We start from the raw sequence: 46147 nt of genomic DNA on the forward strand, positions 1-46147 counted from the left end.
GGGCGGGCTTCTGGACCGGTTCTTCGCGCAGAATCTCGCATCGCTGATCGACATGAGTGGCCAGGACTGGAGCTGGAAACAGGATGTGCGCTTCGGGCGCGACCTGTCGAAATCGACGCTGAAAATCTTCCAGCAGGCGGCCGAAATCCGCAGCGCCTTCTTTCCCCAAGGCGGTTCGACGCCCTCGATCAGCATCACCTTCACGCCGTTCTCACTGCATGGCGATGCTGATGCCGCGGTGCTCGATGTCGATGGCCAGACCGTCCAGAGCAACCAGGTGGGCAACGCGCCGAGCATCGTGACCTGGCCCAGCGGCGCGGCTTCCGGTTCCGCCAGCCTGAGGCTGACGCCGGAGATGCCAGGCCGCGAATCCACCATCAAGTTCGAAGGGCCGTGGGCGCTGAAGCGGCTCATGGACAAGGCGTCCATCACCGGCACCGACAATAATGTCCAAGCGCGCTTCGTGATCGGCGGGCGCGACGTCAGCTATACGATCCAGACCGGCTCCGGCCCCAACCCGTTCCTGCTTCCGGCACTTTCCGGATTCAGCTGTCCGAAGGCGTTTTGAGATGGGCTTCGAACTTTTCAATGCGGTAGCACCCTTCGGGAGGCTCAGGCGCCCGGACCTTAATTTCGATACTTTAATGGTCGAGCCTGTGGCAGACTGCCGTGAGCGAGCGCCCGGGATTGGGCCGCAGAGGACGCGTGAGAAGCGTTTGGTGGCAAGGTGAGCGATGTCGCCCTTCCCTTTGACAGTTTCGGCGTGAGCCACAAAGGCTGTGTCCGCGAGCACAATGAGGACAACTACCTGCTCGAGCCACGAACCGGGCTTTGGGTGGTGGCCGACGGAATGGGCGGGCATGAGGCCGGAGAAGTCGCCTCGGCCAGCATTGTCGACCACCTGGCCACGATCGGCATCGCAAGCTCCGCTCCGGACCTGCGGGCGCGCTTCGAGGACAGACTGAGCCGGGCCAATGCCGAGATCCGCGGCATATCGGAATCGCGCGGCATCACCATCGGCTCCACGGTCGCCGCCCTGTTGGCGATGGACGGACGGTTTGCCTGCCTGTGGGCTGGCGACAGCCGGGTCTATCTGATCCGCAACGCCGCGATCTCGCAGATTTCGAAAGACCACACCGAAGTGCAGGAACTATTGGATCGAGGCATGATCAGCGCGGCCGAGGCGCTGACCTGGCCGCGCCGCAATGTCATCACGCATGCGGTCGGCGTCAGCGACGACTTCGTCATCGATTTCCAGCAGGGCGAACTGATGCCGGGGGACATTTTCGTGCTGGCCACCGATGGGCTGACGGCACATGTCACAGATGCGGAGATCGAGGCCGCGGTGGTGTCGGCAACGCCTCAGGCGGCCTGCGAAAATCTCTTGCAAACGGTGCTGACGCGGGGCGGAACGGACAATGTGACCATTGTACTGGTGAAGATCGGAACCGGGCGCAATGGACAATCGCTCCACCCTGATCTGTCCAGAGCGGAGGGCTGAGGCCGATGAGCGCCGATGACAAGACGCGAATATCGCCGCAGGTGGCCAACACCGCGGTCGGCACGCAGCTCAGCGGCATCTACGAACTTGACGAGCGGATCGCATTTGGCGGCATGGGCGAGGTCTATCGCGGCCACAACATCCAGACCGGCGACCACGTCGCGATCAAGATAGTGCTGCCCGAGTTTGCCCGTGACCAGACGATCCTGTCCTTGTTCCGCAAGGAGGCCTCGATCCTCAACCATTTGTCGCATGACGCGGTCGTGCGATACCACGTCTTCACCATCGATCCCGGAATCGGCCGGCCCTACCTCGCCATGGAATTCGTCGACGGCGAGTCGCTGTTCGACATAATGCGAAGGGGGCCGATGCCGACGGAAGAGGTGCGCAAGCTCTGCCATCGCCTCGCATCCGGCCTAGCCGCCGTGCATCAAGCCGGAGCAATCCATCGCGACCTGTCGCCCGACAACATCATCCTGCCGGGGGGCCGGGTCGACCGCGCAAAGATCATCGATTTCGGCATCGCGCGATCAGCGACGGTGGGCGGGGAAACGCTGATCGGCGGAAAGTTCGCGGGAAAATACAACTACGTTTCACCCGAACAGCTCGGGCTGTACAGCGGCGACGTCAGCGAGCAGTCCGACATCTACAGCCTTGGGCTGGTGCTGGCCGCCGCCCTGCGCGGCAAGCCGATCGACATGAGCGGATCGCAGTACGAGATCATCGAAAAGCGCCGAACCGTGCCTGATCTCTCTGACATCGACGACGATTTTCGTGACATTGTCGAAGCCATGGTGCAACCGGATCCGCAAGACCGGCCGGTCAGCATGGCTGACATCGCCAGGATGACGCGCGGCGAAGACGAAGCGACAACACCGCCCCCATCCAGGACACCCCGCGACCGGCCGGCTTTGCCACCAGCCGAGCAAACCCTTGCTCCTGATCCCAAGCCCCAGCCATCCAATGTCGCGGGGCACAACGTGCCGGCGGCGACGGGCCCGGGCGAGCAGGGCTTCGTTCCGCATGTCCGGCCAGCGCATCTGTCCAAACCGTTGCCTTCGCCGGCCGCCAGCCCGCCGCGCACGGCCGCGAGCAATGTCCCCGGGAAACCCGCGAAGACCCGAACCATCGCGATCGCTGCTCTTGCGACGCTGGCTGTCGTCTCGGTCGCCGGCCTTTACCTGAGCGGCTTCATGACACCTGTGACGCCGACTGCCGGCAAGACATCGCTTTCGCCCGAACCATCGAAGCCGGCGCCGACGGACAAGGTCGCGAGCGCCCCCGAGCCGGCAATGACAGGTCCGGCCGCGGAGCCGGGAGCCAGCGTCCAGCCTACTGAAAAACAGCCAGATGCCGTGGCAACCCAACAGCCGCTGCCGGCCAAGCCCGCCGAAATCCCCTCGCAGGCTAAAGCCCCGAAGCCGCCGGCAATGGCAGTCCAACCGCAAACAGAGGCGAGCGCACCGCCGGCTGGAAACCAGGCAGATGCCAAGGCCGTGCAGACGGCAGAGCCGGCGAAGCCTATTGCTCTCCCGCAAGCCATGGAACCCCCAACGCCATTGGCAACGGATGCGCAGCAACCGTCCGCAAAGGCATCGCCGACACCCCAGCAGAATACGATGGTCAGCAACAGTCAGACGGCAGTTCCAGCGCCTGAGACGACAGCTCCAGCCGCACCGGCAGTTCCAGCCCCGCCAGCCGAGAAGGTGGCAACGCCGCCATCGGCCAAGCCAAAGGTTGTGGAGACCCCAAAGCCCGAACCACAGATCAGCCAGCCGGAAGCACCCAAGGTGACCGTGCCAGCACCCAAACCAAGCGTAAGCCAGACGGATACCGCGAACGCCGAGGGCCAAAACGCCTCGCCACCGCCGGCCAAACAGCCGGACCTACCAGTCGTCGCGTTGAACGTACCCAAACCGGCGATCCCCCCGGTCGTCGACGATAGCGCGCAACGTGTCTCCTGGGTTCGCGACTTCGGCGGCGGCGACTGTTTCTATGCCACCATGACGTCGTCGACCGACAAGGCCGCCGCGATCGAAGGCTTTGGCACGGCGGTCCAGCCATTCGAACGGATGCTTGGCGATTTCCAGGCAAAATTCCACGTAGAGCCGGACATCAGCGTCCGCCTCATCGAGCCGAGCCAATGCGAAGTCACCAACTTTCTGCGCTTTCTCGGGCAGACCACGGCCGACAAGCCGCAGCTTGTTCTCGACCGGACATCGGTGCCTGATGGTACGCCGATCAGCGGCACGCTGGTGACGCACGGCGGGCTCATCTCCAGTGTCCTGCTGATCGATCACAAGGGCATGATGTTCAATCTCGACGACCGCATCGTCGCACAATCCGACAAGGCCACCTTCAGCATCCCGATTGGCCTCGGCGCCGCCGACAAGGCCGCCGGGAAGGCCGTGCCGCAGATCATAATGGTGATCACGGGTCCGCAGGATATTCAGGCGGCAGCCTTCGCGACGCCGACGCCGGCCTCGGTGCTGCTGCCCAAGATTCTCGAAGAGATCGAGACCGACGGATCGCAATTTTCAGCCACTGCCAAGTATTTCCGGCTCGGCGGATAGCATGGGCGCCCGATGGAACGCTGCCGCTCGCGTTTCCCCAACTCGTCCGCCGACCTGCCCTTGGGGCAGCGTGAGCCGGCTCGAGCCCTGGTTGCCCTGACGGGCCGCATGAAGCTTGCGGTCATGGCAGGGGCGGCATTGCTGGCCGTGCTGGCGCCCGGCGAAGCGCGGGCCGAATTCACGGTCTGCAATCAGACACTCGACGTCGTCAATCTCGCGGTCGGCCAGAAGGTCGACAATGCGGACCAGACTGACGGCTGGTGGACCATCGGCGCAAATCAATGCGTGAACGTCATCCGCGAGGAACTGACGAACCGCTACATCTACATCTACGCGACTGATGTCTTTGGCCATGCGATCCTGACCGGGTCGACCGAGATGTGCATCGAGCGGCGGCGTTTTTCGATCCGCGGCATCGACGAGTGCTGGCAGCGCGGCCATATCGCAGCGCAGTTTCTCGAAGTCGATACGCTTGAACAGGTGCGGTGGACCTTCTTCCTGACCGGAAGCAATCCGTGACGCACAGTATCGACACCAGCTTCAGGGAGAAAAAACTGGCGCGCGCCGCGCTGCGCAGGCGCACGCTCTGGCGCCGGCTCATTGCCGGTTTCGCCGTGGTTGTCCTGCTATCGATCGCCACCGGTTTCTACCTCACAGCGGACTATTGGTCGTTCGGCGACGAAGACGAGGAGCTGCACGCGGTCGAAGGCACGGACGATGTGCCGGCAGATGCATCCGTCTATGTGCCTGCCATTATCGAACTGGCCGGAGATCCGATGTGGATCACGCTTGCGCCCGACGCCGACACGGCAAGCAAGGGCCATGCGGTAGCGCGCCCGTCCGAACTCGACAGTTCCGGCGCCTCACCGCAGATCGAGATCCTCTCCGACGTCATGCTGAGTGCCAGCGAAAAGTTCATGACGACGATCCCGTCGACGCAGGAGGACTTCGCCTTCTTCCAGGCACAGCGGCGGACCGCTCCGACATCGCCGGCCGCCGCACCCACCGAGCAGGCCGCTCCGCCTGCCCCGCCGGTGGCACCGAACGACCAGCAGGGGGACCTGGATAATGAGCTGGCTGCACCCGATGCGAGCGAGGCCCCGGCCGGTTCGGCGCCCAAGGCGGATGCCGGCGACGCGGAGGCCGGCTGGGGAGAGACCATCGATCAGGGCGAGGCAGCGCTGCCCGCCTTCAAGAAGACCCAGATCGAGAACAATACGACCGTCGCAACCGCGACCAACGAGTACCAGCGCTTCGAGGCGACCGAAGACACCTTCGTGAAGATCCTCAACGACCGCAGCCTGGACAGCGTTGCGCTCGATGCGCATTTCTCCGCCGACGATGCCAAGCTGGCGGGCGAAGCCTTGAAGGCGCTCTTCAACCGGGACGGCCTGGAAGCGGGTTATGTCGTCGCCATGCGCGGATTCCGGCCGAACCGCGAAACGACGACGATGTCGCTCATGCAGGTCTCGATCTACGCCAAGAATGTCTTTGTCGGCACGTTGACGCGCAATGCCCCTGGCGCCTTCGTGTCGGGTGTCGATCCCTGGGTGCAAGAGGATCTGTTCAACTACTCCGGTGCAGATCAAGGCGGGCCCAAGCGTCAATACCGCCTGCTCGATGCGATCTATTCGACGGCTGCGCGCAACAAGGTCCCGACCGGCGTCATCGGCGAGGCGATCATGTACCTGTCGCGAGGACAGGATCTCGACGCCTTCACCAGCGAGGACCAGCGCCTAGTGCTGATCTACTCGCAGACGCCGCGTGGCAAGGATGAGACGTCCGGGCGGGTGCTTTATGTCGGCGTCCAGGGCGGTGAGAAGACCATCGACTGTTTCGTCTTCCAGCAGAGCGACGGCCAGTACTCCTGCGTCACCGGCAATGACGAGGTGCGTTCGCTAACTGTCGCCAACGGCATGGTCACGCCGGTGAACGGGGTCATGACATCCACCTTCGGCCCGCGCAAGCACCCGATCCTCGGCGTCGTTCGTATCCACAAGGGCGTGGATTGGGCAGCCCCTGTCGGCACGCCGATCATGGCGGCCTTCGACGGCGAGATCAGCTTCCAGGGCGATGGCGGCAGCTATGGCAATCTGGTGAAGATCTCGCATGCGAACGGGCGCGAGACGCGCTATGCGCATATGCAAAAATTCGCCATTGCGAGCGGAGTCGGTACCAAGGTGAAGGCCGGCGACGTCATTGGCTATATCGGCACTACCGGGCTCTCGACCGGCCCGCATCTGCATTTCGAGCTCTACCAGAACGGCGAGGCGATCGATCCGCTAGGGACTGCCACCACGGTCGCCACCTATGAGACTGGCAATTCCGGCAATTCTGGCAATTCCGGCGATGTCGCCGTCGAAACGCTGACCGAGCGGATCGTTCATGTCGAGAGTGGCGGCAGCGCCCGCGCCAAGAACCCGAATTCCTCGGCGACCGGCGCCGGCCAGTTCATAACGAAGACCTGGATTCGGATGATGAATACCTACCGTCCGGACCTCGCGCGCTCGCTGTCGACCGCCGACCTGCTCGCCCTGCGCTACGACGCCACGATCTCGCGCGAGATGGTTCGCAATCTGGCGCGCGAGGGCGAAGCGTATCTTCGGGCGCGCGGTCACCAGATCACGGCCGGCCGGCTCTACCTCTGTCATTTCCTGGGAATGGAAGGCGCGCATCAGGTGCTGTCGGCGCCAGCTTCGGCACAATTGAGCGCCGTGCTGGGGTCCGCCGTCATCCAGGCCAACCCGTTTCTCACGGGCAAGACAGCCAGCTATGTGGTGGACTGGGCCGAAAGGAAGATGGGCCAGAAGCTGAGCCGTGTGGCCACCGACGCCAACCCGCCGTCGACGACTACGGAGATCCGCCAGACATCGCCGGAGTTCGAAAAATACAAGCAGGCCGTCACCGCCCTCATCAGCTCGATCCAGAATACGCTTTGACCCGGCCCGTGCGGCATCAGCCCCTCAGGCCATTGGTGTCACTATCTCTCGGGCCTCTGTGAACCAAAGTTGGGCTCAGCATCACATATGTCCAAGGATCCATTTTTGGCACAAGCGACCCAGTCGCCGACGAAATCTGGCATCCGCAGACATCAACAGTGCCCCCAGTGGGTAGAGGGCTGGTCCATGAAAACGATCACAGTCTTTCTGAGCGGGATTATCCTGGCTTTCGTTGCCGCCTTCGGCGCCGAGGCAGCCGTGCCTGACGCCAAGCGCGTCGCGCTGGTGATCGGCAACACCAACTATGTCCATGCGGTTACCTTGCCCAACCCCGCCAACGATGCCCGCCTCATCGCATCGACACTGCGCGATGCCGGCTTCGAGGTGATCGAAGGGGTCGATCAGGACAATGCAGGCATGCACAGCCTCATCAGCCGGTTCACCGAGCAAGCCTACGACGCCGACCTGGCGGTCATTTTCTATGCCGGTCACGGCATGCAGGTCGACGGCAAGAACTACCTGATACCGGTCGACGCCGATTTGACATCGCCAGCCTATCTCAAGACGCGCACCATTCAGATCGACGACTTCATGGCCGCGCTTCCGCCCGACCCGGCGATCGGCGTCATCATCCTCGACGCTTGCCGCGACAATCCGCTGGCAAGGACGCTGGCGGCCTCGCTGCCGAAAAGCCGATCCACCTCGTTGGGCACCGGCCTGGCGCCGGTCGAAGCAAGATCGGACGTCGTCGATACTGGTGGCCTGCTTATTGCCTATGCAACGGATCCGGGCGCCATCGCCTTCGACGGCGACGGGGTCGACAGTCCTTACTCCACCGCGCTCGCCAGGCATCTGACCGAGCCCGGCGTCGAAATCCAGAGCGCGCTGACGCGCGTGCGCGGCGAGGTGACCGAAACCACGCAAGGTCGCCAGCGGCCGTGGCATAACGCATCGCTGGGACGCGAGGTTTTCCTGGGTAAACCCGTCGCCGCTGCGGCGCCGCCGGCCGTAAATCCGGTAGCCGACGCATCCGCGACATCCGCCCCTGCCCCTGTCGCCAATGGTTCTCTTTCCTGGGAAGTCGAGCAACGTCTTTGGGATGAGGCCTCGAAGCACAATTCTGGTCCGTTCTACCAGGCCTATCTCGACCAGTTTCCGAACGGTCGTTTCGCCACCGTAGCGCGGCTGAACATCGACGAATTGGACGGCCCGAACGCTCAAAACCGGCAGGTCGCGGCACTCGATACGAACCAGGCGAACGCCGGTCCCGGCTCCGCCGTGCGCACCTCTGTCAGCGTTCCGGACGAGATGAAGCAGAAGCCGGGCACCGAGTTGACGGAAAGTGCGATGGGCCTCGACCGCCAGAGCCGCATCGACCTGCAGTTGCGGCTTGAAGCGTTAGGCAACGAGCTTGGGCTGATCGACGGAACCCTGGGCTCTCAGACCCGTGAGGCGATCGGCATCTGGCAAGCCGATAACGGACTGCCACAAACTACCTATCTGACGCGCGAGCAACTGGCGTTCCTGGTGATCCAGTCAGATCCCGTGATGGCAGCCGTGCGCGCCGGATATGACGCCGATCAAGCCCGTACGGCACAGCCGAGGAAGCCCGTCGTGCAGAAAGCCCGCGCGATGAAGCCGGTGGCACAAGGACCCCGCAAACAACGGCAGGTCGCTCAGAAGTGGCGCGACCGCGAGATCATGGTGCGGCGGGATGAACCTGCTCGGCCGCGGGACAATTTTCTCGCCAGGGCACTGATTTTCGGCGCTGGTGTGGCCGTGGGCAGCGTGCTCAAACACTGACCGCCGCGCGTCACTGCGCCTTAATCCGCATTTCCACGCGACGGTTGACCGGATCATACGGGTTGGGGCTGCGTGGATTCTTTTCGCCCATGCCGATGGCGTCGATGCGGGCGGGATCGACACCACTGGCCGTCAGGAAGGCTGCCACCGATTTCGCTCGTCGTTGCGACAGGCCCTCATTGTAATGCACAGTGCCAGTGGCGTCGGTGTAGCCTTCGACGACGAAGCTGAACGTGCTCAGCCGGCTGTCCTTCAGCGCCTTGGCGAACTCGTCGAGTTCAGAGCGCGCAGTGGTGTCGAGTGCGGCCGAATCTAGGCCGAAATTGATCAGCATATCGAGACTCGATTTCTCTCCCGGCGCTTCTTTTGCCTTGGTCTTGGTCTTGCTCTTGCACTCCTCCTCGGTGCCGACGCAAATTCCCCGCGACTTGCCGAGATCGGCCGCGCCGGCAAAGAACTTGACAATGTCTTCTGATTTCTGAACAGGATCGGCGAAAGCGTGGGTCGAGAAAAACACCACGACCGCCAAGACAAAAGTTGAACTGCCCCACTGCATAACGGTTACTCCTATCTGAGCATCCGATTTCGATGATGGCGATCATACCAAATTCCAGTGCAATTGTCTGTCGATAAACGCCGGCGGCACGATAGTGCCGTTGGCTGTTACCGGATCATTGGTCGAGACTTGACCCGCGCCGCGCCTGAGGCTTGAGTGACCAAGGCTTCTCGATGAAAGCGTGGCGGTCATGGCCAATGGGCTCCGATTCAAGACGGCACGAGATCTTTTCACGGCTTGTCCGGCTATTGCCGAGGACATGAGAACCCTTCCAACCGACCAAAACTCGATCGCGTTTTGCCGCCACCTGCTCGCCGGGCGCGTTCCCGAGGAAGCGATCACATTCTGTGCCTACCTGCTTGCCGAGCGGGCCGCGGTCTGGTGGGCGCATGAATGCCTGAGCCATCTGACCGAGCTGTTCGATGGAACCGATCAGGAATTGCTTGCGCATGTTCGCGACTGGGTGGCTGAACCGGACAATCCCCGCCATCAGGCAGCCGTCCGCACGGCCGCGACGACACCAGCAACAACGCCAGTCGGCTGGATTGCGCTGGCTGCTGGATGGCGGAACAATGGTTCGGCCATGGACGCGACGACAACACCGGCCTTGCCGCCATTACCTGCTGCCCACGCCGTCAATGCCGGGATTCTGGCCGGCCTGGCGCGTGTCGCTCTCGCGGACCGGTTTGCGGTTCTTTCCGCATTTGTCGAAATGGGCATCCAGATGGCGGAGATCGAGGCGCGCCAATCGGCTGATGCCTATTAGAGCCGCTTACTTGCAGCCGCCTTGCGCCCATTTGGCCAGCGCCACCTTGAAGCGTGTTCCCAGCGGATGTTGCAGGCGCAAGACAGAGACATCATTGGCGGCGAAATTCTTCGCCTGATCGCACAGCCGGGCCTCGTTCCATTCATGGCAGCCGTCGCAGTGCTTGCCTTCCCAGACCGACTTGTCCAACCCCTCCACCGGGCTGAACAGGGGCTTGCCCTTGATCAGTTCGGCGATGCTCTTGCCGTCGATCGCCGCATCGCCGAAGTCGACCGGATGATTGAAAAGGATCGGGGCATCCGACGCCAGTTTGGGGATTTTCTGGCGCAGCACATCGAGCGCAAGCTGGTCGTTGCTCGGGCCTGACGGACTAGCCGGGCTGGTGTTGCGCGCGTCGGAGCCGCCTTCGGCTTGAGGTGTGCTCGCCTCGCCCACGATCAATGGCGCATTGAGATCGACCTTGTGCAGGACGACCTCCGTTGTCAGCGAAACGTTGAGCCAGGGGCGCTGCTTGCCGGCGGTTGCCTTGAAGACATCACCGGTCACCCGGTTCATCGCCTCGGTGATGGAGACGTTGGCTTCGCCGATGTGCTGAAGCAGCGCCGCAGTGAACGGCGAATGTTCGCCCGACCCGTCATAGGCGACCTGATTGGGACTGGCGGCGAAAGCGACAAGCGTGCCGGCGCCACCGTTCTCGATCGGGATCTCGGCCAGGCCGCTCATCGCACCGTGGACGCCCGCAGTCTTGGCCAGCACTTCGGCGAGGGGATTGTCGCGGCAAGCGTCGAGGAACACCAGCCTGATGCTGGTCTCGCGTGACATCTGGCGCAAAACAAAATCAAACGACACGGCCTCGAAGTCGAGGGAAGTCTCGTCCTCCAGCGCGGCGTCGACCGGAAGCAGGTAGTTCTTGCCCGAAACCTGCAAGCCGTGGCCGGCGTAGAAGAACAGCGCGATATCGGCACCGCGCACCTGTTTTGCGAACTGGGCGATCGTCGCCTGCGTCTGCGGCTTGGTCAGGTCGAAGCCCGAAACCACCTCGAAGTCGAGCTTCTTCAAGCGTTCGGCCATGGCCTGGGCGTCGCGCACCGGATTGGCGAGGGGTGCCGCGTGCTGATACTGGGCGTTGCCGAGGACAAGGGCGACGCGGCGCTCGGCGCTGGCGGCCGTCATAGTCAACAGCAAGGCGAGTACCACGAGACCGGCGGCGCGAAAGAAGCGGCCGCAACGGGCGATCAGACCGGACCTCACCGCACCCTCAGAGCTTGGTCGCGGAAAACTCGATCCGCCGGTTGAGCGCCTTGTTCTTTGGCGTATCGTTGGCGGCAACCGGCCGCTCCTCGCCATACCCGGTCGCCGTGATCTGCGTGCGCGCAATCCCCGCGGCAACAATGGCATCGGCGACCGCCTGGGCCCGCCGTTCGGACAATTGCTTGTTCGCCTCCGGCGAGCCGTCGGAATCGGTGTAACCGGAGACCTCGACCTTGAGGCTCGGGCATTTGCCGACGACACCTTCGACCTCTTCAAGCAACGGCCGGCTCTTCGCATCGAGCCGCGCGCTGGCCGGCCGGAAGTAGATGGCGCCGGTGCGCGACAGCACGGCGAACCGGTTCAGGCATTCCTCGTCGCTGAAGTTCGCCTTGGCGGCATCGGTGGCAACGGGGCCAACCTCGGCTGAATTCGCCGCGGCGGTCGGAGCGGCGGCCGGCTTGCTGCCGTCAGCGGTGAAGACGAAATCGAACGATACCGACGCGGTCGGCACGATGTTGGTGACATTGGCTGCCTGTTGCAGCTTGTCAACGTTCGGCAACAGGCCGAAATCCTCGACATGGACAGCGACCGGAGCCTCCGAAGCAACCGACACCATGGTGTCGCTGATCATAGTGACGACGACGCTGGCCTCGAGGTCCTTGTCGACGCCGTGCAGATTGAGACGGAAAGGCAAGGTTGCCTTCACCCTGCGCTTTGTCGCGAGATCGGCGAATGCGGCGGGATCCACCTTCGCCGTCAGCTCGGCCGTCGGGTACTTGAATGTCTCGAAGAACAGGAAGCGCATGCGAACATTGCGCAGGTCGACGCCGGTATCGACCGAGTTGAGGTCGAATGTGACCTTGGCATCACCCGCCGCGCTCAGCGTGCCGGTGATGTTCCTGATCTTGTTGGTCTCGACGATCGTGTTCTTCTTGACCGACTGGTAGGTGATCACCGAAGCTGCGGGATCGAGCGTCCAGTTCGGCGCGGCGCTGGCGGCTTGCGACCCGAGCAACAGCAACAACGTGAGGCCAAGAGCCCTTGCTGCAGCAAGGCCTTTCGACGTTGTCTTCCACCAGAATGCGACGACTTCGAACATGGAACGCCCCTGCCCAGGACCACCGTATCGACCCGACATCAAGCGGGGAGCATAGAGCACTCGCGGTTGGTTGGCGAGTACGGCTGCAAATCCTAAGAATGCAGGATAATCGGCGAAGAACTGATGCTGCCCCATTCCTGAACTAAGCCTAAGCCGGTGTGAAACGATCCGGGAGTCAGTGCCGCCACGACCAGGACATGGTCGTAGCTACGTCCGGCATTCTTGAGGTTTGATCAACCTCCCCAACCGCCGCCTCCACTACCTCCGTTCCCGCCTCCACCCATGGACGGAGTGACTGGCGGGGGGACAGGTGCCGTTTCCTCAACCGGCTTGATCACCTTTTTGGCGGTGACCTTCTTCTGCTGGTCGATCTTTGGCGTGGACGTCGTGCGAACGAGCTTCTGTCTGTGCTTCGTCGTCGTCACCGTTGGTTCGGCCGTGGGCGAAACGGACATGCAGCCCGCTAGCGCCGCCAGGGCACCGGATAGAACCGTTGCAATCAATGCCTGCTTCACTGCCGTGCCCACCATTGCCTCCTTGTGATCAAAACAAGTCCCGACGCGGATTGGCTTGCTCCCAGACCGCTCTGGCCGTCTTGACCAGTTGGTCGTCCAGCGAGCCGTTCGCCGCGATCTTCGACTTGAGTTCGCCGTGCAATTGCTTCAGCGCCGCCGTTTTCGCCTTCACGCCGAATTTTGTCAGCGTCGCCTGGGCGCCCGGCAATTCCTTGCGAAGATCGAGTGCCACCGCGAAGGCCAGGTAGCGCACCGCTATCGCCTGGTCGGCCTTGTCGCCCTTCTGCATTTCGAGAGCCGCCCGGTCATAGGCGCCGGACTGATCGCCGCGGGCCGTGGCCAGTTCGAACAGTCTCTGCGCTTCATCGAGGTTCTGCCCGACGCCGACACCGTCCCGGTACATGCGCGCGAGGCTAGCCGGAGCGTAAGGCTGGCCGAGATCCATGGCCTTCTGGAAGAGCCCGTGCGCCTGGCTGGGATCCTTCCCGACACCTACGCCGGCGAGGTAATTTCGGCCGAGCAGGTTCATCGAATACATGTCCTGCCGCTCAACGCCCGCCTTCAAGAAGGCCACGGCGCGGGCCGGATCGGCGGGCACGCCATTGCGGCCCTCCGTGAAGATCGCGGCAAGATCATTCATCGCGTAGGTATGGCCCATGGCTGCCGCCTTGAGCAGAAGGTCCAGCCCCTTGCCAGTGTCGCGCTCGACGCCATAGCCGTTGAACAGGGCACGTCCCCATGACGTCATCCCGTAAGGATCGCCCTTGTCGGACGCCGCCGCATAAAAGGCATTGGCTTGCTTGCGGTCGGCAGGCATTCCCGTGCCCGTCGCGTTGAAGTAGCCAAGCTCGAACACGGCACGGACGTGACCATTGTCGGCTGCCGCCTGGACGGCTTTCTTGGCGTACTCGACCTTGCCGGCTGCCAGCAGCGCTCGGCCCAGTTCGTAGCGGAAGCGGGCGACGTCGGGATAGGCTTTCACCGCCGCCTCGCAGGCCTTCACGGCCTCGGTGCCGATTTCATTCGGAAGCAGGCCGGGGACGACGCCTTGCAGGTCGAGAGGCTCGCCGGCGGCCTGGTCGCAAAGATCGACGCGTGGCGACAGCTTCATGGTGGCGGGCTTGGATGAACTGCTGTCGGCGCGGATTTCGAAGCCGACCTCTACCGGCTGGGCAGCACCGATCTGGGGTTCGTAGCGCAGCTGGTCGACCTCGTCCGCCATCAGGCTCGACTCCGGCGACAGGGCACGATCCGGCAGGGACAGCGTTCCCGTTGCCGGATAGCTCGCGAGTTTCAGGCTGACGGAGGGATCCTTTGTGGGGAAATCCAGATTCAGCGGAACCGGGCCTACTCCGACCGGGACGCTGATCTCGCGGTTTTCGATCGCCTCGGCGGCGCCGGTGATATGAATGCCCCGCTCCAGCACCTGCTGCTTCTGCTCGGTCTCGAGCGAAGCCGCAATCTGTTCGCCTTGGGCGCCGTGGCCATCCTTGACACGGAACACCATGATGCCCCGGGCTTCGCCACCCCAATTGTCATGCGTGGCGTAGGCCAGCATGTCCACCTCTTCGGGCGCACCGGCGCCCTTGGGCACATCCATCTTCAGGCGTGGCAGGTCCACGCCCTGAATCTCTTCGCCGACCTCGACGGCCCTGCCGTCCAGCAGCAGGCGTCCGAGCACGGGCGGCCTTTCGATGCTGACGGTGATCGATCCGCCATCGACATCGACCGGTTCCGGCAGGTCAAGGGCAACAGGCCCGACACCCGACGGCACGACTTTCTCAAGAACCGGCGGCAGCGAAGGCCGGCTGGCACGGCGCATCAGGACAACTTCGTCGATGAGCGAGGAGTTTTCCCAGGGAACCTGCTTGCCGTCGGTGGCCTCGACCACCTCCCGGCGCACCGCGGCCATGACCGTGCGTATCTCTTGGTTCGGCGCCAGCGCCCGACGCGAAAATGCGGACGAAAACGGGCTGAGGTCTCCGCCTCCATCATAGGCGACCGCCCCTGGCTCGGTGGCAAAGGCGATCAGCGTATTCAGCGAGCTTTTGACCTGTGCAAGACCGGTGTTGCCGGCCGTGATCAGCTGGTCCCTCAGCCAATAATCCTTGCGCGGAAACGGATTGTTGCGACAGGCGTCGAGGATGATCACCTGGATCTTCGATTTCGCGCGCAATTGCTGCAGGACATCATCCAGCTTGACCGCCTGGACCTCTATGTCGGCTGCATTCTTCAGCGAGGCATCGACGGGGATCAGGAAATTCTCGCCACCAATCTGAAAGCCATGACCGGAATAGTAGACGACGGACAGATCGGCGCCGTCCGCCGCAGCAAGGTAGTTGCGGAACTGCTCCTCGAATTGCAGCTTTGTGAGGTCCTTGGCAACGAACACTTCGAAGCCGGCCAGCCGAAACGTCTTGGATACGTCCTCGGCATCCTTGTCGGGATTCTTGAGGGCGGGGATTTCCCGGTACTCGGAATTGCCGATCACCAGCGCGACCCTTCGATCGGCCGACGCATCGAACGTCGTGAAGGCGGCCACGAGGAAAACCGCGATTAATCCGCACAGCCGGAGCATGGCAACCGCCTCAACCGCCGCGACCTGACGACCACAAGCTCCCCAGATTGCGGTATCAAGGTCTGATGAAGAACTCACAATCCGCCGAAACAGCAACAGGAAAAAGACTGAAAAACCATCGCGGCAGCAGGCACCTTCGGAATGTGCAAGGTACCTCAGAGCAGACCCATCCGCAATGAGTGTCTAACCGCACCGGCATGGCCGTCCGGATCCGACGCATTCACCAAGCTTGAACCCAGAGACGGGGTGCAGTGAAGTCGGAAGGCCTCGTCATGGGATGGCCAAAGACAAGACGAGCGGCAATTCCATTCCGAAGTGCCGGATGCGCCAGATTGTCGAGGAAAACTTTCAAGCCATGCCGGCAGGCAGCGAGTGATGCAGGATTCCAATATCAAACCATCGCTGCTGGTTCAGCCGCCTATGTGCACGTCATTGTACGCCAAAGCGCGACACGGTTCTAAGGACGCTTTACATCAATGCTTGACATGTTCAGCATTCAGCTTTGCCACCATCTTTTGGGAGGCGACTGATACTGGATGCAATGGGTAGAAGCGAAGGCTACAGTGCCGAACCCGCCCTATCGCCGCCGTTTCCCCTGCTCCCACTCGATCGTTTCCAACCCAGCTAGGACCTTGATCTAGCTTGGTTTTTTCTTTCCTGCGGCACTGAAAGCCGACACACGGCCCCTCAAAAAGTTACACTATTGACTTTAAACGGAAAATCGCCGCAAAAAAAGTTTTGAGGTTTCATAGACTATCGGAGCCAATCGGTCGGTTTTCGCTCTCTCGGTGCTCAGTCGCACACTCGACCCGATCTCAAAAAGTACCGTCAGCACAGTCTATCACGCCCCGCTGGAGCGATCCATCCATCGCAACCAAAAGAGCCAGCCTGCTCCATTGGCACTTGGTAGCGCCATCATTCATGCAAGCCCCAGTTTCGATCAGGGTCGTTGCGTCGATTGTCGGCCTACGGCGGGACCGTCTCGGAATGCCGGGGCTGACCATCCGATCCTGTCCAGTCAACCGAAGGCGCCAACCTGTGCTCTTCCCGCTATCGCTCTTGTAGCCGATGACCTGCTTATGCACAGTGATGCCCGCTAACACCATCGGACCTGATCCGGTGCCAATGTTAGCAATAAACACGCTGTCGATCAGGCGATGCATGAGATCTCGCTCTAGAATGAGCGATGGGTCTTTAACCGCTTGCTCTGCTCCTTCTCTCCGCGAGTTGCTTCCTAAGTTTGTCTCCTTCGGCAAGATAAGCTTCTGCTTGAGGCGAATTCGTTGGCGTACAGCCTCTCTTCATCGGAAGGCGCCCGTTTTTGTAGGCTAACAGGATCGCTGCGGCTGCATCAGGACCAACCTCAAGAACGAGATCGAGCCAATTCCTTTCGGGTATGTAGATGTCGGCGCGCTCAGCTTTCGACAGAACATCTCCTTCAAGAACGAGCCTTCTCGTCTTAATGGGCATGATACCAGGCAGGCTAGCAAGGAAGTCCGTAAGAGAGCGCATCGCCGATTACTATAGAGTCACTCGTAGGCGGCTAGAGCAGCCGATGTCTTACTGCTGTCGATCGATCAATATTGCGCCAGCCTTCCCCCATGATCCAAATCCGACTACAGAGGGATGCTGACCCGGTGACCTTGCAGGAGGGTGATTTCGTGAGACCGCACTCGACCACTCGTCGTCCGGTCACTACCGAGCGCATCGAACGAGTTCTCGACCGCATCGCAGAAATCATCGTCGCACGCGGCGAGCAAGGCGAGGCATGGCTTCCGCTATATGACCACCTGGAGGCCGCGCTGCAGAATCTTCAGGCGAAGGAAAGGCGCCTTTCCGCAGTGCGTGAGCGAGTCAAACGTTCTAAGGGTTGAACGAGGACTCGACCTATGGCCCGAAGCTTAGTCCAGGCATTTTTCACCCCAGGGCTTGCCAATACATAGCGAAGAGACGCGTTTGTCATAAGGCCCCGTTGGCTGGGGTCGATATGCGACATAAGAATGTTGTTTTTATTTAGTTTTATCACAATATGTAGCACATTCAGGGCAACTGCCGTAAACTGTGTCGATGAACACCTTCCGGCGCGACCCAGCACGACTGGCTGCAGCTTATGGTCGGTGCAATCGGTGCGAAATTCCGCTCGCAATGGGAGCGGCCATTGGCGCGCGTGGCCGCGAGGGCTTGAGCCCGCAAGCGGACGGGTCCGCACTTTATTCCGCGCGTGACGATCCCAGATGACAATACTCGCTGGCTTGGGCTGATCACGCGATGCGCAACAGCTTGCGCAGGCGGACAGGCAGTCGGGGCGAGGCTTGAAGCTCAGCACAGCTCGCCTCCCATCGCTTCAGATACACGGCGATCGGGATACCGGTTCGGCCGGGCCAGCGGTTGAGTGCACCCAGCGCCTCGACACAGTCCGGCGCCGCCTCGTACTTGAGGTAAGTGTGACGGGTGCGATCAATGAGACTGAGACGAATAGGTCCAAACCAGTGGATAAGCATCGCAATATCACAATAGGTAGCACAATTTGTAGCACAAACTTTGGGCTCCCCCAACATTTATGCTTTGAAGCTTTATGTGGCGTTTGGGTGGATCTGAATTGGTCAGACTCGATTGTTTCAACCCAGCTAGATCATTGATCTAGCTGGGTTTTTTGCTTACGGCACCGAAAGCCGACGCATGGGTCCGTCAAAAAGTTACGCTGTTGAAAGGCTTCAGAGCGCCCTCGCCCGCAGACGGAGGTGAATTGACGCGTTGTGCCATACAGATCTGTGCTTACAGCGACTGCAGTCGCGCGATGTCCTCGGGTGTTGCAGCACGCTCAACTATAGTGCGCCCTGAAGGGTCCTTCACCTCCAGGCGGCCATTCTCAATCTCTTCCTTTGTGCCGTCGGGATGGGTGACTTCGGTCTTGTCACCTGAAATCTCGACCTTATCGTCTGCCGCGTTCACGTGCTCCTGCCCATCATGCCCAATGTCGTCACCGGCATCGTGGTCTGCACCATCGTCGCTGCCACTGCGGCCAGAGTTGCCGCCGTGCCCAGAGTCGTGATCTCCATCGCTGCCAGACCCGGAGTTGCCGCCATGACCCTCACCACCACTACTACTGCCGCCGCCACCCTCGCTCTTGGCATACGCGGCGGCTATTTGGATCTTGCCCGAGCTCACAAAGCTGAGCTGATAGGGCGCCACCACCAAAGCCAGGACAGTTGACGCCCGAAGGGCGAGCAGCAAGGTTCGGGTTAATTTTGGATTCTGCATGATAGGTTTCCTCCTCAATACATTGAGACAACGCAGAAGAGACGGAGATATTCCCACTATGCCCAGAAAAAGGCGAATGCAGGACCTTCGCTGGCGCTACCTCAGGACTTAGGTCGGATATGCACTGAAAGCACGCTACGCGTCCAACCTCGGCTCGGCGCAGAGGTCCAACCATAACCCGCCGCAATCACAATATCCGCAACCGGTTGGGTCACGCATGCTGACATCGTGGCTAATTAAACGGCGGGCGATGATCGAGGGTGGAAAGCGCCGATAGGTGGCCAAGACCGATCATACGCTGCCGTTTCCGATAACCGATTTGAGGCCGAGTTCTGACTGTCGGCTTACGGGCGTCGAGCTTGAATAGCTGCCGTTAGGCGCGCTAATTTCAACGACGACTTTCGCCAGGATCGCACCCATCGAATGGGGAGGCGCTCAACGGTTCGTTGTGCTAACCTCGATAGCCGCGGAGGGCGCTATGGGTGAGAATCGCAAGCTAGCCGCAATTCTAGCCGCAGACGTGGTCGGATATAGTCGGCTCGCCAGCGAAGACGAAGATCGCACCTTGGCGAGGTTGCGGGCACTACGCAGCGACCTGATCGATCCGACCATCGCCGTGCACAACGGGCGCGTGATCAAGCGCACCGGAGATGGAGCGCTTGTCGAGTTCCGCAGCGTGGTGGATGCCGTGCGCTGCGCTATCGAGGTGCAGAACGGAATGGTGGAGCGCAACGCCGGTGTACCGCAGGACCGTCGCATCGAGTTCCGGATCGGCATTCATCTGGGAGACGTTGTCGAGGAAAGCGACGGCGACCTGATGGGCGATGGTGTCAACATCGCGTCGCGTCTGGAGGGCGTTGCGGCGCCCGGGGCCATCTGCCTGTCCGAAGATGCCTATCGCCAGGTCAAAGCGAGGCTCAACCTCTCGGTCGCCGATCTCGGCAGCACGCAGCTCAAGAACATCGCCGAGCCGATCCGAGTTTATTCGCTGGCGGTCGGTGCCGCCGGCGCGAAGGCGATCGCGACGTCGGAACCCTCGACGAGCCGGCCCGGAGGATCAAAGTCGGCAAAGCTGTCGATCGCCGTCCTGCCGTTCGCCAATATGAGCGGCGACACCGAGCAGGACTACTTCGCCGACGGCATCAGCGAAGACATCATAACCGACCTGTCGAAGGTCGCCGGCCTCTCGGTCATCGCCCGCAACTCCAGCTTCACCTACAAAGGCAAGAACATCGATGTCCGGACGGTCGGGCGCGAGCTCGGCGTGACTGCGGTGCTCGAGGGCTCGATCCGCCGCGCCGGCAACCGCGTCAGGATCAATGCCCAGTTGATCGATGCGCGGACCGGGACCCATGTCTGGGCGGACCGCTACGACCGCGACATGACCGATATCTTCGCGCTGCAGGACGACGTGACGCGCCGCATCGTCGAAGCCCTCAGGGTTGCCCTGACCCCGGCCGAGTCGGCGCGCATCGCCCATACACCAACGAGAAACATCCAGGCGCATGATCTTTTCCTGCGCGGGCGCGAGGTCTTGTCCGGTCCTGATAAGACAAACGAGACATTCGAGCGCGCGGTCGCCTTGTTCATCCAGGCGATTGAGCTCGACCCCGACTATGCCGAACCGTATGCCGGCCTGGCTCACGCTTACAACCACGACTTTCAGAACCACTGGAGCGGGCGCACCGACAGCAAGGAACTCTCTGCCCATTATAGTCGGCTGGCGCTCGAGAAGGGCCCCAACCTGCCCTATGGGCATTACATGGCCGCGCTGGTGAAGTTTTGGGAGAAGGATCCGGCCGGACATCGCGAGGAGGTGGAGAAGGCGCTTGCTCTCAACCCCAACTTCGCACTGGCCTTCGGCCTGCGCGGGGTGGGCAACATCTACAACGGCGCGCCGCTGGAGGCGATTCCGGATCTGGAGCACGCGCTGCGCCTCGATCCGCTGCAGGGCCATTTGACCTGGCACTTCATCGGCTCGGCTTACCTCCTGGCCGGGGAGTACCAGAAAGCGGTCGAGGCATTTCGCGAGCGTATCCGCGTGTCGCCCAAGACCGACCTGTCGCGGGGGCTCCTTATTGCCGCGCTGGGCCACCTCGGCGACGTCGATGAAGCACGGCGCGTGAGCGCCGAGCTAAAAGAGATAAACCCGAGCTATCGCTTTTCAGAGCACGTGGGGCGGCTACCCTTCAGCAATCCGGCCGACGCCGAACGCATCCGGCAGGGGTACGCCAAGGCGGCGATACCCGAATACGCGGACGAAAGCCCTGCGCCTGCACTAGAGGTTTCGAGGGGCCGCTAGGTCGGCGGCGCGATGAAGGCCGGCACCATTATTAAGTGGGTTTCCCCCGTCTCGGTGTTGGTATTTTTGATGGTATCCAACCACCTGATGTATTTTGGCGATTGGCAGGATGAAGGACCAAAAATCCTGGCTTAGTGCCGTTTTTCACCAGTTTGGTTGCACCCATAGAATCCGGCAACCGGAATTGAACCGCCGCCAACCGGCCGTCTCATGCGACATCCGCTCATTGGCCCGGACCGATCATACTCACGAGAGCGCCGCGCTATTCTGGTAGCCCGGCAGCATGAAGCGCATCACCAAGGCATTCCGCGAGCGCCTGAGCGCAGTTCACGCCCGCAAACTGGCGACCGTAGCGAAAAGTTGGGTGCAGTTCGAGCACCCGTGCGGCAGCTGCCCTCGCTTCTTCCAACCGGCCGAGTTTGGCAAGCGCAGCGGCCAATTGCACATAAGTGATGCTGTGTGCGGGATTGGCCTGAACGGACTTGTAAGCGGCGCGACAGGCTTCGTCGTAGCGGCCGCACAGCAAATGACTCATCGCCTGCGCGTCGAAAGCGGCGAAGGCCCAAGGATCAAATGGGCTTAGCCGCATGCCTCGTTCGCTCCACTCGATGGCTCGCTCTGCTTCTCCGCTCCATCCGAGGACGACGCTGCCGAGAATGTAGGTCAGCGCCGATGACGGGCTGATCGCAAGCGCGGCTTCCATTGCAGTCAAAGCAGCGCTGCGGTCATGACCATCCATGCCGAGGGAAAATCCCGCGAGAGTCAATGCGGACGCATCGTCCTGTCCATGAAGGATGGCGGAGCGCGCATGGCGTATCGATGCGGCGCGGTTGGCTTCCTCCAAGCCCCTTCGGAGGAAGAGGCAGTGGTGACACATCGCAGCGTTGCCGTGCGCCAGCGCATAGGCCGGATCGAGTTCGATGGCGCGTTCGAGCAGCACGAGCGCTCGCATCGCCCGCTCAGGCATTCCGGAATCAACGTCAAGCTGGGCCCGAAGCACAAGGTCATAAGCATCCAGGTTATCCGGACGCCTGCGCCTCACCCTGTCGATTTCGGCACGCCGCAGGCTCGGTGCGATTGCGCCGACGGCCGAAATGGCGATCTCATCCTGAAGCGAGAAGATATCGTCGGAGCTGCGGTCATATCGCTCGGCCCATACATGAGCGCCGGTCGATGCATCGATCATCTGGCCGGTCACGTGCACGTGGCCCCCGACCCTCCGCACGCTGCCTTCGAGTACATACCGGACGCCAAGCTCGCGGCCGACCTGCTTCACGTCCAAGGCGCGGCCCTTGTAGGCAAAGGTCGAATTTCGCGCGATGACGAGCAGCCAGTTGATGCGCGCCAGGCCGGTGATGATATCGTCAACCATACCGTCGGCGAAATAATCCTGCTCCGGATCGCCGCTTAGGTTCGAGAACGGCAAAACCGCGACCGAGGGTTTGTCCGGCAATGTCAGCGTTGCCGGTTCTGCTCCATCGACTCTCGGTTCGCGGCTATCGGCTGTGACCGCCGGCCCGATATAGCGGTAGCCGCGTCGCGGCAGCGTTTCGATCCAGCATGCGCCGCCCGCCAAGTCCTCAAGGAGCCGCCGTGCCGCCGCAATCTGGACCGTAAGGTTGCTGTCCTCAATGGCCTGTCTGGACCACGCCGCCTCGATCAAAGCTTCTTTCTGAACCGGCGCACCCGCCTTTTCCACAAGCCGCGCAAGCAACGCGACCGCCCGCTTGCCGAGCGGCGTCGGCTCGACGCCGTGGAATAGAATTCCCGCATCGGCGTCGAGGCGAAACGGGCCAAATGCAAAGCGTGTTGGCATTTGCGAAGAAGATACCGTTTGTGAATTTTTCGCAACGATTTCGGAACGGCCTAAGGACTTGCCGAAACGCCAAGCACATCTTGCCCACATGTTACCAATGGAGGATCAGATGAGCGTCGCTCCCGTCATTCGCATGCCCGAAGAGAACAAGGGGGGCATGCTACGTGGCTATCCAATGGTGTTCCTCGTCACTGGCGAGGATACGAAACATACGAGTATGTTCGACTGGACAATCCCGGCCGGGTTCGCCACCGGCCTTCATGTTCACCGCGTGCAGGAGGAAACCTTCTTTGTGCTTGAGGGCGAATGCGTGTGGCATGTAGGGAACAAGACGATCCACGCGACCCCAGGTACTTTCCTGTTTATTCCACCGGGGGCGCCGCACAATATCACCAATATCGGCGAAAAGCCTGCGCGGGTGCTGATGACCGTCTCTCCGCCTGGGCATGAACACTATTTCGAAGAACTTGCCAAACTGGCTACACACAGCTCTCCGGATCCGAAAGCGCTTGCCCACTTGCGGGACCGTTACGACACTGACCAGCTCTCGACCCTGACAATAAAAGTGTAGGCTTTGATTTGCGGTATCGCGTAATGGCGCAAGCCGCGCATCGTCGGCACCTGCGATGTCCGCTTCTGAGGGTGTACAGGCGGCCCTGAACGACAGGGATGAGGCGCATTACCGCCGGGCAGCTGGAGCCGGAACCGGGCTGTCAGCTTCCAGCTTCATCACAGTGACGTCGGCCCCTAGCCCGCTCCCTCCGGCCGCGCGCTTGATCCGTGGTGGACGGCCTTGCCATGGTGCAGCCCCAGGGCCGAATCTATTGCAGATCAGAGTATTTGCCTCAACCTTGGTTAAACCGGGAAACAAACCGGTCGAACCTCTCGTTTGCGCCGCCACCAAACAGACGATTGGGTTTGCCTTCAGCCTCGATCCGCCCCTGATCCAGAAACAAGACTCGGCTCGACACGTCGCGTGCGAATGCCATTTCATGGGTGACGATGAGCATGGTTCGGCCCTCCGCCGCTAGGTCGCGCATTACCTTCAAGACCTCCCCAACCAGTTCGGGATCAAGTGCGGATGTCGGTTCGTCGAAGAGCAAGACCCGCGGTTTCATGACCAGGGCCCGAGCAATGGCTGCTCGCTGTTGTTGGCCGCCTGACAACTGGGCTGGGTACGCCTTGGCCCGCTCCAGCAGGCCCACCCGCTTGAGAACGGCCTCGGCCTCGTCCCGGACCTCTGCGCGGTTTCGGCGCTGGACGTGGAGCGGCGCCTCCATAAGGTTATCGAGGACGTTCATATGGCTCCAGAGGCAAAAATTCTGGAAGACCATCGCCACTTGCGTGCGGAGCCGATCGACCTGTTTGCGATCCGCGATTGATAGGTTGCCGTTCGTTGCCCGCAGCCTGACCTCCTCGCTAAAGATGCGCAGGTGTCCCGCCGATGGCATCTCTAGAAGGTTGAGACAACGCAGAAAAGTCGACTTGCCGGAGCCGGACGCCCCCAGAATGGAGACCACTTCTCCGTCCTTGGCCTCGAAATCTATACCCTTCAGGACCTCCACACTACCAAAGTGCTTGTGAAGGCCTTCAACTGAGATAGCGGCAGTTTCAGCAGTTCTATTTGAGGCGGCGGAGGCGGCGACATGAGCCATGTGGGTCTCCTATGGGGTGCTAGGCTTTGCGATGTGCGTGATGGGCGTGCAGTCTCCGTTCGACCAGCGAAAGAGCTGAACTGAGGAGGAAGGTGAGCGCCAGATAGATCGCGCCGCTGACCACGAAGATTTCCAGGACGCGATAGGTCGAGGAAATCAGTTTGTAGGCGACGCCGGTCACCTCGGTCAGGGTGATGATACTGGCCAAGGATGTTGCCTTGATCATCAGGATCACCTCGCTGCCATAGACTGGGAGCCCCTGGCGTAGCGCAATCGGCCAGATGATCCGGCGACGCAGCAGGAAGCCCGACATGCCGCACGAGCGAGCTGCTTCGATTTCGCCCGGCGGCACCGCCTGGACCGCACCGCGAATGATCTCGGCCGTATAGGCTGAGGTATTAAGTGCCAGAGCCAGGATTGCGCACCAATATGGCTCGCGCAGGAACGGCCAGAGAAAGGACTGGCGCAAAATGATGATCTGGCCGAGGCCGTAGTAGATCAGGAATATCTGCACCAGGAGCGGCGTCCCACGAAACACCTCGACATGAGCCCGGGCAAGCCATTGCAAAGGCGGCAACGGGCAGGCTGCGGCCGCAGCCACCAACACTGCCAAACCAAAACCTATCGAAAGCGACAAGGCGGCAAGCTGCAGAGTGAGCGGCAGGCCGGACAGGAGCTGCCGCAGGACATCCAAAAGAAACGGCCAATCCATGATCAGCGACTCCAGGGTTTGGCGAGGCGGCGTTCCATTCGCATCAAGACGATGCCCGTTGACCGGCCGATGATCAGAAACACCAGGGCGGCAACGCCATAAAACAGCAGCGGCTGACGGGTCGAACCCGCGGCTGTCCCGGTCTGGCGCAGCAACTCGCTCAGCCCAATCACTGATAGAAGTGATGTCTCCTTCAGCGCCGACTGCCAGACATTGCCTAGCGCGGGCAGGGCAAAGCGCAGCGTTTGCGGCGCGATGATGCGCCGTAACAGCAATAGTCTGGACATGCCGCAAGAGGCGCCGGCTTCTATCTGCCCCCGGTCGAGGCGCAAGTAGGCGGACCGGTAGCCCTCGGTTTGATAGGCGCCGGATACGACCCCGACGGCGATGGCGCCGGTTGCAAAGGAAGGCAGCGAATAAAAGCCGGGAAAGCCACCGACGTTCATCGCCTTTGAAAGAACGACACTTCCGCCAAAATAGAACAGATAAACGACAAGGATCTCAGGGACGCCGCGAAAAACCGTTGTGTAGAATTGGCCAATGGCGCGCAAGAAGCGCGATCGTGCCAGTTTCAGGCTCGCACCACCAATTCCAAGGACGCTGCCAAGAAAGAAGCCACAAATCGCGGCCGCTAGGGTTATCCCTGCCGCTTTGAGGAGAGGTAGACCCCAGCCCTGTGGTCCGAAGCCCAACAATTCTATGAAGCTCGTCGTCATTGCAAGGCCTCATGATTGAGCGGTGGTTTGGTGCGAAAACGGTCTGCTGCAAATGGAGCAAGCCTCGAGTCGGCAGCCCCGGAAATCAACGACTGGGCGACAATCTCTCCAATCGCAGGCGCAAGCTGAAAGCCATGGCCACAAAACCCGAACACGTGCCAGAGGCCGTCATGCTGGGTGCTGGGTCCGATGAAGGGGATACCATCAGGCGTTGCGCCTTCGAGACCTGTCCAGGTTCTTAGAACTGGCACACCTGCCAGAGCGGGAAACGCAGTAATCGTGGCGATCGCGCTTGAGGCCATGCGGTCCATGATGGTGAACGAGGTATCCTGATCCGGGCAGGGCTTACCCGAGATGCCGCCGCCGATAACCAGGGAGCCGACGGCGCTCTGTTTGAACGATAGCGGCTGGTCGATTCCGATCACCACCGGCGTAACGAAGGCCTGCACACGCGCTGTCACCATCATGGTGAGAGCCAGAATTTTCATTGGCAGTGTCTCGCCCACGAGGGCCGCTACGTTCGCGCCCCATGCGCCGGCGCAATTGATGATGCGCTCCGCTTCGAGAGACCCAGCATCGGTTTCAGCCGCCCAGTTGCCTCCCGGTGCACGTCGCAGTTCGCGTAAGGCACAGCGCTCAACAATTCGCACGCCAGCCGCCTCGGCAGCATCGCGGAAGGCACGAGCAGCGTTGGCAGGATTGGCGTGTCCATCGCGCCGAGAAATGAGACCGCCAAGCGCTGAGCGCGCGAGGCCGGGCAGCAAGCGGTGCAATTCCTCCGGACCGATCAATTCCTCCGAAAAGATGCCGCGACGTCGCATATCCTGAGCGCGCACCTCAGCCCAATCCAGTTCCGCAGCATCCATGGCCAGCGCGATTTGCGATGTGCCCAGGCGCACTTCGCAAGCCTCGGCGCCTGCAGCCCCAACGTATTCGGTGAGATTTTCCCACATCTCCATAGCGCGCAGAGACAGCGGGTATTCACGCACATCCCGCATCAGGAGCCTAAGGCCGCCGGCGTTTACCCCTGAGGCATGACGCCCGGCAAGGTTCTTCTCGATTACGGTGACTTGCCTGCCAGCCCGCGCGAGAAACAGCGCGATCGAGCAGCCTTGCAGACCGCCACCGATGATCAAAACATCATCGACAGCCCTACGCATAGGAACCGTCCGAGGACGCCTCTGGCTTATCATCAAGCGAGACAATCTCGGCCAACTGCGGATCGAACCCGGTCAATCCGGCAAGCGCCGCCAAGGGCAGTGGTCGCAGCGGTGGTCGCGCCCGGAAAGGAACAGGAAACTCCGACTGTTGCGTCACTGTCTCCTCAAGGAGACGCGCCAGTGTAACCGAGCAGGTCCGGCCCTGGCATGGGCCCATGCCGCAGCGCAAAACGCCACGGATCAGATCCATGTCGGTAGCACCTTGGCGAATAATCGCGCGGAGAGTACCGGCAGTTATCTCCTCGCACCGGCAGATGATTGTTGCATCCTCGGGTAGTTGCGAAGCGAGGCCGGGCGGAAAGGCCGTATCGATGAACGGCCGAGCGGCAATCGCGCGCTGAACACACACAGCAGCCCCCTCGACGTCACTGTCTACTTTCAGGCTTGATGCACCGGAGAGCTCAGAGAGGATTGCCCTTGCTGCGTGGCGCCCATGGGCAATTGCGGCGTCTGCCCCACCGATCATGCGAGCGTCGCCTGAAACGTGGATGCGGCAAGGCCCAGTGGTCAAGGTGGCGCCTGGCGCCAGTTGCGCCCTGCCGTCCCGCGCGGTTTTTGGCCGCCAGCATGCATCGGCTTTCTGCCATTCCAGCGCCAGGCCGGCACCATGCGCCAGATCGACAGCGGGGACGATACCGTCGTGGACGACCAGCAGGTCGCAAGCCAGTTCCACCCTCATGCCCGCGACAGTCATGCTCACGCGCTCTACCTGGCTGCCGCCATGCGCTTGCAGTTCGGTGATGCCCGATCGCATGGGGATGCCGGCAAACCGCAAGCGGGTAAGCCAGCCCACGCCTTTCAGAAGTGCGGGAAGGCCCGCAAGACGAAGCCGGGATAGTGCCGCAATCTTGTGCCGCAGCCGGTCCGTGCGGGCAATAAGCGCTGGCCTTACCCCGAGGCGCCGCAATTGCTCGGCAAGAAGGAAAATCAGGGGGCCGGTGCCTGCGAGCACGACCCGGCCCTCTGGCTGGAGACGCCCGGCCTTGATCAGGGTCTGCACAGCTCCGGCCGTCATCACGCCGGGCAAGGTCCAGCCGGGAAAGGGAGTTGGGCGCTCCATCGCGCCATTGGCAAGCAACACATGCCTCGCCCGCAAATACCCGGCCACCTCTCCTTTGAGCCAGCCGACCGTGCCATCGGCGCGCAGATCCCAAACGGCGGTTTCAGGGCGATAGTCGATGCGAGGCGTAGTCCTGAATTTTTGGATCAGCGTGTGACCTGCGGCGTAGGTCGGGCCAAGCGCTTTGAGAAGGACCTCGGTCCCTGGACGATCCTCAAAGTTCGCGTCGAGCGCGCGAAAGATCTGTCCGCCGGGTGCCGGCTGTAGGTCGAGGACGACAACCTGGCTTCCCGCAGAAGCCAGTTCGACAGCAGCCGCCATTCCTGCAGGGCCTGCGCCAATGACGATGACATCGGCATCGGGCACCCGTCCGTTTGGTACTTCGCCGGGCGAAATTGGATTGGTCAGGATGGTCATTGTGATCCTGCTCCGGTTATCGTCGTGACACCTTTCTGGGTCCGAACCCTCATCCCGTCCCGGACCTGCGAAAGGCATGCCTGGCGGCTTCCAATGCCCTCGATATCGATCAGGCAGTCGAAGCAATGACCGATCATGCAGAATGGCAGCCTGGGAGAACCGCTAACCGGCGTGGTGCGGAAATGCGAAACGCCGGCCCTCAAAAGACAGGCAGCAATCGTCTCACCCGAACGAGCGGCAATCGGTTCGCTGTCTAAGAAGACAGTAATAGTCGCCTCGGAGGACCCGATGGGCTTGAACATGCCAGCACCTGTCGAAATGTCTTGAGGGACCGCTTGCGCCTACCGGAGCATGCATTGGTCCCCTCCCTTGAAAGGGAGGGGACCGGGTCAATTACTCGTGGATCGAGATGTCTACGCCGAACCACTTCGCGGTGAGGGCCTTGTTCGTCCCATCTTTGTTTATCTCGGTGATGGCGCCGTCGAATGCCGCCCGTAGCGCATCGTCTTTGAGGCGGAGCGCAACGTTGGTCGTGCCGAGGCCGAGCACGCCGCCGGCAAAGGTTGGACCGGCAAAGACGAGCGCTCCCTTCGCATTGGCGTCGATCACGGCCTTGAAGGCCGTCACGTTGGCGATTGCCACATCGATGCGTGCCGCGGTTAGTTCCAGACCCAGTTGCTCGAACGACGGGTATTCGCGGATCTGAAGATTTTTGAAGTACTGGCTGGCAAAGGTCGCCGCCGTCGTCCCAGTCTGTACGCCGATCACCTTTCCGGCGAGCTTTCCTTTCAGGACTTCCATTGCGGCCTCGGCGTCCTTCGGAGATTTCGCGAGGTCGAAAGACTGACCGGCGTCTGGTAGGTCCTTCAGTGCGTTGTCGCCCGCAGTCAGAAACCCGTTTGGCGCCTTCGCATAGGGCTTGGAGAAGGCGACGACCTTCTTGCGCTCTTCGGTCACGCCCATGGAGGCGATGATGGCATCGTACTTACCGACGGTGAGGCCAGGAATGATGCCGCTCCATTCCTGTGGAACGACGTCGCATTTGATCTTCATGCGCTCGCACAGAATCTTGGTCAGGTCGATTTCGTAGCCGCCCAGCGAACCATCGGAGTTGGTGTAGTTCCAGGGAGGGTAAGCCCCTTCAGTAGCGATGGTGATATGGTCAGGTAGGTTCTGGGCGACCGCCGTGCCGGCCAAAAGCGGCATAACGGCCAGCGCGAGTATCGTGCGTCGAATTTGCATTCCCTGTTCCCTTTCTTATTGCGTTGGAATGGACGGGTCCTTCAGCCCGCCTGAATATGCCACCCAACGGGGCTTCGCTTGAGACAGTATCTCGTTGCTCTAAGGCTAAGTTGAGCTTATGCTGCCCGATCATGTCGGCGCTGATCCCGTCCTTGAATTGGCTTCGCGTGTTTGAGGCATCCGCGAGGCATCAGAGCTTTGCTCGCGCGGGCAAGGAATTGAACATGTCGGCGGCGGCGGTGAGCCAGCAGGTTTTGGCTCTGGAAACCCACTTGGGTCGCGCGCTATTCGAACGGGCGGCGAACCGGATTAGCCTTACTGCCGAGGGACGTGACTTCCTGCCGACAGTTCAGGTTTCGCTGGGTGCGATCGAAAGCAAGGCCGCTTCGATCTTTGGCAAGCAGCGCGCTGAGCGTGTCGCCCTTCTTGCAAGCCAGTTGATGGCCATGAGTTGGTTGCCGCGGGTCCTGGCCGAGTTTGAGCGCGAGAACCCGTCAATTTGCGTTGATCTCATGATGGAGGGCACACAGCGCAAGACGGAGCCAGATCTGGCGATCCGTTTCGGAGAAGAGCCGCACCTTGTCCGTCATCCCAACTGGCTTATGGGAATGTCGCATGTCGTTATGTGCCGCAAGGAAGATGCCCCGAAAATAACGGATCTTGAGAGCCTGCTCTCGTTTCGATTGTTTGATGTGATCTCGCATGCCATGGGCTGGACCGCGCTGCTCACCCATAACTTCGGGCCGATGCAGGGGCGCAATCTCATGCTGGAATCAGTCGATACGACTCCACTGGCGCTGATGATGGTCAGCCAGGGACTGGGCATTGCAATCGGCCATGTTCCTGTATGTGGCCCATTGGCGGCCTCTTTGAACTTGGGCGTCTGTTCCTTCGTGCCGAAAACGCCGGGACCAGGGAACTATTATCTTGAGCAATCGGTGAACCGCCCAGGACGCGCGGCTACCTTGCATTTAGAGCGCGCTCTCCAAGCTGCCGCCCAAACATCGATGCGCGCCCCGTGAAGGATTGGAGGGGCCATGGCTTTCAACAATCAGGCGGAGCTCCGATTCGTGTAAATGGCGTGCGCTGAAAGGTCTCGTGAAGAGGACTGCTTTTAGACAGCTGCTTGGCCTCTCGCAACGACCGATATGAGGCGCATTTCAGACGGGCGGCAAATGGCCGCTTTGCGGACTGTCCGTTTTCGGGATGGCGAGACTAAGCGGATTGACGCGTCCGTATCGCGGACCTTTGCGCCAAGAGCCAGCGTTGATAGTCGCCTGTCAGCGACTTCAAGTCTCGCGCCACGACAGCGCGCCGTCACGCAGCTCCCTGATGCCCGGGCCAATCTCACCAAATGTCGACTCTCGTCGCCTGCTCTGCTTTTTTTGCGGCGCCGTGTCCAGTTGTACCTGCCCTTCAAAGGCTGCCAGGTTCATGGTTCGAGCAAAGAACGGATGTGAGGAGACTCTCAACGCACCTCTCACCGACACCATAAATCAGCGAACGCCGGAACGTTTGAGGAAATGGCAAGTTGCCCCGTCTGGAGGAACACGCACATGAACGGTGTCATTTATCTGATCGGATTGGTGGTCGTCGTGCTCGCGATCCTCTCGTTTCTAGGCCTCCACTGATGGTTGGCCCGACATGGGAGACTGGCATGGCATCTGAACCGAATCCTAACCCCGATTTCTCGCGGGCCCAGCGGGAGATTGCCGGCCGCGCCGACGAGGCGGGGCGCTTGGCCTCCGAGATTTTCGGCTCAGCCAAGGAAGATATTTCACAGAAAGCCAAGGAAGTGGCCGCAGAAGGCAAGGACGCGCTACTCGACGAGGCCCAGCTTGCACAGAATACCCTGACGGGTGCGGTCGCCGCGCTTGGCGGCGCCGTCCGCGCGGCCAGTGACCACCTAGCCAACAGCGACCAGAAAGCGGCGGCAAAGTTTGCCCTTGAAGCAGCCGGCAGTCTTGAGCGTATGTCCGCGTCGCTCAAGGACAAGCCTTTCGAAGAAGTCCTGGCTGAGGTCCGCGCTTTCGGCGGCAGCAATCCGGCGGCGTTGTTCGGTGGAGCAATGGTCGCGGGTCTGGCATTGGGTCGCTTTATCAAAAGCTCGTCGCCAGGTCCCCACGCTAAAGATCGTCCCCAACCCGATGTGGCAGCCGGGAGTGATACGCCATGACCCCCGGCAGCCAAGAGGACCGCAGTTTGATGACGCTGATCGGAGACCTGTCGCAGCAGGTTGTTACGTTGGTCCAGACCGAGGGCAGGCTCCTCAGAACTGAGCTCTCGGAAAAGGCCGAAAAGGCTGGCGCGGGTGCAATCGAGGTTCTGGGCGGCGCCATTTGCCTTCTGGCCGCCTTAATGGTGCTTCTGCAGGCCCTGGTCATCGCGCTCTCGAAAACCCCTCTCGGACCAGGATGGTCGTCGCTGCTGGTCGGCATCGTAGTCGCCGTCCTTGGCCTCGTCTTGGTGAAGACAGGCTCCGCAAATATGAAACCATCTGAATTAACGCCGGATCGCACCGCCGCGCAGCTGAAGAGCGACGCAAAGGTAATCAAGGACCAAGTCAAATGATCGAGAAATCATCCGCCGAACTTCAACGTGAGGCCGAAATCGCGCGGGCCAACGTTTCCGACACGGCCGAATCCATTCGCAACAAAATGACGCCAGGCCAGCTCATCGACGAGTTTTCCGGGCTCTTTACAAGCGGCGATGGCAGCTCGATGCTCAGTGCCCTCAAGTCACAGGTTGGTGCGAATCCGCTTCCCGTCGCTCTCGTAAGCGTTGGCTTGATGTGGCTGATGGCAGGACAAGGAGCCCAGAAGCCGGTCTCGGTCAATGATTCGGCCCGCTCGAGCTTGCGTCCTGACTTCGCCGGTGATGCCGGAGCAGTGGATCTCCCATTTGACAGCGAGGGTCTGATAAGCGGCGTGTCAGACGCTTTGTCAGGCGCCGCCGACAAGGCAAAATCTATCGTCGGAGATGCGGCCGATGGCGCGCGTTCGTCCATGGCAGGTGCTGCTTCGAGCGTTTCGCACAGCGCCAGCCAATACGGTGATCAGGCTAGTAAAGCAACGGCCGCAGCCGTGGACCTGATGCGCCGGGAACCGCTGATGCTGGCGGCTCTGGGCCTGGCGTTCGGGACAGCGGTAGGAGCAATGCTTCCACGCACCGAATTCGAGGATCAACAGCTCGGTGAAACGAGCGACGCTATCCGCGACAAGGCGAACGACTTGCTCCATCAAGGCGTCGAAGGCGCCAAGGATGTTGCCGCTCAAGCCTACCAAACAGTCAAGGACGAGGCCGACAAAAAGGGCTTCGGCGCCGATCCTGCTTCGATCATCAACACAGTTTCTGACGTCGTCAAAACCGCAGCCTCGGAAACCGAAAAGGCCGTCAGGGACAAGATCAGCGACGCCAGCGGAGAGCGGGCGACGTGAGGTAGGTTTTCGGCTTGCTTTCACGATCAGGGCGCGCGTCCAAGCTAGCTGCAGCGTGGATGGCCAACCTCAAGCCACGTTGGTCCATGCCTGCCTTGCCAGGTCGCATTTAGCGACGCCGTACCGCCAGCGGTGCCAAGTGCATTGGCACAGAAAATCCAAGGCTCACGGCCCGCACAGCGGTCGCCTCAACCTGCCTCTGTAGTGAGCGCCTCCCAGCTCCGCGCCGGCGAGCTTTGCCCGGAAGCCATCTATCTGCTGCAGGATTGCACGGGCGCGGAAAGCTTTTCGCTTTGCTGCAGCTGGTCGTTCCGGTCACGCAATAGAGATCGCACGGCCGAATGGCGGAGATGGAACCCGAGTTGGCTAGGCTCGGTTTGGCATTTCTACGCGCGCTCGAACCACGTGGCTCACCGAGCCTGGAGCTGGTCGCGGCCAGCAGCTATTTTGACCGTCTGATGGATAATTCCAAGGTGGTGCGGAATCTGGCCCGGAATTTCCCGGGTCAGTTTGAGGAATTTCACAGGCTCTCGGCGGGCTGAGTTTCGAACTGCTGCGGGTGGCTTTGGCGGTGTTGGGAACTGGAGCATGCACCCCCCGGGCGTTAGCTCGGATGTCCGCTTTTGGGATGCGCCTAGGCTCAGCTCATAGACTTACATGGGGCGCATTTCAGACGGGCGGCAATGGGCCGCTTTGCGGACTGTCCGTTTTAGGGATGGCGAGAGTGGAAAGCGGACTGACGCGTCCGGCATATCGTGGACCCTTTGCGCCAAGAGCCAGCGTTGATAGTCGCCTGTCAGCGACTTCAAGTCTCGCGCCACGACAGCGCGTCTTGGTATGTCGGTTGCTCTAGTGGGGGTGCCTGATACAACCACCATCGACCCGTTTCATGGCGAGGGCATTATCTAGCCGCCCCCGCCATATGGAAGAATAGGTGCTAGACGCCACCAGTTACACTGCCTTGCTTAGCTGGAGTTCGTCGCTGAGTGCGCGTTCGTTGGGGTCGATCGGACCCAGGTTCTTGACGACCCGGAATCGACCGCCCTGCGCCTGCGCAATGTACATGTTCATGCGAACATGGTGCTGGCCGGGGACCATCTCGGCCCGGCCACCTGGTCCCTCGCTGATTCGCGCGTGATCGAGCGCCCGGATGACCGCATCGCGCTCCACCGTGCCGGCTTCGGTCACCGCCGCTTCCCACATCTTGATCGCTCGGTAGTGGCCGGTGCAGCCGCTGCCTGCGGTCAACATCGCGCTGCCGGGGAAACGGTCTTGGTAGCGATGCAAGAGGGCGCGGCCAAACGGATCATCGAGTTCCTGATAGTAGTCGAGGCAGCTGTAGAGGCCTTCGATCTGCTCGGACGGCACAAGATTGAAGAAGTTCTCGTCGAAGTAGGTGCAGATGATCTTGCCGCCCCGCTTGCCGAAGCCGGCCTTGTGCAATTCGTCGAGGAACGGCGTCAGGCCCGGCGGAACGAGGGTGTTGAATACCACCTCGGCGCCACTCGCCATGATCTGCTCGACCGTCCGCCGGAAATCGACTGTATCGAGGGGGAAATATTCCTCACCGACGATCTCACCGCCGTTCGCGCGCACAATCTGGCTCGCCGCCTTGTTCAGCAAATGAGGCCAGATGTAGTCGGCCGATGGCAGATAGAATGTCTTTGCCCCGGTCGTCTTCATGAACCATGGGATCAGCGGCTCGACCTGCTGCGCGGGCACTGGACCCGAGCAGAAGATCAGGGGATCGTTTTCCTGTCCCTCATACTGCTCGGTGTAGATGTAGAGCGTCCTGCCCCGCACGACTGCCTCGCTCTTGATGGCCTGGCGGGTCGAGCTGTAGATCCCGCCGACGACCAGGTCGACTTTGTCGACATCTATCAGTTTCGCGGTCCTTGCCTTGGCGACGGTGTCGGTGGTTTCGCCGTCCTCGATGACAAGCTCCAGCGGCCGGCCGAGCAAGCCGCCTTTGGCGTTGATGTCGTCGACGAGCATGGTGGTGAGGTTCGCATTTGCGATGCCCATGAAAGACAATGGGCCGGTGAGTTCGGCGATTAGGCCGATCTTGATGGGTTTCGGATCCATTTGATTTTTCCAAATCTGGGGTTCATCGGGCGCGCCGCCGCCGGGCGGCGGGCGGCGCTCAGGGCGGGACCTCAGGCTTCGTAATGGCCGAGGAGCAGTGCCGCCTGCGGCTTGCCGACATGGCCGGCTTCCTGCAGGATCGCTGGCACCTCCGGATCGGACACGAAATTCTTCCAGCCCTCGGCGTCCCAGTCGAAGATCGCCCAGACGCGATCGGGCTCGCTGGGGTCGCGGAAGACGGTCGCGCCGCTCGAGCCGTGCAGCCGACGCTTGTCGGCGCCCTTGGTCGAAAAGATACGGATGAAGTGGTCGACATCTGCCACTTTGGTCGTTGCGAGAAGCATCTGATTTCCTCCTGTCGGTCGCGGCCACCATTGGTCCGTCGACAGGATCACGATGCGCGCCCGTGAGCGGGTCCACATGGGGTGGATTCCCTATGCCTGCGTTTCGCCCGGTCGGATAAGGCCGTGCTCGACCGCATAGAGTGCCGCGGCGGCGCGGGTGGTCACGCCGATCTTGGAATAGACGTTCTGGATATGGTGGTCCACGGTCTTGGGCGAGATATCAAGCTTGCGTGCCGCCTCTTTCGCCGTGAGCCCGGCGGCGATCAGGCGCAGCACCTCGATTTCGCGCGCCGTCATGCCGGCCAGCGCCCGCGGCAAAGCCCGCCGCGACTGCTGTCCCGCGAAAGACAACACGGCCTCTGCGGCGTCAGGGCAGATACAACCGTCACGCACGGCGGCGCGCAACTGCGTTGCCGCTGCCTCGCTGGATAAGGCCTTGCGATGTGGACGTTCCTCCCGTGATGTCTGGAAGGCTTCGGCTGCGGCCAGGATCCGTGCCGCCGGGGACAGGTCTGAGCCGCCGACCTTGCGGTGATAGCCCGAGCCATCCAGGCGTTCGTGATGGCGGAGCACGAGGGCGGCCATCGCATCGCCCTCGCGGCCGAACGAGGCCAGCGCCCGCTCACCATAATAGGCGTGAAGCTGCGCCGCGTCGCGCTCGCGCACCGACAGCGGACCGTTCCGCATCCAGGTCGCCACCGGCACGACGAGTTCGCCGATGTCATGGATGCAGCCCGACCAGCGCAGCGCGCGAACGTCAGGATCGGGCAACCCGCTCCGTTTGCCCGCACCCGTGGCCAGTTCCGACACCATCCTCGAATGGCCCTGCGTAAACGGCATGCGCATGTCGATCATGTCGGCTATGGCCAGGAACGCCTCGTCGCAAGCCTTCTCGTCAAGCGTCACCGGCGGATCGGGCTCAAGCGCCAAAATGGTCTCGCGGTCGACAGTCGCGCTGATGCCATCCATTAGGATCGCCGCATTGGACGAGACGAGTCGAGCCAGGCCCGCTTCGTATGGGCCATCGGCACGACCGGCGATGGTTTCGGCCATCCCTTCGATGCCGACGGCATCGCAAAGCGCGATGGCATCCTGCTCCAGCGTGATCAGGCGTACGGCGGGCAGGACATCGTCACTGCTCAGCCCACGCGGCAGGCCCTTGCCGTCCCAACGTTCGTAGATTTGCCCGAGATTGCGCCGGATCTCGTCCGACAGGCCGAGCCGCTCGCCTATCCGCTGCGCGACCTCGCAATGCGCTGTGAGCACCGGGCGCGCCACCACGAGCGCTTGCGACATCGCGGCCTCGATCGCCCTCGCCTGCGCGTCAGGCTCGAGATCGTAGTAGAACCGCTTGAACGCCTGCACGAAGACCCTGCCCAATTCCGCACGATTGCCCATGTCGAGGCCGACAAGGTCCTGGCGGAGCGCAATTTCGTCGCCGAAGGTGGCCGACAGAAGGTCCGTGTCGGCATTGCAGCCGACATAGCGCAGCATGGACTGGTGGTAGGCATTGCGCCGAACCTCATTGGAAACACCCGCAAGCTCGGCGATCCGCATTGCAAGTACGCAGGATTTCAGTGCGAAGTCGCGAGAATGGCCCGTGGCGAGGTCCGAAGCATAGGCCAGGACCATCATGAAATCCGCCCGGCGTATTGAGACGTCTGTCATCGCCCACCCCCAGTGAGCCTTATGCTAGCCGCGTGCGCCGTCCTTACCTAGGGGAAAAATTCCAAGCCTGATGTGGAGCCTGCGAGAAACAGAATGTTCGGTTTCTAGGCTTCATATATTTATCTGCCCCATCCATCATTGCCACCAACAATGGCTCCAACCTGCTGGTGACGCCGCATGCCGACGACAGCAAAAGATCGCGTCCTCAATAGTGGGTCTTGCGATGTAGCGCTCTACTGACTCGAACCCCGGGAAAAAGATTACCATTCATTGGGACAGTTTTTCGGCGTTCATCCTGACAGTCACGATTATACCTTCATTTGACCAATCCGTGACGATCGAGCCTCCAAGCTGGCCAGTCACACTGCGGTTCAGCAACTGGCTGCCGTACCCCTCCCTGCCGGACGACGCTACGAAGGGACCCCCGCGCTCGGTCCACACAATACAAACCTCGTTATCAGATGACGTTCCCGAGACGTCCAACATCCCCGATCTCACAGAGAGGGCGCCGTATTTGAGGGAGTTGGTAGCGAGCTCGTGGATCACAAGGGCCAAGGTCATGGCAGACTGTTCACCTACGCCCATTCGCGGAACGGCTACACGGATACGACCGCTGAAAGCTCCTTGATCATCATAGGGAGCCAGCAGAACGGCTATAAGATCACCGATCAGTGCGGCGCGGCCCTGGTTACCCGCTAGCGGTCGAACGACGTCGTGCGCCCTTCCTAGGGCGGTCAGCCGTTGTGTGAGTTCCCTCGCCATTTCCGTGACTGATGTCGCGGAGCGAGATGTGATGTTGGTCAAGCCAGTGGCAATCGCCAGCAGGTTCTTGACCCGGTGGCTCATCTCTCCCGCCAGGAGTTCATGCCCCTCTTCCGCCTGTTTGCGGCCGGTTACATCGAGGAATACCCCCGACATCTGCCCATTGTGCAATCCCTCGTCATTTCCAAGACCACGCGCAGAAATCCAACGAATTTCCTCGCCAAGGATGATGCGGAAATCGATTTCGTAGGCGCCTACCAGCGCCCGCGTTGCGGTGAATGCGGCACGCACCCTGTCCCGATCCGCAGGATGGATCCGGGACGATAAATCCTCGAATGTCACCTGATCCGCCTGTGGCAACCCCCACAACCTGAATCCTTGCTCATCCATGGCAAAAGCATCGGTTTCGACGCTCCATGACCAGAGAGCAACCCCGGCAGCATGCAAGGCGCGCTTGAGGTTATCAACCTGGTTGAGGGGATGGTCTTTGTCGCTGAACGGCATGACGACTTTCATTGGGCAAAATTTGCAAGCAGCGGTAGCCCAGGAAGCGTTGTACGTGCGTTGTTTGAGCAGGACAACAGGCCAGCTATAACGTCAGCGTCCGCCCAATCGCCACTTTCAGTTCCTGTTCGCTAAACGGCTTCCCCAGACGTTCGAATTTGCCTTTGTAGTCGTCTGGCATTTGCGCGTAGCCGGTGGCGATCAGGACCTTGATGTGTGGCCAGCGCGTCGTCGTCGTCGCGGCCAACGCGCCACCGGTCATTTTTGGCATCGAGTAGTCCGTTATGAGGAGGTCGATGCTTTCCTTATCAAGAATGGACAGGGCTTCTTCGCCCGATGTTGCCTCGAAGACCTGATGTCCGAGATCCTCGACCATCGTCACGGTGTTCAGGAGCACGAGAGCATCGTCATCCACGACAAGAACGCGCTTGCCATCCATTGCCGTGAACACCGGCACGGCGGCCGGTGGTTCGGGCGAACTGAGTTCACCGGGCGCCAGCGCTAGCCACAACTCCGCTCGCGTTCCGTTGCCGGGCTCGCTGGACAACACGAATCGTCCGCCTGACTGCTCGGCGAGCCCATGCACCATCGAGAGACCAAGGCCTGTCCCCTTGCCAACACCTTTGGTCGTAAAGAAGGGCTCAGCTGCATGAGACAACGTGGTGGCGTTCATCCCTTCGCCGGTATCGGTTACCGAAAGCACCACATAGCGTCCGGCCCGCCGAGCGTCGTCACGGGGAGAAGTCTCCTGCCGTTCGGCAGCTATGACCAGCGTGCCACCGTCTGGCATCGCGTCGCGCGCATTGACTGCTAGGTTGAGCAGCGCGAACTCAAGTTGCGCCCGGTCCGTATGGACCAGCGGCAGGGATACCGGAAACCGTGTCGTTACAACAATGGATGGGCCAAGGGTGCGATCCAGAATGTCCGCCATGCCACGCACGGTATCGACGAGATCGACGGCTTGCATCGCAAGTTCCTGCTTGCGGGCAAAAGCCAGCATGCGTTGCGTGAGGGCAGCGCCCCGCCGAGCCGCCTGGATAGCGTTATCAATAAACGGCGTAACCTGGGGATCAGGCTTGCTGCGTCGGGCGACAATCTCGAGACTGCCCAAAACGGCCATCAGGAGATTGTTGAAATCGTGTGCGACGCCCCCGGTCAACTGGCCGATCGCCTCCAATTTCTGGGACTGGAACAGGGCCTCGCGTGCCTGATCGAGCTGCCGCTGAGTGTCACGACGGTCCGTGATATCCCGAATGACCTTGGCGAAGCCGATGAGGTTGCCCCCATCATCGTAAATAGCGTCGATTACGACATGGGCAAAGAACAAAGACCCGTCTTTGCGAACGCGCCAGCCTTCCACCTCTGTGTTGCCCGCCGCCCGGGCAGTTTCGAGATTCTTCTGCGGCTCGCCACTCGCGCGATCTTCCTGAGTATAAAATAGCGAGAAATGCTGCCCGACGATTTCTTCCTCGGTATACCCCTTGATGCGCTCGGCGCCCGCGTTCCAGCTTACGACATTGCCCTCTGGGTCGAGCATGAACAGCGCGTAGTCCCTTACCCCTTTGACCAGCAACCGAAACTGCTCCTGACTTCGCCGCAGTACCGCTTCCTGGGCTCGCTTCTTCGTCAGGTCGCGTGTGATCTTGGCAAATCCCACCACGGTTCCCGCTGGATCAACGATGCGATCGATGACCACACTGGCCCAGAACCGCGAACCATCCTTGCGGTATCGCCATCCCTCCTCCTCGAAGTGCCCATCCCTGGCCGCCAGTTGGAGGTTGCGCTTGGGCACGCCCGCGTCGCGGTCCTCCTCGGAATAGAACCTTGCAAAGTTCTGCCCGACGATTTCCTCCGACCGGTAACCTTTGAAACGCTCCGCCCCCGCGTTCCAGCTTACAACGGTGCCATCTGGATCCATCAGGTATATGGCATAGTCGCTAATCGACTCAACGAGGAGACGATATCGGGCCTCGGAAGGCTCTACCGCATGCTGATCATTAAGCAGGCTCATCCCACACCCCGGCGCTCTGAAGGCACATCGGGTACGAACGGACCGGGTGAAATATAGTTCCACTCAACAAGTCCGCAGCGACAAGCCAATGTCGTTCCAGCCTCGCCCCCCCAAGGGGCGAAGACGAATGATGTGTGGGGAGCTAGGTGAGCTCGGTATAAAAATCGCAAATCAAATCGGCGACTTTAACGGCTTCAAAATCCGTCATGTGCGCCGCGGTCTCGACCGCAACCATTTCCATATCGTCTTGGTCGACAGCCATGAGATCAAGAATCTTGGCAAACTTGATTTTGAGCTCGCGGTCACCGTCGAATTCATCGATCGTCACATTGAGAATATTAACATTGGCATCAATCAGACGCGTTTGCACGCTCTCGGAGGAGGCAGCCAATGTCCTGATTGCAGCGAAAAAGTGCTCGCGCGCGTTGGCATATTTTTCGCCCATTTTCGTTCCTTCCGCGTAAATTTTGCGCTTTGGACGCCAAGCGCAGATTGCGTCATATGGGCGTCTACACACAGCAGTCAACCCAAACTGCGTCCTACCCCACCCGCGCCGACGAGAATCTTCGGCGATCACAAGCGTGCGGCCGCCCAGGCTTTCGTGTTTATGTTGGATAGTGGGTCTTGCAATGAGCCATCTAACGACCCGAAGCCGCGACATGTATGAGTTAGTCCTTGCTGCTCATCAGGTGAGAGAGCAGGCGCTTGCCGGCAAGTGCGGCCAAGTAAATGCACCATGCTTCGCTTCTTTCTGACGCGATCGACCGGCCTCCAGTACCTGACATGAGATGGCTTCCTGCTTGCTGGCGCAGGCAGCTTGTTGCGTGTGATGTAGCCAGCGTTAACGCCAAGGATCGAGTGGTTCAACGTTGACCCTCAGCGCATGGATCACCGCTGCAAACCATCCCGCTCCCGCCCCACTACCCACCCACATTGCGATGCCGTCGATCTAGGACTCGATCACACAAGCGTCTAGCCGACACCCGATTCGTTGGCGTATCGTTCGATCCTTGTGGCCAGATTTCTCACCCTGATCCTCGTTCGTTCTGCCAGGCCTTTTCGACACTGTTCTGTTCTTCGCCACCGTCCGGCCGGTTCAGCGTGACCGTGCAGCGGATGAGCGTATTCCAGTCGGGTCCGTGCTCGATGATCAAGTGCAGTTCGGTAATCTCTTCCAAGAAGTGCTCGATGGTGATGGGTCCATTCTCGTGCTGATATTCAAGCACGGCTTTCCACCGCTTGTCGCCGTGCAGCGTCACCACATTTGTCATCGGACACTCCCCGTCGGCGACACCGAATCTATCTTAAAACTCTTATACCGCTTCCCCGGTGTTACGCCGCTGCAGTCTTGTTATGGGATGCACGACGCAAGTACTGGATGCAGCGTCCGATCAGCACGGACGAATTGTTCGCGCCTCAAGCCCCTTATGGCCTCGACTGTAAGTGATCATCACCTTCTGGCCGACTTCGAGGTTTGCCACGCCGCTGCGGTCAAAGTAGTCGCGTGGACAAACACGTCCTTCTCCCCGCCATCCAACGCAATGAATCCGAACCCCTTGTTCAGATCGTATCGCTTCACGACGCCGGCGGCTTCCTGCCCGTCGTGTTCCTGCATAGGAACCGAGGCTTCGGCGGATCGCTTCACAACCTTTGGGGAGGACGCACCGTCTCCCAGGCTTACAGAGACAACTTCGACAACTTGGGCTCCTTTCTGGCCGGGTTCGGTTCGGACCTTCAGGCGTGCCCCCTCGGGAAGGCTGTCATGTCCCGCAGCCTGCAACTTCGAGAAGTGAATGAAGGCATCGGAACCATCGCTGAGCCTCAAGAAGCCGAAACCCTTCTCCGCGTTTAACCAGAGTACCTCAGCATCATGTAAGAAGGTCGTCGCTGACGAAGTCTGGGGTGGTGCTGGCCTGCGGTCGAAATAACTCGGTTCCGAACTCTCATGATGATTATCGCTCTCGAAGCCTTGGCTCCGCGACTGACGGTGTTCCCGATATTTGCCCATTCCAGCACTGACCCTAGAGGAAAAGATTGCATTATCACCGGCAGTGAACAGCGAGCAATATCAATCCAGTTGCTGACGTGGCGCACTGGAAAACTCCCCCGTCGAAGGTGCGGGAGAAAATCCGTTCGATGGAATCGGTCAGGCATCAGCCCGATCTGGAGCCCCGCTGAAACCGCGTGAAGGATTATGCTTGCTCTAGCCTGTGAACTCATAAATGCGGAGTGACCAAGAGGGGTGGAATTCGGACGGTGCTTGTCAACCCGTAGCGAATTCAAGGAATTCAGGCTCTACGTAGATCGTGTGCATATACGACGGTTCACCTAATATCTCTCCGACATCCAAAGCAGCCATGCCGTCTAACATTTCCCTGACTGGGAACGTCTTTCCGAGGCATAAGCGGAAGAGAGTTGCGGTTTGAAGATCGTCTGCATCAACAAGATTTGGCGGCGTTCCAACTAAACGAACATGTGTTCCGACGCTGAAGGACCTTTGCATACATGGAGTTATATCGCTGCAGCCATTGTCCGCAATGGGGTCGTTCGCCTATTGGCGGCTTTTAAATTGCAATGGAATGTGATTCAGCCTCTGCATGAGCCGCTATGACCTGACCGATTCCGAATGGCTTGTGATCGAGCCGCTCTTGCCCGAGGTGTTGCCGCGCGTAGACGATCGCCGCGTGTTGAACGGCATCTTCTGGGTGCTGCGACCCGGTGCGCAATGGCGCGATCTGCCAGAGCGATACGGCCCCCGCACCACCTGCTACAATCGCTTTGTCCGATGGCGTAAAGCAGGTGTGTGGGACCGCCTCATGGACCCCGTCACCAAAGGCCATGACGGCAACGCGCAGATGATAGACACCTCCATTGTTCGCGTCCATCAGCAAGGTGCGACGGCAAAAAGGGGGCCGAGATCTTTGTCTCGGTCGCTCCCGAGGCGGGCTGAGCCAATGGTAGGCCGATCAAACTGATGCTCACGGCAAGTCAGATGAGTGACATCGCCTCCGCAGCAGACATGATCACGGATTTGCGTGAGGGTGCGATGCCGCTCGCCGACAAGGGCTATGATGCCAACGCCTTGCGCAACGCCGTCACCAGGCGAAATGCATGGGCCAATATCCCGCCAAGGCCAATCGCAAGGACCCGATCTGCTTCAGCCCCTTCCTCTACAAGGCGCGCAACCTCGTCGAACGCTTCTGCAACAAGGCCAAGCAGTTCCGTCGCATCGCAACTCGATACGACAAGCTGGCAGAAAACTATCTTGCCGCCCTCAAACTCGTCTCCGTCCGCATCTGGCTACGCGGTAATGAGCCTACGTCCTAGGGTGTGCGAGCACATTCGGGCGGGCTGATGCATGTGCCGGAATGAGCGTGCGATTTCGCGACAACTACATGGAAGCTTAAATTAAAAAGGTGCCGTGACGCGCAAAGGCCAACGAGGCGTTCTCGCGAAGGCTGCCGTTGGCGCTCAGACCTGATTGAATGTGAAGGATGTCAGAAGCGAAGTGACGAAGTTGCTGGCCTTCTCTTTAACGAGAAGCTCCGTCCACTCGTCGGTTCCTCTGAGCATCAGGCCAGTGTAAATGCTGTCGACCGCAGCCTCTTCGATGCGCTTGATATGTGACTTGAACGCAGCCTCGCCGTCTATCCTGTAGATATCCCTCACGACCATTCGCAGGATTTCCTGGATGGCGATCTGCCAGGCGGTATTGATGGTTTGAAGTTCGCTCGTTTTTTCGGACATCCAGATCTCCTTGATCTTGACGGCCATCGACAAGAGGCGGCGGAACACGCGCGAGCTGGTGGGTCGGTCGGCCGGACATAAAAAAGGTCAGGCAATTCTGCCTGACCTCGCTTGGTCTCATGCTTTCAACAGTGCCAGTACATCCGTGGTCAAAGGAAAGCTGAACCCGATCAGACGGCCTGCAGGTTGCAGGCGGACATCTTGCCCGACTTGTTGTCGCGCTCCATTTCGTAGCCGATCTTCTGGCCTTCGACGATTTCGCGCATTCCTGCACGTTCGACGGCAGAGATGTGAACGAAAGCGTCGGCGCCGCCATTGTCAGGCTGAATGAAGCCGAAACCCTTGGTGGAATTGAACCATTTAACTGTGCCAGTGGTCATGATGAACCCTTTTCATAGCAATATTGGACGTCGGCAACGCGAGAGCGCTGCCGATTTGTGACGATGACGATTTTGAAGGGAAGGTTCGTTCAGGGCGCGGTGCCAAACGCGCGATAACCAAAGCTCAGCAAGCAATATCGACAATTGAATTCATATCCTCCCGCAATGGCGACGTCAACTTTTGGTTTTGGAAATTGTCACTTCAACTTTTTTGGCGTCGGCGCCGGTTTTGATCGGATCTTTTCTCGCTCCCGTCACATGAGTCCTGCTTTCGATGGCAACAGTACGGCTGCTTTCGCCTCAGCCAGGCGTGTCATCCTCATCGCTTTCCCTTAGCCGGCAAGGTTTGGCTTCGCCCTTTCATATGAGTGAGCTCGGTCATCGGACACAGCAAACGCGGCCGCTTCGGATCGGAGATATCGAGCATATCCCAGGGGATGCGATAGAAGCCATCTCGCCGGCGCAGGCTGAAAAGATCGAGTAATGCGGAGCCGATAGCGAAAGCAGAAAGCCGCTCGAGCGCTGCATAGATGCCTACGTGAAATTCGGTCACGACGAGATCGCCGCCTACCTGTTCGGCGCGTATCTCCTCGATATGGCCTACGCTTTTGCCGCGTGGCGACAGCACGCGCCTGCCGGAAAGATGTTCGAGGTTGACGGTGGTGGTCATGCCTACGCCCCCGGTCCGCCAAGATGGGCTGAGCGTTGCATCGAGCGATATCAGCGGTCGTTCTGTCGCCGCTTTCGCTCGGCTTCGATTTCTTCGGGTTCCTTGTCGTCGATCTTGGCTGTCGTGCTGTCTGCCCCCACCGAGGCGCGTAGCGGTTCGTCGAGCTTGGCATTCAGGGCTACGGCCGCAGCCGTGGACCTGATGCGCCGGGAACCGCTGATGCTGGCGGCTCTGGGCCTGGCGTTCGGGACAGCGGTAGGAGTAATGCTTCCACGCACCGAATTCGAGGATCAACAGCTCGGTGAAACGAGCGACGCTATCCGCAACAAGGCGAACGACCTGCTCCATCAAGGCGTCGAAGGCGCCAAGGATGTTGCCGCTCAAGCCTACCAAACAGTCAAGGACGAGGCCGACAAAAAGGGCTTCGGCGCCGATCCTGCTTCGATCATCAACACAGTTTCTGACGTCGTCAAAACCGCAGCCTCGGAAACCGAAAAGGCCGTCAGGGACAAGATCAGCGACGCCAGCGGAGAGCGGGCGACGTGAGGTAGGTTTCG

At 60.6% G+C, this 46147-nt stretch carries 41 protein-coding genes and 1 pseudogene (1 of these 42 cut by a window edge); 17 read left to right on the forward strand and 25 right to left on the reverse strand.

What is annotated here, in order from left to right; translation table 11 throughout:
* From tssM to EN850_RS29475, 6 genes are all read left to right on the forward strand, one after another.
* A protein-coding gene (gene tssM, locus EN850_RS29450) for a type VI secretion system membrane subunit TssM (protein ID WP_135917253.1) crosses the window boundary here: on the forward strand, positions 1-568 show its end. It extends 2981 nt beyond the left edge of the window; the window shows 568 of its 3549 coding nt (coding positions 2982-3549); the start codon falls outside the window, past its left edge; it ends in the stop codon at positions 566-568.
* 159 nt (positions 569-727) lie between these two features.
* Positions 728-1501: a PP2C family serine/threonine-protein phosphatase gene (locus EN850_RS29455; protein ID WP_135880699.1), complete on the forward strand. Its 774-nt coding sequence runs from the start codon at positions 728-730 to the stop codon at positions 1499-1501.
* Between the two features lie 5 nt (positions 1502-1506).
* Positions 1507-4074, forward strand: coding sequence for a serine/threonine-protein kinase (locus EN850_RS29460; protein WP_135917254.1), 2568 nt, complete (start codon positions 1507-1509; stop codon positions 4072-4074).
* A gap of 12 nt (positions 4075-4086) precedes the next feature.
* Positions 4087-4593 carry a DUF1036 domain-containing protein gene (locus EN850_RS29465; RefSeq protein WP_245511664.1) on the forward strand — a complete coding sequence of 169 codons (507 nt, stop codon included), beginning with the start codon at positions 4087-4089 and terminating at the stop codon, positions 4591-4593.
* Positions 4590-7013 (forward strand): M23 family metallopeptidase, encoded by a 2424-nt coding sequence (locus EN850_RS29470; RefSeq protein WP_135907056.1) that lies wholly within the window; start codon positions 4590-4592, stop codon positions 7011-7013. Before EN850_RS29465 ends, EN850_RS29470 begins: the two co-directional genes overlap by 4 nt.
* 186 nt (positions 7014-7199) lie before the next feature.
* Entirely contained in the window at positions 7200-8816 is a 1617-nt protein-coding gene (locus tag EN850_RS29475; RefSeq protein ID WP_135907087.1) for a caspase family protein, read from the forward strand.
* A 10-nt stretch (positions 8817-8826) separates the two neighbouring features.
* Here EN850_RS29475 and EN850_RS29480 read toward each other — a convergent pair whose 3' ends face one another.
* Positions 8827-9372, reverse strand: coding sequence for an OmpA family protein (locus EN850_RS29480; protein ID WP_135880703.1), 546 nt, complete (start codon positions 9370-9372; stop codon positions 8827-8829).
* A 190-nt stretch (positions 9373-9562) separates the two neighbouring features.
* Between EN850_RS29480 and EN850_RS29485 the strand changes: the two genes are divergently transcribed.
* A complete protein-coding gene (locus tag EN850_RS29485) occupies positions 9563-10138 on the forward strand; it encodes a hypothetical protein (protein ID WP_189521918.1) in 576 nt (191 codons plus the stop codon).
* Positions 10139-10144: 6 nt separating this feature from the next.
* Here EN850_RS29485 and EN850_RS29490 read toward each other — a convergent pair whose 3' ends face one another.
* The 3 genes from EN850_RS29490 to EN850_RS29505 all read right to left on the reverse strand — a co-directional run bounded on the left by EN850_RS29490 (position 10145) and on the right by EN850_RS29505 (position 15545).
* Positions 10145-11389: a caspase domain-containing protein gene (locus EN850_RS29490; RefSeq protein ID WP_245521047.1), complete on the reverse strand. Its 1245-nt coding sequence runs from the start codon at positions 11387-11389 to the stop codon at positions 10145-10147.
* Between the two features lie 7 nt (positions 11390-11396).
* The gene (locus tag EN850_RS29495; RefSeq protein WP_135907054.1) at positions 11397-12488 is read right to left on the reverse strand and encodes an OmpA family protein; all 1092 of its coding nucleotides are present in this window, start codon (positions 12486-12488) and stop codon (positions 11397-11399) included.
* 543 nt (positions 12489-13031) lie between these two features.
* Positions 13032-15545 carry a caspase family protein gene (locus tag EN850_RS29505; RefSeq protein ID WP_246689299.1) on the reverse strand — a complete coding sequence of 838 codons (2514 nt, stop codon included), beginning with the start codon at positions 15543-15545 and terminating at the stop codon, positions 13032-13034.
* A 1673-nt stretch (positions 15546-17218) separates the two neighbouring features.
* Here EN850_RS29505 and EN850_RS29515 point away from each other — a divergent pair.
* Positions 17219-17455 carry a hypothetical protein gene (locus EN850_RS29515; RefSeq protein WP_135917255.1) on the forward strand — a complete coding sequence of 79 codons (237 nt, stop codon included), beginning with the start codon at positions 17219-17221 and terminating at the stop codon, positions 17453-17455.
* Between the two features lie 387 nt (positions 17456-17842).
* Here the strand turns inward: EN850_RS29515 and EN850_RS29520 are convergent, their stop codons facing one another.
* Both EN850_RS29520 and EN850_RS29525 read right to left on the reverse strand, forming a co-directional pair.
* Complete coding sequence (locus EN850_RS29520; protein WP_135880709.1) at positions 17843-18082, reverse strand: hypothetical protein; 240 nt, start codon at positions 18080-18082, stop codon at positions 17843-17845.
* A gap of 274 nt (positions 18083-18356) precedes the next feature.
* Positions 18357-18842, reverse strand: coding sequence for a hypothetical protein (locus EN850_RS29525; protein WP_135917256.1), 486 nt, complete (start codon positions 18840-18842; stop codon positions 18357-18359).
* 478 nt (positions 18843-19320) lie between these two features.
* On the opposite strand from EN850_RS29525, the gene EN850_RS29530 reads away from it, so the two are divergent.
* Positions 19321-21144, forward strand: coding sequence for an adenylate/guanylate cyclase domain-containing protein (locus EN850_RS29530; protein ID WP_135933045.1), 1824 nt, complete (start codon positions 19321-19323; stop codon positions 21142-21144).
* 262 nt (positions 21145-21406) lie between these two features.
* On the opposite strand, the gene EN850_RS29535 is transcribed toward EN850_RS29530, so the two are convergent.
* Positions 21407-22960, reverse strand: coding sequence for a winged helix-turn-helix domain-containing protein (locus tag EN850_RS29535; protein ID WP_135933046.1), 1554 nt, complete (start codon positions 22958-22960; stop codon positions 21407-21409).
* A 109-nt stretch (positions 22961-23069) separates the two neighbouring features.
* Here EN850_RS29535 and EN850_RS29540 point away from each other — a divergent pair, with 109 nt between their 5' ends.
* Complete coding sequence (locus EN850_RS29540) at positions 23070-23531, forward strand: cupin domain-containing protein (protein WP_135917258.1); 462 nt, start codon at positions 23070-23072, stop codon at positions 23529-23531.
* Between the two features lie 274 nt (positions 23532-23805).
* Here the strand turns inward: EN850_RS29540 and EN850_RS29545 are convergent, their stop codons facing one another.
* The 7 genes from EN850_RS29545 to EN850_RS29575 all read right to left on the reverse strand — a co-directional run bounded on the left by EN850_RS29545 (position 23806) and on the right by EN850_RS29575 (position 29982).
* Positions 23806-24615, reverse strand: coding sequence for an ATP-binding cassette domain-containing protein (locus tag EN850_RS29545; RefSeq protein WP_135907034.1), 810 nt, complete (start codon positions 24613-24615; stop codon positions 23806-23808).
* A gap of 19 nt (positions 24616-24634) precedes the next feature.
* Positions 24635-25327: an ABC transporter permease gene (locus EN850_RS29550; RefSeq protein ID WP_135880714.1), complete on the reverse strand. Its 693-nt coding sequence runs from the start codon at positions 25325-25327 to the stop codon at positions 24635-24637.
* 2 nt (positions 25328-25329) lie between these two features.
* Positions 25330-26043: an ABC transporter permease subunit gene (locus EN850_RS29555; protein ID WP_135880715.1), complete on the reverse strand. Its 714-nt coding sequence runs from the start codon at positions 26041-26043 to the stop codon at positions 25330-25332.
* A complete protein-coding gene (locus EN850_RS29560; RefSeq protein ID WP_135907032.1) occupies positions 26040-27203 on the reverse strand; it encodes an FAD-dependent oxidoreductase in 1164 nt (387 codons plus the stop codon). Before EN850_RS29560 ends, EN850_RS29555 begins: the two co-directional genes overlap by 4 nt.
* Positions 27196-28740, reverse strand: coding sequence for an NAD(P)/FAD-dependent oxidoreductase (locus EN850_RS29565; protein WP_135933047.1), 1545 nt, complete (start codon positions 28738-28740; stop codon positions 27196-27198). The genes EN850_RS29560 and EN850_RS29565 overlap by 8 nt, the downstream gene beginning before the upstream one ends.
* Positions 28737-29042, reverse strand: a complete 306-nt coding sequence (locus EN850_RS29570) for a (2Fe-2S)-binding protein (RefSeq protein WP_135880718.1) — start codon at positions 29040-29042, stop codon at positions 28737-28739. The genes EN850_RS29565 and EN850_RS29570 overlap by 4 nt, the downstream gene beginning before the upstream one ends.
* Before the next feature lie 91 nt (positions 29043-29133).
* Positions 29134-29982 carry a transporter substrate-binding domain-containing protein gene (locus EN850_RS29575; protein ID WP_135907026.1) on the reverse strand — a complete coding sequence of 283 codons (849 nt, stop codon included), beginning with the start codon at positions 29980-29982 and terminating at the stop codon, positions 29134-29136.
* Between the two features lie 131 nt (positions 29983-30113).
* On the opposite strand from EN850_RS29575, the gene EN850_RS29580 reads away from it, so the two are divergent.
* From EN850_RS29580 to EN850_RS29600, 5 genes are all read left to right on the forward strand, one after another.
* Positions 30114-31004, forward strand: a complete 891-nt coding sequence (locus tag EN850_RS29580; protein WP_135917260.1) for a LysR family transcriptional regulator — start codon at positions 30114-30116, stop codon at positions 31002-31004.
* Between the two features lie 635 nt (positions 31005-31639).
* Positions 31640-32158, forward strand: coding sequence for a hypothetical protein (locus tag EN850_RS29585; RefSeq protein ID WP_135907022.1), 519 nt, complete (start codon positions 31640-31642; stop codon positions 32156-32158).
* Positions 32155-32553: a phage holin family protein gene (locus EN850_RS29590; protein WP_135907020.1), complete on the forward strand. Its 399-nt coding sequence runs from the start codon at positions 32155-32157 to the stop codon at positions 32551-32553. The genes EN850_RS29585 and EN850_RS29590 overlap by 4 nt, the downstream gene beginning before the upstream one ends.
* Entirely contained in the window at positions 32550-33419 is an 870-nt protein-coding gene (locus EN850_RS29595) for a hypothetical protein (protein WP_135917261.1), read from the forward strand. The genes EN850_RS29590 and EN850_RS29595 overlap by 4 nt, the downstream gene beginning before the upstream one ends.
* 341 nt (positions 33420-33760) lie before the next feature.
* Positions 33761-33961 carry a plasmid partitioning protein RepB C-terminal domain-containing protein gene (locus tag EN850_RS29600; protein WP_135907018.1) on the forward strand — a complete coding sequence of 67 codons (201 nt, stop codon included), beginning with the start codon at positions 33761-33763 and terminating at the stop codon, positions 33959-33961.
* A gap of 409 nt (positions 33962-34370) precedes the next feature.
* On the opposite strand, the gene EN850_RS29605 is transcribed toward EN850_RS29600, so the two are convergent.
* From EN850_RS29605 to EN850_RS37775, 8 genes are all read right to left on the reverse strand, one after another.
* Positions 34371-35504, reverse strand: a complete 1134-nt coding sequence (locus EN850_RS29605) for a substrate-binding protein (RefSeq protein WP_135907016.1) — start codon at positions 35502-35504, stop codon at positions 34371-34373.
* A gap of 71 nt (positions 35505-35575) precedes the next feature.
* Positions 35576-35848 (reverse strand): hypothetical protein, encoded by a 273-nt coding sequence (locus tag EN850_RS29610; RefSeq protein ID WP_135907014.1) that lies wholly within the window; start codon positions 35846-35848, stop codon positions 35576-35578.
* A 90-nt stretch (positions 35849-35938) separates the two neighbouring features.
* Complete coding sequence (locus EN850_RS29615; protein WP_135917262.1) at positions 35939-37516, reverse strand: HD domain-containing phosphohydrolase; 1578 nt, start codon at positions 37514-37516, stop codon at positions 35939-35941.
* Positions 37517-37783: 267 nt separating this feature from the next.
* On the reverse strand, positions 37784-38782 hold the full coding sequence (locus tag EN850_RS29620) for a sensor histidine kinase (protein WP_135881131.1): 999 nt from the start codon (positions 38780-38782) through the stop codon (positions 37784-37786).
* A gap of 85 nt (positions 38783-38867) precedes the next feature.
* A complete protein-coding gene (locus EN850_RS29625; RefSeq protein WP_135907010.1) occupies positions 38868-40793 on the reverse strand; it encodes a PAS domain-containing sensor histidine kinase in 1926 nt (641 codons plus the stop codon).
* A 142-nt stretch (positions 40794-40935) separates the two neighbouring features.
* Positions 40936-41238, reverse strand: coding sequence for a hypothetical protein (locus EN850_RS29630; RefSeq protein WP_135880727.1), 303 nt, complete (start codon positions 41236-41238; stop codon positions 40936-40938).
* A 580-nt stretch (positions 41239-41818) separates the two neighbouring features.
* Positions 41819-42064, reverse strand: coding sequence for a hypothetical protein (locus EN850_RS29635; RefSeq protein WP_135880728.1), 246 nt, complete (start codon positions 42062-42064; stop codon positions 41819-41821).
* 179 nt (positions 42065-42243) lie between these two features.
* The gene (locus EN850_RS37775) at positions 42244-42801 is read right to left on the reverse strand and encodes a cold shock domain-containing protein (RefSeq protein WP_135917263.1); all 558 of its coding nucleotides are present in this window, start codon (positions 42799-42801) and stop codon (positions 42244-42246) included.
* Between the two features lie 589 nt (positions 42802-43390).
* Here EN850_RS37775 and EN850_RS29645 point away from each other — a divergent pair.
* Positions 43391-44120 (forward strand): annotated as a pseudogene (locus tag EN850_RS29645) (IS5 family transposase).
* Positions 44121-44264: 144 nt separating this feature from the next.
* On the opposite strand, the gene EN850_RS29650 reads toward EN850_RS29645, so the two are convergent.
* The 3 genes from EN850_RS29650 to EN850_RS29660 all read right to left on the reverse strand — a co-directional run bounded on the left by EN850_RS29650 (position 44265) and on the right by EN850_RS29660 (position 45590).
* Complete coding sequence (locus EN850_RS29650) at positions 44265-44540, reverse strand: hypothetical protein (protein WP_135907006.1); 276 nt, start codon at positions 44538-44540, stop codon at positions 44265-44267.
* 170 nt (positions 44541-44710) lie between these two features.
* On the reverse strand, positions 44711-44920 hold the full coding sequence (locus EN850_RS29655; RefSeq protein WP_027145347.1) for a cold-shock protein: 210 nt from the start codon (positions 44918-44920) through the stop codon (positions 44711-44713).
* Positions 44921-45239: 319 nt separating this feature from the next.
* Positions 45240-45590: a hypothetical protein gene (locus EN850_RS29660; protein ID WP_135907004.1), complete on the reverse strand. Its 351-nt coding sequence runs from the start codon at positions 45588-45590 to the stop codon at positions 45240-45242.
* Positions 45591-45782: 192 nt separating this feature from the next.
* Here EN850_RS29660 and EN850_RS29665 point away from each other — a divergent pair, with 192 nt between their 5' ends.
* The gene (locus EN850_RS29665) at positions 45783-46136 is read left to right on the forward strand and encodes a hypothetical protein (RefSeq protein ID WP_135917264.1); all 354 of its coding nucleotides are present in this window, start codon (positions 45783-45785) and stop codon (positions 46134-46136) included.
* Positions 46137-46147 lie beyond the last annotated feature (11 nt).

The organism is Mesorhizobium sp. M8A.F.Ca.ET.207.01.1.1 (assembly GCF_004794715.1).
Classification (GTDB): Bacteria; Pseudomonadota; Alphaproteobacteria; order Rhizobiales; family Rhizobiaceae; genus Mesorhizobium.

Coding starts and splice junctions, on each gene's coding strand:
- EN850_RS37775 (WP_135917263.1), bottom strand. CDS start 42,801: ATGGGCAAATATCGGGAACACCGTCAGTCGCGGAGCCAAGGCTTCGAG.
- EN850_RS29585 (WP_135907022.1), top strand. CDS start 31,640: ATGGCATCTGAACCGAATCCTAACCCCGATTTCTCGCGGGCCCAGCGG.
- EN850_RS29650 (WP_135907006.1), bottom strand. CDS start 44,540: ATGTCCGAAAAAACGAGCGAACTTCAAACCATCAATACCGCCTGGCAG.
- EN850_RS29480 (WP_135880703.1), bottom strand. CDS start 9,372: ATGCAGTGGGGCAGTTCAACTTTTGTCTTGGCGGTCGTGGTGTTTTTC.
- EN850_RS29625 (WP_135907010.1), bottom strand. CDS start 40,793: ATGAGCCTGCTTAATGATCAGCATGCGGTAGAGCCTTCCGAGGCCCGA.
- EN850_RS29635 (WP_135880728.1), bottom strand. CDS start 42,064: ATGACAAATGTGGTGACGCTGCACGGCGACAAGCGGTGGAAAGCCGTG.
- EN850_RS29550 (WP_135880714.1), bottom strand. CDS start 25,327: ATGGATTGGCCGTTTCTTTTGGATGTCCTGCGGCAGCTCCTGTCCGGC.
- EN850_RS29575 (WP_135907026.1), bottom strand. CDS start 29,982: ATGCAAATTCGACGCACGATACTCGCGCTGGCCGTTATGCCGCTTTTG.
- EN850_RS29525 (WP_135917256.1), bottom strand. CDS start 18,842: ATGCAGAATCCAAAATTAACCCGAACCTTGCTGCTCGCCCTTCGGGCG.
- EN850_RS29570 (WP_135880718.1), bottom strand. CDS start 29,042: ATGTTCAAGCCCATCGGGTCCTCCGAGGCGACTATTACTGTCTTCTTA.
- EN850_RS29620 (WP_135881131.1), bottom strand. CDS start 38,782: ATGCCGTTCAGCGACAAAGACCATCCCCTCAACCAGGTTGATAACCTC.
- EN850_RS29655 (WP_027145347.1), bottom strand. CDS start 44,920: ATGACCACTGGCACAGTTAAATGGTTCAATTCCACCAAGGGTTTCGGC.
- EN850_RS29590 (WP_135907020.1), top strand. CDS start 32,155: ATGACCCCCGGCAGCCAAGAGGACCGCAGTTTGATGACGCTGATCGGA.
- EN850_RS29555 (WP_135880715.1), bottom strand. CDS start 26,043: ATGACGACGAGCTTCATAGAATTGTTGGGCTTCGGACCACAGGGCTGG.
- EN850_RS29520 (WP_135880709.1), bottom strand. CDS start 18,082: ATGCTTATCCACTGGTTTGGACCTATTCGTCTCAGTCTCATTGATCGC.
- EN850_RS29630 (WP_135880727.1), bottom strand. CDS start 41,238: ATGGGCGAAAAATATGCCAACGCGCGCGAGCACTTTTTCGCTGCAATC.
- EN850_RS29545 (WP_135907034.1), bottom strand. CDS start 24,615: ATGGCTCATGTCGCCGCCTCCGCCGCCTCAAATAGAACTGCTGAAACT.
- EN850_RS29605 (WP_135907016.1), bottom strand. CDS start 35,504: ATGGATCCGAAACCCATCAAGATCGGCCTAATCGCCGAACTCACCGGC.
- EN850_RS29460 (WP_135917254.1), top strand. CDS start 1,507: ATGAGCGCCGATGACAAGACGCGAATATCGCCGCAGGTGGCCAACACC.
- EN850_RS29540 (WP_135917258.1), top strand. CDS start 23,070: ATGAGCGTCGCTCCCGTCATTCGCATGCCCGAAGAGAACAAGGGGGGC.
- EN850_RS29660 (WP_135907004.1), bottom strand. CDS start 45,590: ATGACCACCACCGTCAACCTCGAACATCTTTCCGGCAGGCGCGTGCTG.
- EN850_RS29465 (WP_245511664.1), top strand. CDS start 4,087: ATGGAACGCTGCCGCTCGCGTTTCCCCAACTCGTCCGCCGACCTGCCC.
- EN850_RS29595 (WP_135917261.1), top strand. CDS start 32,550: ATGATCGAGAAATCATCCGCCGAACTTCAACGTGAGGCCGAAATCGCG.
- EN850_RS29485 (WP_189521918.1), top strand. CDS start 9,563: ATGGCCAATGGGCTCCGATTCAAGACGGCACGAGATCTTTTCACGGCT.
- EN850_RS29615 (WP_135917262.1), bottom strand. CDS start 37,516: ATGACAGACGTCTCAATACGCCGGGCGGATTTCATGATGGTCCTGGCC.
- EN850_RS29535 (WP_135933046.1), bottom strand. CDS start 22,960: ATGCCAACACGCTTTGCATTTGGCCCGTTTCGCCTCGACGCCGATGCG.
- EN850_RS29580 (WP_135917260.1), top strand. CDS start 30,114: ATGTCGGCGCTGATCCCGTCCTTGAATTGGCTTCGCGTGTTTGAGGCA.
- EN850_RS29565 (WP_135933047.1), bottom strand. CDS start 28,740: ATGACCATCCTGACCAATCCAATTTCGCCCGGCGAAGTACCAAACGGA.
- EN850_RS29610 (WP_135907014.1), bottom strand. CDS start 35,848: ATGCTTCTCGCAACGACCAAAGTGGCAGATGTCGACCACTTCATCCGT.
- EN850_RS29495 (WP_135907054.1), bottom strand. CDS start 12,488: ATGTTCGAAGTCGTCGCATTCTGGTGGAAGACAACGTCGAAAGGCCTT.
- EN850_RS29530 (WP_135933045.1), top strand. CDS start 19,321: ATGGGTGAGAATCGCAAGCTAGCCGCAATTCTAGCCGCAGACGTGGTC.
- EN850_RS29475 (WP_135907087.1), top strand. CDS start 7,200: ATGAAAACGATCACAGTCTTTCTGAGCGGGATTATCCTGGCTTTCGTT.
- EN850_RS29600 (WP_135907018.1), top strand. CDS start 33,761: ATGGCGGAGATGGAACCCGAGTTGGCTAGGCTCGGTTTGGCATTTCTA.
- EN850_RS29560 (WP_135907032.1), bottom strand. CDS start 27,203: ATGCGTAGGGCTGTCGATGATGTTTTGATCATCGGTGGCGGTCTGCAA.